This window comes from Nocardiopsis yanglingensis (assembly GCF_045809185.1).
Taxonomy (GTDB): domain Bacteria; phylum Pseudomonadota; class Gammaproteobacteria; order Xanthomonadales; family Xanthomonadaceae; genus Stenotrophomonas; species Stenotrophomonas yanglingensis.
Window position 1 is genome coordinate 158,157 of sequence record NZ_JBJNRH010000004.1, and the last position, 55,538, is coordinate 213,694.

At 66.5% G+C, this 55,538-nt stretch carries 51 protein-coding genes and 2 riboswitches (2 of these 53 cut by a window edge); of the genes, 31 read left to right on the forward strand and 20 right to left on the reverse strand.

Annotated features, from left to right (window positions below; translation table 11 throughout):
• Both ACJ7C5_RS08320 and ACJ7C5_RS08325 read left to right on the forward strand, forming a co-directional pair.
• Nucleotides 1-1,312 carry the 3' portion of an alkaline phosphatase gene (locus ACJ7C5_RS08320; RefSeq protein WP_412703618.1) on the forward strand. 242 nt of this gene lie to the left of the window's left edge, so the window shows 1,312 of its 1,554 coding nt (coding positions 243-1,554); the start codon falls outside the window, past its left edge; the stop codon is at nt 1,310-1,312.
• Nucleotides 1,313-1,354: 42 nt separating this feature from the next.
• A complete protein-coding gene (locus tag ACJ7C5_RS08325) occupies nt 1,355-1,921 on the forward strand; it encodes a GIY-YIG nuclease family protein (RefSeq protein ID WP_412703619.1) in 567 nt (188 codons plus the stop codon).
• A 7-nt stretch (nt 1,922-1,928) separates the two neighbouring features.
• Here ACJ7C5_RS08325 and ACJ7C5_RS08330 read toward each other — a convergent pair whose 3' ends face one another.
• Nucleotides 1,929-2,072 (reverse strand): hypothetical protein, encoded by a 144-nt coding sequence (locus ACJ7C5_RS08330; RefSeq protein WP_412703620.1) that lies wholly within the window; start codon nt 2,070-2,072, stop codon nt 1,929-1,931.
• Between the two features lie 98 nt (nt 2,073-2,170).
• Between ACJ7C5_RS08330 and ACJ7C5_RS08335 the strand changes: the two genes are divergently transcribed.
• A complete protein-coding gene (locus ACJ7C5_RS08335) occupies nt 2,171-3,070 on the forward strand; it encodes a LysR substrate-binding domain-containing protein (RefSeq protein ID WP_412703621.1) in 900 nt (299 codons plus the stop codon).
• 60 nt (nt 3,071-3,130) lie between these two features.
• On the opposite strand, the gene ACJ7C5_RS08340 is transcribed toward ACJ7C5_RS08335, so the two are convergent.
• From ACJ7C5_RS08340 to ACJ7C5_RS08350, 3 genes are all read right to left on the reverse strand, one after another.
• Nucleotides 3,131-3,847, reverse strand: a complete 717-nt coding sequence (locus tag ACJ7C5_RS08340; protein ID WP_094001139.1) for an ABC transporter substrate-binding protein — start codon at nt 3,845-3,847, stop codon at nt 3,131-3,133.
• Nucleotides 3,848-3,909: 62 nt separating this feature from the next.
• A complete protein-coding gene (locus ACJ7C5_RS08345; protein WP_094001138.1) occupies nt 3,910-5,433 on the reverse strand; it encodes a carotenoid oxygenase family protein in 1,524 nt (507 codons plus the stop codon).
• Between the two features lie 26 nt (nt 5,434-5,459).
• A complete protein-coding gene (locus ACJ7C5_RS08350; RefSeq protein WP_412703622.1) occupies nt 5,460-5,882 on the reverse strand; it encodes a DUF2141 domain-containing protein in 423 nt (140 codons plus the stop codon).
• A 156-nt stretch (nt 5,883-6,038) separates the two neighbouring features.
• Here ACJ7C5_RS08350 and ACJ7C5_RS08355 point away from each other — a divergent pair, with 156 nt between their 5' ends.
• From ACJ7C5_RS08355 to ACJ7C5_RS08365, 3 genes are read left to right on the forward strand one after another with little or no spacing between them, the layout of a single operon-like run.
• Complete coding sequence (locus tag ACJ7C5_RS08355) at nt 6,039-7,139, forward strand: sensor histidine kinase (protein ID WP_412703623.1); 1,101 nt, start codon at nt 6,039-6,041, stop codon at nt 7,137-7,139.
• On the forward strand, nt 7,136-7,774 hold the full coding sequence (locus tag ACJ7C5_RS08360) for a response regulator transcription factor (protein WP_097048648.1): 639 nt from the start codon (nt 7,136-7,138) through the stop codon (nt 7,772-7,774). Before ACJ7C5_RS08355 ends, ACJ7C5_RS08360 begins: the two co-directional genes overlap by 4 nt.
• A 22-nt stretch (nt 7,775-7,796) precedes the next feature.
• Complete coding sequence (locus ACJ7C5_RS08365) at nt 7,797-8,168, forward strand: VOC family protein (protein ID WP_094001136.1); 372 nt, start codon at nt 7,797-7,799, stop codon at nt 8,166-8,168.
• Nucleotides 8,169-8,231: 63 nt separating this feature from the next.
• Here ACJ7C5_RS08365 and ACJ7C5_RS08370 read toward each other — a convergent pair whose 3' ends face one another.
• Complete coding sequence (locus ACJ7C5_RS08370) at nt 8,232-9,074, reverse strand: arylamine N-acetyltransferase family protein (RefSeq protein ID WP_412703624.1); 843 nt, start codon at nt 9,072-9,074, stop codon at nt 8,232-8,234.
• A gap of 203 nt (nt 9,075-9,277) precedes the next feature.
• Between ACJ7C5_RS08370 and ACJ7C5_RS08375 the strand changes: the two genes are divergently transcribed.
• Nucleotides 9,278-11,818: a methyl-accepting chemotaxis protein gene (locus ACJ7C5_RS08375; protein ID WP_412703625.1), complete on the forward strand. Its 2,541-nt coding sequence runs from the start codon at nt 9,278-9,280 to the stop codon at nt 11,816-11,818.
• 121 nt (nt 11,819-11,939) lie between these two features.
• Here ACJ7C5_RS08375 and ACJ7C5_RS08380 read toward each other — a convergent pair whose 3' ends face one another.
• From ACJ7C5_RS08380 to ACJ7C5_RS08390, 3 genes are all read right to left on the reverse strand, one after another.
• Nucleotides 11,940-14,462: a PepSY domain-containing protein gene (locus tag ACJ7C5_RS08380; protein ID WP_412703626.1), complete on the reverse strand. Its 2,523-nt coding sequence runs from the start codon at nt 14,460-14,462 to the stop codon at nt 11,940-11,942.
• Between the two features lie 121 nt (nt 14,463-14,583).
• Entirely contained in the window at nt 14,584-15,288 is a 705-nt protein-coding gene (locus ACJ7C5_RS08385; protein ID WP_088027472.1) for an ABC transporter ATP-binding protein, read from the reverse strand.
• Nucleotides 15,289-15,313: 25 nt separating this feature from the next.
• Entirely contained in the window at nt 15,314-16,564 is a 1,251-nt protein-coding gene (locus ACJ7C5_RS08390) for an efflux RND transporter periplasmic adaptor subunit (RefSeq protein WP_088027470.1), read from the reverse strand.
• Nucleotides 16,565-16,833: 269 nt separating this feature from the next.
• On the opposite strand from ACJ7C5_RS08390, the gene ACJ7C5_RS08395 reads away from it, so the two are divergent.
• From ACJ7C5_RS08395 to ACJ7C5_RS08440, 10 genes are all read left to right on the forward strand, one after another.
• Nucleotides 16,834-19,281, forward strand: coding sequence for an ABC transporter permease (locus tag ACJ7C5_RS08395; protein WP_412703627.1), 2,448 nt, complete (start codon nt 16,834-16,836; stop codon nt 19,279-19,281).
• A 59-nt stretch (nt 19,282-19,340) separates the two neighbouring features.
• A complete protein-coding gene (locus tag ACJ7C5_RS08400; protein WP_412703628.1) occupies nt 19,341-20,207 on the forward strand; it encodes a 2OG-Fe(II) oxygenase in 867 nt (288 codons plus the stop codon).
• The gene (locus ACJ7C5_RS08405; RefSeq protein ID WP_412703629.1) at nt 20,194-21,327 is read left to right on the forward strand and encodes a hypothetical protein; all 1,134 of its coding nucleotides are present in this window, start codon (nt 20,194-20,196) and stop codon (nt 21,325-21,327) included. The genes ACJ7C5_RS08400 and ACJ7C5_RS08405 overlap by 14 nt, the downstream gene beginning before the upstream one ends.
• Before the next feature lie 47 nt (nt 21,328-21,374).
• Nucleotides 21,375-21,524 (forward strand): hypothetical protein, encoded by a 150-nt coding sequence (locus ACJ7C5_RS08410; protein WP_157664605.1) that lies wholly within the window; start codon nt 21,375-21,377, stop codon nt 21,522-21,524.
• 96 nt (nt 21,525-21,620) lie between these two features.
• On the forward strand, nt 21,621-22,793 hold the full coding sequence (locus ACJ7C5_RS08415; protein WP_412703630.1) for a radical SAM protein: 1,173 nt from the start codon (nt 21,621-21,623) through the stop codon (nt 22,791-22,793).
• The gene (locus tag ACJ7C5_RS08420; RefSeq protein ID WP_262229230.1) at nt 22,790-23,305 is read left to right on the forward strand and encodes a hypothetical protein; all 516 of its coding nucleotides are present in this window, start codon (nt 22,790-22,792) and stop codon (nt 23,303-23,305) included. Before ACJ7C5_RS08415 ends, ACJ7C5_RS08420 begins: the two co-directional genes overlap by 4 nt.
• Nucleotides 23,191-25,437 (forward strand): peptidase domain-containing ABC transporter, encoded by a 2,247-nt coding sequence (locus tag ACJ7C5_RS08425; RefSeq protein ID WP_412703631.1) that lies wholly within the window; start codon nt 23,191-23,193, stop codon nt 25,435-25,437. The genes ACJ7C5_RS08420 and ACJ7C5_RS08425 overlap by 115 nt, the downstream gene beginning before the upstream one ends.
• Nucleotides 25,438-25,497: 60 nt before the next feature.
• The gene (locus tag ACJ7C5_RS08430; RefSeq protein ID WP_088027456.1) at nt 25,498-26,115 is read left to right on the forward strand and encodes a 2OG-Fe(II) oxygenase; all 618 of its coding nucleotides are present in this window, start codon (nt 25,498-25,500) and stop codon (nt 26,113-26,115) included.
• Nucleotides 26,105-26,644, forward strand: a complete 540-nt coding sequence (locus tag ACJ7C5_RS08435; RefSeq protein WP_412703632.1) for a DUF6817 domain-containing protein — start codon at nt 26,105-26,107, stop codon at nt 26,642-26,644. Before ACJ7C5_RS08430 ends, ACJ7C5_RS08435 begins: the two co-directional genes overlap by 11 nt.
• Nucleotides 26,641-27,255 (forward strand): hypothetical protein, encoded by a 615-nt coding sequence (locus ACJ7C5_RS08440; protein WP_088027451.1) that lies wholly within the window; start codon nt 26,641-26,643, stop codon nt 27,253-27,255. Before ACJ7C5_RS08435 ends, ACJ7C5_RS08440 begins: the two co-directional genes overlap by 4 nt.
• On the opposite strand, the gene ACJ7C5_RS08445 is transcribed toward ACJ7C5_RS08440, so the two are convergent.
• The 4 genes from ACJ7C5_RS08445 to ACJ7C5_RS08460 form a co-directional block, all read right to left on the reverse strand.
• Complete coding sequence (locus ACJ7C5_RS08445; protein ID WP_412703633.1) at nt 27,256-27,846, reverse strand: TlpA family protein disulfide reductase; 591 nt, start codon at nt 27,844-27,846, stop codon at nt 27,256-27,258.
• Complete coding sequence (locus tag ACJ7C5_RS08450) at nt 27,843-30,227, reverse strand: protein-disulfide reductase DsbD domain-containing protein (protein WP_412703634.1); 2,385 nt, start codon at nt 30,225-30,227, stop codon at nt 27,843-27,845. Before ACJ7C5_RS08450 ends, ACJ7C5_RS08445 begins: the two co-directional genes overlap by 4 nt.
• Complete coding sequence (gene cutA / locus ACJ7C5_RS08455; RefSeq protein ID WP_412703635.1) at nt 30,224-30,562, reverse strand: divalent-cation tolerance protein CutA; 339 nt, start codon at nt 30,560-30,562, stop codon at nt 30,224-30,226. Before cutA ends, ACJ7C5_RS08450 begins: the two co-directional genes overlap by 4 nt.
• Before the next feature lie 68 nt (nt 30,563-30,630).
• Nucleotides 30,631-32,421 carry an endonuclease gene (locus ACJ7C5_RS08460; protein WP_412703636.1) on the reverse strand — a complete coding sequence of 597 codons (1,791 nt, stop codon included), beginning with the start codon at nt 32,419-32,421 and terminating at the stop codon, nt 30,631-30,633.
• 357 nt (nt 32,422-32,778) lie between these two features.
• On the opposite strand from ACJ7C5_RS08460, the gene ACJ7C5_RS08465 reads away from it, so the two are divergent.
• Together ACJ7C5_RS08465 and groL are read left to right on the forward strand one after the other, a co-directional pair.
• On the forward strand, nt 32,779-33,066 hold the full coding sequence (locus ACJ7C5_RS08465) for a co-chaperone GroES (RefSeq protein ID WP_006396661.1): 288 nt from the start codon (nt 32,779-32,781) through the stop codon (nt 33,064-33,066).
• A gap of 81 nt (nt 33,067-33,147) precedes the next feature.
• Entirely contained in the window at nt 33,148-34,797 is a 1,650-nt protein-coding gene (groL, locus tag ACJ7C5_RS08470) for a chaperonin GroEL (protein WP_006473018.1), read from the forward strand.
• A gap of 118 nt (nt 34,798-34,915) precedes the next feature.
• Here the strand turns inward: groL and ACJ7C5_RS08475 are convergent, their stop codons facing one another.
• Together ACJ7C5_RS08475 and ACJ7C5_RS08480 are read right to left on the reverse strand one after the other, a co-directional pair.
• Nucleotides 34,916-35,182, reverse strand: a complete 267-nt coding sequence (locus tag ACJ7C5_RS08475) for a hypothetical protein (protein WP_412703637.1) — start codon at nt 35,180-35,182, stop codon at nt 34,916-34,918.
• On the reverse strand, nt 35,179-36,102 hold the full coding sequence (locus ACJ7C5_RS08480) for a LysR substrate-binding domain-containing protein (RefSeq protein ID WP_097048629.1): 924 nt from the start codon (nt 36,100-36,102) through the stop codon (nt 35,179-35,181). Before ACJ7C5_RS08480 ends, ACJ7C5_RS08475 begins: the two co-directional genes overlap by 4 nt.
• A gap of 249 nt (nt 36,103-36,351) precedes the next feature.
• Between ACJ7C5_RS08480 and ACJ7C5_RS08485 the strand changes: the two genes are divergently transcribed.
• From ACJ7C5_RS08485 to ACJ7C5_RS08515, 7 genes are all read left to right on the forward strand, one after another.
• Nucleotides 36,352-36,987 (forward strand): glutathione S-transferase family protein, encoded by a 636-nt coding sequence (locus ACJ7C5_RS08485; protein ID WP_412703638.1) that lies wholly within the window; start codon nt 36,352-36,354, stop codon nt 36,985-36,987.
• Between the two features lie 13 nt (nt 36,988-37,000).
• Nucleotides 37,001-38,029 carry an LLM class oxidoreductase gene (locus tag ACJ7C5_RS08490; protein ID WP_412703639.1) on the forward strand — a complete coding sequence of 343 codons (1,029 nt, stop codon included), beginning with the start codon at nt 37,001-37,003 and terminating at the stop codon, nt 38,027-38,029.
• A gap of 54 nt (nt 38,030-38,083) precedes the next feature.
• Nucleotides 38,084-38,584, forward strand: a complete 501-nt coding sequence (locus ACJ7C5_RS08495) for a MarR family winged helix-turn-helix transcriptional regulator (protein ID WP_412703640.1) — start codon at nt 38,084-38,086, stop codon at nt 38,582-38,584.
• Nucleotides 38,581-39,324 carry a DNA alkylation repair protein gene (locus ACJ7C5_RS08500; protein ID WP_412703641.1) on the forward strand — a complete coding sequence of 248 codons (744 nt, stop codon included), beginning with the start codon at nt 38,581-38,583 and terminating at the stop codon, nt 39,322-39,324. Before ACJ7C5_RS08495 ends, ACJ7C5_RS08500 begins: the two co-directional genes overlap by 4 nt.
• Before the next feature lie 55 nt (nt 39,325-39,379).
• Nucleotides 39,380-39,718: a DUF6616 family protein gene (locus ACJ7C5_RS08505; protein ID WP_088027429.1), complete on the forward strand. Its 339-nt coding sequence runs from the start codon at nt 39,380-39,382 to the stop codon at nt 39,716-39,718.
• A gap of 112 nt (nt 39,719-39,830) precedes the next feature.
• Entirely contained in the window at nt 39,831-40,088 is a 258-nt protein-coding gene (locus ACJ7C5_RS08510; RefSeq protein ID WP_005411217.1) for a hypothetical protein, read from the forward strand.
• A 295-nt stretch (nt 40,089-40,383) separates the two neighbouring features.
• Entirely contained in the window at nt 40,384-41,457 is a 1,074-nt protein-coding gene (locus tag ACJ7C5_RS08515) for a 3-deoxy-7-phosphoheptulonate synthase (protein WP_285317695.1), read from the forward strand.
• Between the two features lie 232 nt (nt 41,458-41,689).
• Here ACJ7C5_RS08515 and ACJ7C5_RS08520 read toward each other — a convergent pair whose 3' ends face one another.
• From ACJ7C5_RS08520 to ACJ7C5_RS08535, 4 genes are all read right to left on the reverse strand, one after another.
• Complete coding sequence (locus tag ACJ7C5_RS08520) at nt 41,690-44,749, reverse strand: efflux RND transporter permease subunit (protein WP_412703642.1); 3,060 nt, start codon at nt 44,747-44,749, stop codon at nt 41,690-41,692.
• Nucleotides 44,746-47,880, reverse strand: coding sequence for a multidrug efflux RND transporter permease subunit (locus ACJ7C5_RS08525; protein ID WP_412703643.1), 3,135 nt, complete (start codon nt 47,878-47,880; stop codon nt 44,746-44,748). The genes ACJ7C5_RS08520 and ACJ7C5_RS08525 overlap by 4 nt, the downstream gene beginning before the upstream one ends.
• Nucleotides 47,877-49,043, reverse strand: a complete 1,167-nt coding sequence (locus tag ACJ7C5_RS08530) for an MdtA/MuxA family multidrug efflux RND transporter periplasmic adaptor subunit (protein WP_412703644.1) — start codon at nt 49,041-49,043, stop codon at nt 47,877-47,879. The genes ACJ7C5_RS08525 and ACJ7C5_RS08530 overlap by 4 nt, the downstream gene beginning before the upstream one ends.
• A 339-nt stretch (nt 49,044-49,382) precedes the next feature.
• The gene (locus tag ACJ7C5_RS08535) at nt 49,383-50,000 is read right to left on the reverse strand and encodes a trimeric intracellular cation channel family protein (protein ID WP_005411215.1); all 618 of its coding nucleotides are present in this window, start codon (nt 49,998-50,000) and stop codon (nt 49,383-49,385) included.
• 84 nt (nt 50,001-50,084) lie between these two features.
• Nucleotides 50,085-50,188: riboswitch (glycine riboswitch) on the reverse strand.
• Nucleotides 50,189-50,201: 13 nt separating this feature from the next.
• A riboswitch (glycine riboswitch) is annotated at nt 50,202-50,291 on the reverse strand.
• A 40-nt stretch (nt 50,292-50,331) separates the two neighbouring features.
• On the opposite strand from ACJ7C5_RS08535, the gene ACJ7C5_RS08540 reads away from it, so the two are divergent.
• From ACJ7C5_RS08540 to ACJ7C5_RS08550, 3 genes are all read left to right on the forward strand, one after another.
• Nucleotides 50,332-50,607: a GIY-YIG nuclease family protein gene (locus ACJ7C5_RS08540; protein WP_014038656.1), complete on the forward strand. Its 276-nt coding sequence runs from the start codon at nt 50,332-50,334 to the stop codon at nt 50,605-50,607.
• A 121-nt stretch (nt 50,608-50,728) separates the two neighbouring features.
• Nucleotides 50,729-51,160 (forward strand): nuclear transport factor 2 family protein, encoded by a 432-nt coding sequence (locus ACJ7C5_RS08545; protein WP_180845071.1) that lies wholly within the window; start codon nt 50,729-50,731, stop codon nt 51,158-51,160.
• A gap of 4 nt (nt 51,161-51,164) precedes the next feature.
• The gene (locus ACJ7C5_RS08550; protein ID WP_412703645.1) at nt 51,165-51,620 is read left to right on the forward strand and encodes a hypothetical protein; all 456 of its coding nucleotides are present in this window, start codon (nt 51,165-51,167) and stop codon (nt 51,618-51,620) included.
• A gap of 103 nt (nt 51,621-51,723) precedes the next feature.
• Here the strand turns inward: ACJ7C5_RS08550 and ACJ7C5_RS08555 are convergent, their stop codons facing one another.
• Entirely contained in the window at nt 51,724-53,004 is a 1,281-nt protein-coding gene (locus ACJ7C5_RS08555; RefSeq protein ID WP_125426772.1) for an NAD(P)/FAD-dependent oxidoreductase, read from the reverse strand.
• A gap of 122 nt (nt 53,005-53,126) precedes the next feature.
• Between ACJ7C5_RS08555 and ACJ7C5_RS08560 the strand changes: the two genes are divergently transcribed.
• Both ACJ7C5_RS08560 and ACJ7C5_RS08565 read left to right on the forward strand, forming a co-directional pair.
• The gene (locus tag ACJ7C5_RS08560; protein WP_014648580.1) at nt 53,127-53,906 is read left to right on the forward strand and encodes an NYN domain-containing protein; all 780 of its coding nucleotides are present in this window, start codon (nt 53,127-53,129) and stop codon (nt 53,904-53,906) included.
• A 114-nt stretch (nt 53,907-54,020) separates the two neighbouring features.
• On the forward strand, nt 54,021-54,641 hold the full coding sequence (locus ACJ7C5_RS08565; RefSeq protein WP_088027414.1) for a glutathione S-transferase family protein: 621 nt from the start codon (nt 54,021-54,023) through the stop codon (nt 54,639-54,641).
• Between the two features lie 91 nt (nt 54,642-54,732).
• Here the strand turns inward: ACJ7C5_RS08565 and ACJ7C5_RS08570 are convergent, their stop codons facing one another.
• On the reverse strand, nt 54,733-55,538 hold the 3' end of the coding sequence (locus ACJ7C5_RS08570) for a primosomal protein N' (RefSeq protein WP_412703646.1). It continues 1,393 nt past the right edge of the window; only the last 806 of its 2,199 coding nucleotides appear in the window; its start codon lies beyond the right edge, outside the window; its stop codon occupies nt 54,733-54,735.

Consider the following 55,538-nt stretch of genomic DNA (forward strand, 5'->3'; position numbering starts at 1 on the left):
AACCACCTTCCCGTTGAACGCCAGCAGCCAGCCGACCCGCGACAACGCACAGACCTTGGGCTACGACGCGGGCAAGGCCTGGGACAGCGAGCCGGTGCCGGCGCCGGACCTACCGTTCGTCGGCTACCAGTACCTGGCCGCGGTCGCGACAGACAGTGCTGCGGCCGGTACGGCGTTGTCCTCGGGCATCAAGACCTACAACAACGCCATCAATTACAACAACGATGGCAATCCGGTCGAGTTCAATACGCTGCGCGCCAAGCGCTTGGGCATGGCGACCGGCGTGGTGACTTCGGTGCCTTTCGCGCACGCCACGCCGGCTGCGTTCGCGGCGCAGAACGAATCGCGCAACAACTATCACGCCATTGCGCACCAGATGCTGGCGCAGGGCCACATGGACCTGGTGATGGGCACCGGCGGTCCCGGCTACAGCGTTGATGGTCGCGCCTGTGACGAGAGTGCCGGCGCGGCCAAGGCCGAGGGCTGCGCGAACCCGTGGGAGTGGGTATCGCAGCAGGATTGGCAGCAGCTGGAAGCGGGCAGCACCGTTGCCGGCAATCCGGCGGGACCGTGGCGCCTGATCCGCAGCAAGGATGAGTTCGCCGCGCTGGCGCAGGGACGGTTGCCGGCCGATCGGCCGCTGATCGGCGTGCCGCGCGTGGCCAACACACTGCAGCAGGCGCGCCAACTGCAGGTGCTGGGCAAGGATGTGGCCACGCCTTCCGGTGTGAGGAAGATCGACAGCGTGCCGGATCTTGCGACCATGACCCGTGGTGCGCTGCGGTTCCTGCAGCAGCGTTCGTCCGACGGCCTGTTCCTGATGGTGGAAGGTGGCGCCACCGACTGGGCGGCGCATACCAGTGCCTGCGGCACCGAATGGCACTACGGCCAGTGCAGCGACCAGCCGCAGTACGGCCGGCTGATCGAGGAAACCGTCGAGTTCAACGACGCGGTGGCGGCGGTGGTCGACTGGATCGAGCGCAACGGTGGCTGGGAGCGCAACCTGCTGATCGTCACCACCGACCACGACAACAGCATGCCGATGGGCCCGGATGCACAGAACGTCGCCTTCGAGCCGATACGCAACAACGGCCGTGGACGCATGCCGGGGATGAGCTTCCGCCCCACCGGCAACCACTCCAACGCGCTGGTACCGCTGTGGGCCAAGGGCGCCGGCGCGGAGCTGCTGGGCAAGCGCGTGCGGGGCGTCGATGCCGGCTACCGCCAGCATGTGCGCTGGAACGACGGCAGCTACATCGACAACACCGACGTGGCTGCGGCGGTGCAGGAGGCGCTGCAGCGTCCACGGTAACGCTCGGTTGCGTCCCGGCTGTTGTCGAGGCAGCCTGCGCACATGCAGTCGGATATCCGCATCGACGGTCGTTTCTTCGCCTACGTCTTCCCCTGTGCGTGGGAAGACTACGCGAAGATCGGTTTTTCACGTGATCCGCTCGGACGCATCAGCACATTGCACCGGCGTTGGTTCGAGTTCTTCGACCTCGACGCCGGTGCACTGGTGGAAGCGGAAAGCGAGCGAGATGCGCGGGATCTGGAGCTGCAGCTGCGTTCGCCGTTCAAGGCGCACCGCGCACCAGCGCCGATGACGGTCCAGGACAAGGCTGGAGGTCGCACCGAATGGGTACGTGGTGCCAACCCGGCTTTGTCGCTTGCGATTGCCGCATTGGGCGATCAAGGTTATCGCTGTTATCCGCTGAAGGCGTGGCTGCAGGCCGCGATGCGTCTGCGCATGGACCGGTTGCACGACTGGGCTGCGGTGCAACTTCCGGAAGAGGAAGGCCTGCGGACGCCCGGTGGCCCCGGCGAGGGGGCGCTGCGTGACACCCTCGACGGTTGTCGGGCATTGGATATCGATCCGATCCCGTGGCTGCCTGAACACGTCCAACGCTGGTATGCAGGTTGAGGGGCGTTCAACGGTTTCGCGGCGGCTGAACAGGCGCGGCGGGTAGCCGCACGCACTGCGGGGCAGGGGCGGGCGGGCTGGCCAGCTGGCGTGCCAGCTCGGCGCTGGCCACGTGGCCGTGCAGGAACAACAGGCTGCCGAAGATGTTCATGAGCGTGCCTCCACTTGAGTGGATTGCACGATACGGGCAGCATGGACGGGCAAAAAGCGATATTTCCGCAAGCGTGTCTTGAGAGGAATTCAAGCCTGATGTCCCGTCCTCCGCTCCATGCCCTGCAAGGTTTCGTGGCTGCCGCCCGGCTCGGCAACCTGTCACGAGCAGCGGCATCAATGAACCTGACCGTCAGTGCGCTCAGCCATCAGATGCGTCAGTTGGAAGAGCGGCTGGGGCAGCCGCTGCTGGTCCGCCAGCCGCGTGGCGTCACCCTCACGCTTGAAGGCCAGCGCCTGCTCGACCAGGTGGGACCGCATCTGGATGCGATCAACGAAGCCTTCCAGCCCTATGCCGCACGCGCCGAGCACGTGCTGACGATCAGCGCGGTGCCGTCGATGGCCTCGGCGTGGTTGGTGCCACGCCTGGGTCACTTCGTGGCTGAGCACCCACAGATCGAGATCAACCTGCAGTCGAGTGAACGCCTGGTTGATTTCGAGCGGCAGCGCCAGTTCGACGCCGCGCTGCGGCTGGGCAGCGGGCAGTGGCCGGGCCTGCTGGTGGAGCCGCTGTTCGACGAGTGGCTGGTACCGATGGCCAGCCCGGCGCTGATCGAACGCATGGGCGGCATTGACCGCGTGCCGCTGAACCAGTGGCCGCTGCTGGGGGATCCCGATGGTGCGTGGGGCGCCTGGTTCGCGCTGAGTGGGCAGAACCCGCCGCCGCGCTTCGTGGCGGTGCTGGATGATTCGGAGGCGCATCACCGCGCGGCGCTGGACGGGGTAGGCGTGGCGCTGGGACGGGTGACGCGGGCGCGGCTGCTGCTGGATTCCGGCCAACTGGTGGCGCTGTCCAGCCTGCGACTGAAAACCGCCTGGCCGCATTGGCTGGTCTACCCGCAACGCTCGGCCCGCCATCGCGGCTTCCTCGCCTTCCGCGACTGGCTGCACGCGCAGGCCGCCGAGCACGTGCGGCACATGGCAGACGCGCATTTGTAGAGTCGAGCCATGCTCGACTGACTTTTCGCAGGAGCAGTCGAGCATGACTCGACGCTACAGTCACCGCACCAGCGTGACCGCCTGCCCGGCGCGCGCGAACGCTTCCTCCAGCAACGGGCCTGCCTTGATCGCCTCCACTGCCTGGAACAACGCCTGCAGCGCGTCGGCCGGGCGTGAGGCCGGCGCCGCCACCGCCTGTCGGATCGCGGTGAAGCGATCGGGCAGCACGCGGTGGCCAGGATGCGACCGCGCCCAGGCTTCCAGTGGCTGACGCACGCCGGCGGCAGCATCCAGGCGCTGGTGGTCGAACAGGTCAATGGCGGCCGCAGACGTGTCGGCGCGTTCGATCATGGCGTGGCGCAGTTCGCGGCTGAGAAACAGGTCGTAGGCCGCGCCACGCCCCACCGCGATGCGCAGCCCCTCGTGGTCGAGGTCGGCCACCTGATGCGCAGGGCTGTCCTCGCGAACCAGATAGGTGCCTTCAATCTCCACGTACGGGGCACTGAAGGCAATGCGGTCGGTACGTGCCGGATCGATGGCCAGGAAGGCCAGATCCCAGCCGTCTTCGCCCGCTGCGGCGACCACCGAGGCTGCGGCATCGTGGCAGGTGAAGCGTGCCTGCACCCCCATCCGTTGCGCCAATGCGGTAGCCAGTTCCAGTGAGGGGCCGCGCGGTGAGCGCGCATCGCCCTGTGCCAGCACCGGGTTGCCCAGGTTGATCGCCACGCGCAGGAAGCCGTGCGGTGCCAGCGTGCTTCGGTGGTCGGCCAGGGACATGCAGGACTCCACGGGGCAGGGGAGACCCAGCATGCCAACAATGATGTCCGCGTGGCGTGGAATCAGCCACGCGCGGCGAAGGTGCCGTGGAAGCCCAGTGGTACCGCATACGGCAGCCAGGCCTGTGCCAGCGGACCGTCGTCCAGGTGGCGGGCATCGAGCACCGCCAGGCCGCTGCGCTTGTTCACCGGATCGAGCAGGGTGCCGATCAGCCAGCCGTCATCGGCGTTGCGGCTGCCCGGGCGCGGTACGAACACATGCTCTTCGGCCATGATGTCCGGTCCATAGTTCCACAGCTGGCGGCGCCCGCGCTCGATGTCGAACGCGGCCACCGCATTGAAGTACGGTGCGGTGGCCGGGCCGTCGATGGTCGGCGCGTACAGGCGCGCACCGCGGGTACCGGCGGAACGGGGGTCGAACAGCGGGAACTCCACCGCGCTGATGCCCAGCGGCTGCCAGCGGGCCTGGCCACGACGCAGGTCCAGATGCAGCTCGACCAGGCTGGCGCCACTGTTGGCGGCGTGTGCGCCATCACCGGCCATTGCTTCCTTCATCGGCGAGCGCGCCTCATTGATGTCGTCGTGGCGCACTGCGCGCAGCACGATGCCGCCATCGCGGGTGAACGCATCGCCGAAGTGGTAGATCGCCGCGAACGGGGCTTCGAACCACTGCGCCTTGTCCGGCGAATCCTTGGCGACCACCGCGATGCGTACGGGGCGCTGCGATGCGAACTGCATGCGCTCGAAGAAGCTGCCGCCTGTGCCGGTGAAATCGAACGGCATCATCACGAACACCAGGTGCTGGTCGGTCATCGCGAAGGCGTGCAGGTAGCCGTGCTCGGGTGTTTCGATCACATTGGCGCTGCGCAGCTGGCCGTTCGCACCGATGTGCCAGACCAGCAGGCCATGGCCACCCATCAGGCTGATCGAGCCGAAGTTCCAGACGCTGTCGTCGCGGTCGCGCAGCGGATGCGCCGAGAACGGCAGCGCGGCGAGGTCCGGACGCCAGGTCACCGGACCCAGCGTCTGCAGGGAATCGGGGTCTACTTCGAATGCCGAGCCGGACTCGCACAGCGCGAACAGGCGGCCATTGATCATGGTTACCGATGTGTTGGCCACGTTGGCATCGTCGTTGTTTCGAACCGCCAACGCACCGGGAACGCTGGTGCCGGCTGCCGGATACTGGAAGCGACCGGCCTTCTGTTCACGGGTGAATTTCGGCGTGGCGACCATGCGCCCGTGATGGGTCAGGCTGCCATCACCATTGAAGCGCCAGCCATGCACCATGCCGTCGCCGTCGAACCAGTGGTCGTAGCGGAAGCCATCGCGCTCGGTCCAGGCCGGGCCGTTGCGGTACAGCGTGCCGGCCAGGCCCGCTGGCAGCTTTCCCTGCAGTTGCACGGTGGCCGGGCCGAGGCGTTCGCTGCCGACGCTGCGCCAGCCGAGCAGCCATGGGTGTTCCTGCATGCCCTGCGCGAACCGCGCCGGGTCGCCGGCGAAGGCGGGAGCGCTGCGCAGCGCGGCGGTGCCCAGGGCCAGGCAGGCACTGCTGCTGAGCAGGGTGCGAAGGAAGCGGCGACGGTCCATGGTGGCCTCGGGGCTGGATGCGGGAATCAGCGCAGGGTGATGTCGATGGCGGCGCCAGCGGCTGGCACGTTGACGCGTGCTTCGTCGAAGGTCGGCTTGCGCATCACCTGCGGGTCGTTGCTGAAGCCGTAGCCTTCCACCGGCATGCCGACCAGGTTGGTGTCGAGCTTGCCGTTGTCGTTCTCGTCGTGGGTGAGCAGCACGGCATAGCTGCCGGCCGGCACGCCCTTGAACGTGAAGTGGGCGCTGTCGCCGCTGGGCGCCGCTTGCTGGGCCTGCACGGGCTTGGCCTTGCCGTCCCAGGCGGCCGCGCTGTCAACCAGGGCAGCACGCAGGGTGCCCGTCTGCACGCGGACGTCGTGCACGGTCACAGCCAGGTCGGCGGCGTGGGCGCTGCCGGCCAGGGCCAGGGCAGTCAGGGCGGTGCTGAGCAGGGCGGTGCGGATCATGGCAGTGGCTCCGGAAGTGGGTGTGGCGGTGTGGAGCCAGTCTGCGTGGGGCGGTGCAGCGGGTTCAGGGCCAGTGGTCATCGATTCGACGTGCCAGAAGTCACTTTCTGCGCTGGACCCATTGCCGCCGGCGCGCGCGCCGGTCAGCATCTGGCCATGCCCAGCCTGTTCCGCCATCTGTTGCGTCCGCTCAGCCTCGCCGGCCTGGTCACCGTGCTTGTGGTCGGCCTGTCGTTCGCGGTGCAGCGCAGTGGCGCCGGGCTGAGCCTGCTGCTGCTTGCTGTGTTCCTGCTGCTGTTCGTGGTGCACGGCTGGGCGTCGATGCCTTCCCGCGTGCGCGCCGTCGCTGCGGCGTTGCAGGCGCTGCTGGCGGTTGCGCTGGTTGCGCTGCAGCCGCGCACTGGAACCGCTCCGGTGCTGCTGGTGGTGCTGGTTGCGCAGCTGGCCGAGCACTGGCCGCCGCGCTTCGTGCTGGGTGTTGCGCTGCTGGCCAACCTGGCGGTGTATGCCGTGCTGCGCCACAGCGGCTTCAGCCAGCCGCTGCTGGTGGTGCTGTTGTATGGCGGCTTCCAGGCGTTCGCCGCGCTGACCGCGCACTATGCCCGCAGCACGGCGCTGGCCCGCGATGATCTTGCACGGGTCAATGCCGACCTGCTGGCTACCCGCGCGCTGCTGGCTGACAGTGCACGCGATGCCGAGCGCCTGCGCCTTGCCCGCGAACTGCACGACGTGGCCGGGCACAAGCTCACCGCGATGCGGCTCAACCTGCGCGCCCTGGCCGCTGACCCTGCGCTGGCCGGTAACGAGGGGCTGGTGCTGGTGGAACAGCTGTCTGGCGAACTGCTGGCCGATATCCGCCAGGTGGTGCAGTCGATGCGCGATGATCGCGGCCTCGATCTGGCCACGGCATTGCATGCGCTGGCGGCGCCGTTCCCGAGACCGAGACTGCAGCTGCAGATAGCAGAGGGCGTGCGCGTGGGGGATCCGCTGATGGCCGAGACTGTGCTGCGGCTGGTGCAGGAAGCGCTGACCAATGCGGCACGGCACGGCAATGCAGAAACCGTATGGCTGACGATCAACGAAGAGGATTCACGGTTGCGTATCGATATCCGCGATGACGGCCAGCGCGCCGAGCGCATCCGCGAAGGCAATGGCATCGCCGGCATGCGCGAGCGCCTGGCTGCGGTGCGTGGCCGGCTGGAACTCGCGCGCACCGCACAGGGCGGCATGCACCTGACCGCATGGTTGCCGGCATGAGTGGCGCCGCGATCCGCGTTGCCCTGGCTGATGACCAGGCGCTGGTGCGAGCAGGCCTGCGTGCGCTGCTGCAGGGCCTGGGGGTAGACGTGGTGCTGGAGGCCGAGGATGGCCAGGCGCTGCTGGATGCACTGGACACGCAGCGTGTGGAGGTAGTGCTCAGTGACATCCGCATGCCCGGGATGGACGGCATCGAGGCATTGCGCCAGCTGCGCGCGCGCGGCGATGCCACGCCGTGGCTGCTGCTGACCACCTTCGATGAAAGTGATCTGCTGCTGCGTGCCAGCGAGGCCGGCGCACAGGGCTTCCTGCTCAAGGACGCCGCACCCGCAGACCTGCGCGAAGCGATCGAGCGCGTCGCCGCTGGTGAAACCCTGTTGCTGCCGGTCAGCACCGAGCCGGTGCGCGCCCGTTACCGCTTCCACGACGAGGCACCTCCCACTGATACCTTCGGGGAACGCGAAGTGGCGATCCTGCGCCTGCTGGCCGGGGGCTACAGCAACAAGGAGATCGCGCGCAGCCTGTTTCTGGCCGAGGGAACGGTGAAGAACTACGTGTCCGCCATCCTCGACAAGCTCGGCACCCGCGACCGTACCCGTGCAGTGCTGAAGGCGATTACCCTGCGCATCATCTGAGTCAGCCGCGCAAGGAGCGCTTGTGAACCCGATCCTGCATGTCGAGATTCCGGCCACTGACCTGGCCCGTGCCATCGCCTTCTACCAGCAGTGGCTGCAGGTGGTGGTGGACGAGCCGATCCTGCTGCACGACTGCTGGATGGCATACCTGCCGTATGCCGATGAGGCCGCCGGTGCCAGCATTGCGCTGGTGCACGGCGCGGACTACCGGCCCTCCGAGCAGGGTGCGCGCATCTACATCGGCGTCGATGACCTCGATGCCAGCCTCGATCGTGCGCTGCAGGTCGGGGCCGAGCTGCGCTTCGGCCCGGCCGATGCGGGTGACTGGCGTGTGGCCGAGATCCGCGACAGTGAAGGCAACCGTATCGCGGTGCAGGCGCGCGCGATTCTGTAGCCGAGCCCATGCACGGCTGTTGTTGAATACGCCGTCAATGCACCCGTCGAGCAGGGCTCGACGCTACACGTGGGTCGCGGCGCGCGAGCGCTGCAGCCAGTCATTGATGGCCGGGTCCAGCCGCGGGTCGTCCGGCAGCTGCATGCCGAAGCGCTGCTGCAGCACGTCGCGCACATCGCCCACATCATGCAGCGGACGTTTGTGCGGCGACTGCCCGGGGCGATACTCGGTGTAGTTGCCGCTGCCGATGGTACGGCGCCAGTCCGGCCCGGTCAGCGATGCGCGCAGCTGGCCGGGAAAGCCGGAGTCGGGATGGGTGCACACGTACCAGTTGCCCACCACGTTGTCGATCGGTGCCGGCGCCTGCAGGTCGAACCGATACATCGCCCGCCAGCCATCGTTGGACTCCGCCGACAGCACGAAATCACCCTCCTCGGGCAGGCGCTGCAGCAGATAGCGTTCGTGCGGCGTGGCCTGCGGCTGCGGATCATTCAGGCGCAGCGGCACGGTCGGGGTCAGGCTGCCGAAACCGGCATCCACCAGCCAGTCATCGCCATCCACCTGCACGCGCAGCAGCAGGTGGGTACGCGCGGTCAGTTCGCCGTCCTGGGCGGCCAGCAGCACGCGCGCGCTCAATGGCTGCGCATCGAAGCCCAATGCCTGCAGCAGTGCCAGCAACCCGCCATTGAGTTCGAAGCAGTACCCGCCACGGCGGTCGTCAAGCAGCTTGCGCTGCACGCTGTCCAGGTCGATCGGCACCGCATCGCGCAGCAGGCAGCTGAGGGTTTCGAAGGGGAGCAGTGCGTTGTGGCGCTGCTGCAGCAGGGTCAGGCCGACCAGCGTCCGTGGTGGCGGCGCATCCAGCTGCAGGCGCTGCAGGTAGCGGGGGATATCGAGCGTCGTCATGGGGGCACCTGGCGGGGAAGGGACGTCCACTGTGCTCCCCCAACCGGGGTTGAGGTCAAGCGCAGCGCCGGTGTCATGCCCCCGTCGCCTGTGCCCGGTACAAAGGCCGCGTCCGCCAGTGACGGGGGGACGCGGACGAAGAAAATCCTAAAGTTGTCCTGAATCCAGCCGATACAGGTGCGTCCTTCCGCCTGGAGTCTGTCATGTCGGCCGTTGTCCCCCACCTCCGGTCCCTGCGCACGCGCCTTGCTGCGTTGCACTCGGCGTCCCCCGGCCTGCTGCGTTGGCTGCAGCCGCATCGGCTCAGCGTGGCCAACAAGCTCAAGGCGACCCTGTGGGTCTGTGGCCTGGGCCTGGTCGCGATCGCCGCTGTCTACGCCTGGACTGGCCATGCCAACGCACTGGCTGCGCGCAGCCAGGCCAGCTACCAGCGCGGCAGCGATCTGGCTGCCAGCCTGTCCACGCGGGTGGCCGAAGCGCGCCGCCTGCAGACCCAGTATGCACGCAGTTTCGATGATGCTGACCGCAGCCAGCTGCAGGCTACACAGAAGGCCTTGCAGGCCGACCTGCAGGCGCTTCGCGCGATGCCCATGGACGCCGGCCGGCGCAAGGCGCTGCAGGCGCTGACCGAAGCGGCCGACGCGTTCTCGCAGGGCGTGGCCGCCCTGTTCGAACGGGTCGACGAGATGGGCCGCGGTGAGGCCGGCCTCGCCGCGCAGCTGCAGCAGGCCGCCGACACCCTTCAGGCGCAGGTGGATGCGCAGCAGCGGCCCGCGCTGGCGCTGTCCCTGCAGAAGATGCGAAGGCAGGAGGCCCTGCTGCTGCTCGACGGTGATTCCACCCACGCCGACCGAGCCAGCGAGGAGAAGCTGCCGTTCGATCTCGCGCTGGCCGGCCTGCCTGCCGATATGCAGGATGCCCTGCGCGGTGGGATGGAGGGCTATCAGGGCGCCCTGCTGGGTTACACCGCCGCCCGCGTCGGTCTGGACGTGGAGGCGCAGTCGCTGCTGGATACCGCTGCTGGCGTTGCGCCGGCGCTGGCTGCCTTCCAGCGGGCGCAGGTTGCGGCGCTGGCCAAGGCGCAGGCGCGCCAGCAGGCCGGTGCGCGCACGATGAGCGTGCTGTTCGCGCTGACTCTGCTGCTGGTCGCTGGCGTGCTGATCACCAGCCTGGTGCTGGTGCTGCGTGCGGTGCGCCAGCCGATCCAGGACACCCTGCGTTTCGCCAGCGATATCGCCGACGACCGCTTGGACACCACATTGCGTGTGTACAACGCCAACGATGAGATCGGTCAGCTTGCCCAGCGTCTGGTCGACATGCAGCAGCGCCTGCGCGCGCGCATCGAGACCGAGCGTGCCGTGGCGCGCGGCAACACCCGGGTGCGCCAGGCATTGGACAGTGCGCAGACCGGCCTGATGGTGGTCGACGCCGAAGGCCAGGTGGCCTATGCCAACCCGGCGCTGCTGCAGCAACTGGAATGCCAGGGCGACGAGCTGGTGGGCAGCGATGCGGTACGCCTGCATCCGGTGCTGGCCAGCCTGGCTTGCGTGCGACAACGCGAAGAACGCGAGATCGGCCATGGCGGCGTGCGCTATCAGCTGATCGCCAATCCCATCGTCGACGAGGGGCATTTCCTCGGCGTGGCGGTGGAATGGCGCAGCCGCGCGCTGGAAACCCTGTTGGAAACCGAAATGGCGGCCCTGGTCGACGCCGCCGCGCACGGTGACCTGCACGGGCGCATCGCGCTGGAGGGCAAGCAGGGCTTCGTGCGCACACTGTCGACCAGCATCAACCGCTTGCTGGCCACCTTCGAGACCAACCTCGGCGATCTGCAGGCGCTTCTGGCTGCGCTGGCCCGCGGCGACCTCAGCGTGCGCATGGAAGGCGAGCTGCAGGGCGTGTTCGCACGCATGCGCGATGATGCCAACGCCACCGTCGCGCAACTGGGCCGCATCGTCACCCGCATCCAGCAGGCGGCGTCCAGCCTCGATACTGGCGTTGGCGAGATCGTCGCCGGTCATCATGACTTGTCACAGCGCACCGAGCAGCAGGCGGCCAACCTGGAGGAGACCGCAGCGTCGATGCATGAGCTGACCGACACCGTCGGCCGCAATGCCGATGCTGCGGGCCGTGCCGACGTGCTGGTCAAGGGCGCGGCAGCGGTGGCCCAGCGTGGAGGCGCGGCGGTCGGCCAAGTGGTGGCAACCATGCACGGCATCAGCGAAGCCTCACGGCGGATCGGTGACATCACCCAGCTGATTGATGGCATCGCTTTCCAGACCAACATCCTCGCGCTCAACGCGGCGGTGGAAGCGGCGCGCGCCGGTGAGCAGGGTCGCAGCTTCGCCGTGGTGGCTGCGGAAGTGCGCCTGCTGGCGCAGCGCAGCGCCGATGCGGCCAAGCAGATCAAGGGGTTGATCGAGGATTCGGTGGCGCGTGTGGGCCAGGGCAATCAGCAGGCCGAACAGGCCGGTACCACGATGGGCGAGATTGTCGGCAGCGTCCAGCAGCTGGCGGATCTTCTGGCCGGCATCCGCAGTGCGTCGCAGGACCAGCATGCCGGCATCGCACAGGTGAACCAGACCATCGTGCAGATGGAGGCCAGTACCCAGCGCAACGCCAGTCTGGTGGAAGAGGCCGGTGCCTCGACGGCACAGATGCAGGCCCAGGTGCACGCCCTGGCCGAAGCGGTGGGTGCGTTCCGTCTGCAGTCGATGCCACGGGCGCGTGCTGCGGCAGCCTAGCTTGCGGTTCCTTGTCGGCTGGCGGGGAATCAGCCGAGCGTAGGCTCGGCTCTACATCGGCTGCAGGAACACTGTGGAGCCGAGCCCATGCTCGGCTCACGCCAGCGTTCGGCGGCAGGAATCAATACACGTCGCGGCGGTAGCGACCGTTTTCCAGCAGCGTTTCCACAACCTCATCGCCCAGCGCAGCGCGCAGCACCTGGTCCACGCCTTCGGCCATGCCCTGCAGCGAGCCGCAGACATGAATCACGGCGCCACGCTGCAGCCACTCGTGCAGCGTATCGGAGGCCGCCTGCAGGCGATCCTGCACGTAACTACCTTCGCCATCGCGCGAGAACGCCAGGTCCACCCGCGCGAGATGGCCATCGGCCTGCCACGCTTCGATCTCATCGGCGAACAGGAAGTCGTGCGCACGCTGGCGTTCGCCGAACAGCAGCCAGTGCCCGTGCTCACCTGCATGCGCGGCTTCGCGCAACAGGCTGCGCAGGCCCGCGATACCAGTGCCATTGCCGATCAGCACCATCGGCGTGCCACTGACGCGATGGAAACCGGGGTTGCGGTGCACGCGGGCGACGATGCTGGCACCGACCGGCGCATGCAGCGACAGCCAGCCCGACCCAAGCCCGGCACGACCCGACAGGTCATGCACCAGGCGCACCACCAGCTCCACCACGCCATCGTCGGCAGTGGAAGCGATCGAATACTCGCGCCCCGGCAGCAGCGGCAGCCCGGCCAGCCACAGGCAGGCGTCCTGCACCGTCAGCGCGGTATCGGCGTCGGGCAGCTCACGCTCACTGGCCAGCGCCAGCAGCGTACGTGGTGTGCCGTCCACCAGCAGCGGCTGCAGCGGATCCAGCCCCTGTACCTTCAGCACCGCGCTGGCGTGCCGCGCGTTGTGCCGGGGCGCAATATGCAGGATGTCGCCCGCCTGCCACTGCACGTTGGCCGGTGGCGCAAGACGGATGCGCCAGATGGCGCCGCCGATGCTGCCCGGGTTGAGCCGGTCGCGGCCGAGCAGCCGCCAGTCATGCATCTGCGTGGCGGCCGGAAGCACGCTGTCATCGGTGGTGATGCCGGTCAGCGCGCCCAGCTGCTGCTGCCACTGACGCAACGCCGGCACCGAAGCGGCATCGACATCGATGCGCTCGAACAGCGGACGCGCGCCGTTGCCGAGCAGCCAACCGTCAACCTGGCGACCGAAGCCGCAGTAGTGCGGGTACTGTCGGTCACCCAGCGCCAGCAGTCCAAACTGCAGGCCGGACAGGTCCAGCGCTTGTGCCAGCAACTGCCGCGCTGCGCGCCGGGCGGCGTCGGGCGGCTCGCCGTCGCCGAAGGTGCTCAGCACGAACAGCGCGTTCGATGCACGCAGCAGGTGCGCGGCATCGACGCGGGCCAGCGGCAGCACCTGCACCGCATGACCGGACGCCTGCAGCTGCGCGGCTGCGCGCCACGCGAGTTGTTCGCCCAGCCCGCTCTGGCTGGCATGCACCACCAGCCACGGCGTGCCACCGCCATCGGCAGGCGTTGCAGGCAGCGACTGGCGCAGGCCACGCGCGGCGCGCTGGCTGCGGCGGCGGTCCAGGTACAGCATCCAGCCGGTGATGAAGAACAGGCTCATGCCCAAACTGCTGAGCATCATCACCACACGCCCGGGCACGCCGAAGTAACTGCCCGAATGCAGCGCGAACACGCTGGTGGCCAGCTGTCCGCCGGCGCCCTGGCGTGCATACGGACGGGCATCGAGGATCGCACCGCTGGCCGGATCGAGCTGCAGCAGGTCATGCGCACGATCGTGGTGGCCGCCGCGCTGCGACGGATCACCGGCCATCACGCGTACATTCAGCGCCTGCCCGGGCTTTTCCGGCAGGCGCAGGTCGATGTAGCCGGTGCGCACGCCGGGCAGTGCATACAGCGTGGCTTCGATGCGCTCCAGGTTCAGGGCGGCGTCGGCGACGACCTTGTGCTTGGCGGCCGGTGCGACGCCAAGCAGGGTGTTGGCGGCACTCCGATACCAGTCGAACGACCACCACAGGCCGGTCAGCGCACTCATCAGGTAGATCAGCAGCACCCAGGTGCCGACCACCGAGTGCAGGCTCCACAGGAAGCCTCGGCCGCTGCGTTTCCATTCCACCGCCAGCCAGCTGCGCCAGTGCCACCAGCGTCGCGGCCAGCGCAGGTAAAGACCGGACAGGGTGAAGAACAGCAGCGCGATCGCACAGCTGCCGGTGATCCACTTGCCACGCTCGCCGGCGGCGAGGTGGCGATGCAGGTCCTCGACGAAGTCGAAGAATGCCTGCCCACGCAGGGCACTGAAGCGCTCGCCGCTGTAAGGGTCGAAGTACACCCAGTGTTCCTTGCCGCCGGCAAAGCGCGCCACCGAGGGCCGTTGCCCGGTGGCATCCACGCGCATGCGCTGCAGCGGGCGTTCACTGCCGGCCTGCAGCAGCGGCGCCAGCTCGCTCAGCGCAAGTGGAAGCTGGCCATCGGCATGGTGTTCGGCGATCTCGGCGAAGCCGGGGTTGGCCGCCCGCAGCAGTTCATCCTCGAAGGACAGCACGGCGCCGCTGAGGCCCATCACGGCCAGTACGGCACCGGCGGTGATGCCCAGCAGCCAGTGCAGTTGGAACAGGACGTTCTTGAACATCGAAGGAGAGGGGCCCGGGAGGCTGCCGCCCGCATCCTGCGCAACAGCAAATGAGAATTAGTCGCGGAATTCTCCGTGGGCCGTTGCGTGGCGTCAAGTTCGTGGCAGAGCAGGGCGCAGCTCAGGTAGGCGTGGCCAGGTGCCGCTCGCTGATCCGGCCATCCAGCATGAACACTTCACGGTCTGCGCGGGCGGAGTACCTGGGATCGTGGGTCACCATGCAGATCGTCGCGCCGCCGGCATGAAGCTCCTCCAGCAACCGCATGACCGATTCACCATTGTGGGAATCCAGATTGCCGGTGGGCTCATCGGCGAGCAGCAGGGCGGGGTTGCCAACAAGCGCGCGTGCGATCGCCACGCGCTGTTGCTGGCCCCCTGACAGCTGCGCGGGAAAATGCGTGCTGCGATGCTCCATGCTCACCCGCGCCAGAGCGGCAAGGGCAAGACCGCGACGCTCCGAACGAGGAATATCACGTCGATAGGTCAGTGGTACTTCGACGTTCTCGACGATGCTCAGGTCGCCAATCAGGTTGAAAGCTTGGAACACAAAGCCGATCTGGCGGCTGCGCAGGTGCGCGCGGGTGATGTCATCCAGTGTCGACACGGCCACTCCATCAAGCAGGTACTCGCCGGACGTCGGCACATCCAGAGTTCCGAGGATCGACATCAACGTCGATTTTCCGCAGCCGGAAGGCCCTGTGATGCTGACGAACTCACCACGGTCGACATGGAAGTCGACATCACTGAGCGCGTTGGTCTCCACTTCCTCGGTCAGGAATACCTTGCAGATGCTCCGCAACTGGAGCAGCGGTGTTGGCGCTTGCATGCCGTCTCCAATGCAATGACGGTTGTCAGTTGATCGAGACCTTGTCGACCTCGGAAAAATCACTCATATCCGACAGAATCAGCCGATCGCCCTTCTCAAGACCGCCCAGCACCTGGATCTCGTCCACTGAATCCTTGCCGAAGCGTGCTTCCACCCGTGCGGCCGTGCCCTCGCTGGTCATGCGGAACACAGGACTCGTGCTGCTGGCGTGGACACTTACCGGCCGCTTGACGAACAGGGCATCGGCGAGTCGTTCGGTGACAATCGAGCCGTCCACCGACTGCTCCGCGCGCGACCCGGGCGGCAGCGCTTCGCTGAGGTCGATCTCGGCCAGGATCGCACCTTTCTCGACGGCGGGATTGACCCGTCGCACGCTGCCCTTGACATGCGCGCGGCCGATTTCCAGCACCGCTGGTTGCCCGGCGGCAAGGTCGGACGCCTGTGATTCGGGGATGCGCAACTCGGCGATAAGCTCCCCCGGCTTCGCCACGCGGGCCACATTTGCCCCCGCCGTAACCCGCTGGCCTTCTTCGACGCTGATCTGCTGCACCACGCCGTCCATGCCCGCCTTCACCCGCAGCGCATCCGCCTCGGACTGACGCAATGCCCGAGTGCTGGCAAGCTGGTCCAGACGCATACGACTGGCGGACAGCTGTGCCGCCAGGTTCGCTTCCGACTGCCGCACCCGCTGCTGGGCGATGGCGACATTCTGCTCGAATTGCTTGAGCTTGATGGCGATCTTCTTGTAGTCGACCTCGGCAAGCACGCCCTTGTCCAGCGCGCGTCGTGCCGCCTGCTCCTCCACCTGCAGCGAATCGCGCTCCCCCATCGTGCTGGCCAGCTCCGCCTTCAGCTGAAGCGCGTCGGCCTGCAGGCGTGCCTGCAGCGCGCTGTGATCGCCTTGCGCTGCAGCATGCTCTGCATTTGCAGCAAGAAGCCGATCAACGACTTCAGGGTTGCTCATCTCGATGATTTCCGTATCGGCCTTGACCGTTGCGCCGGGCTTGACCAGCAGCCGCTCGACGCTGGCATCGGTACTGGCGATCACCCAACGCATCTGGCTTGACACCAGTTTTCCGGGGCCACGCACCGTGCGTACAAACTCGCCCTGGCGCACGCTGTCAAAGACGAGGTCGGAGCGGCGCACGGAAGGAGATGCCGCATTGAGTGCAACCGCGCCGGCAACGATACCGACCAGAATCACGCCGGAGACCACGGAAATGATCAGCCTGCGTTTGCGCTTCCGCTGCTTCAGTTCGGGCCGTGCGATATCCATATACGCTTGGGCAACGTCGCGTTTGATGTGAGGAATTCAGTGTTGACAGAGTGACTACATCGTGTCAAGTATTGGCCACGCCTTGATGCAAGGCGCGAACATGCAGTTCATACCGAGATCAATTGTGAAGCGGCGCCGGAACATGTTTCGTGCCGAACACAGCGAACCAGGGATGGGATTGAATGTGAATGGATGCACCGCCGTGTTGATGCAACCGTGTCTTTCGCGCCAGCTTCGCCAACCACGCTGCCTGGCAATGGTCGCGCATAGTGATTCCTGACGATCTCCGGGTTGTACTCCGGCGGCTCAACCGCAGCCGGGGATCCGCCCTGACAATCGTGGGCCTGCTTGCACTTGTGATGGCCATCAATGCCTGCGTGTTCGCGGTGGCCTACAGCATGATGTGGAAGCCGTTGCCGTATCCCGGGCAGGACAAGCTGGTGCGGCTGACCATGCATGCCACCAAGATGGGCATGGATCTCGACTGGTCGATTCCCTATCTGGATACGATCCAGCGCGGCAGCGAGCAATTCTCCGCAGTGGCGGGGTATCAGTCACGCGAACTGGGCCGCGCGGATAGCGCCGGCAACGTCGTTGGCACTGTCCAGGCAGTCCTTGCGGAGCCCCAGCTGTTCCCGATGCTGGGCGCGCGCGCGGAAGCGGGGCGTCTGTTTTCGGATGATGACGCGCGACCCGGAGCCGAACCGGTTGCGCTGGTCAGCGCGGCGTTGTGGAAATCCGAGTTCGGTGGCAACCCTGCTACCCTCAACCAGAAACTGTGGCTGGGTGGTGTTGGCTACCGCATCGTAGGGGTGCTGCCGCCCTCGTTCTCATTCCCGCAGCGTGACGTCCGCATCTGGTTGCCGCTGGGCTTCACCGAGGAACAGACCGCCATGTCCAACGCGGGGTCCTTCGGCAACCTTGCGGCGATGGCCCGACTGACCCGTACGACCGACTCGAACGCAGCCCGCACCGGAATCAAGGCACTGGTGGGCGCGCAGCCGACGCTGGCAGCGATCAGCGAGCAGATCGGCTTGAAGATCGGCGTAGAGCCTCTGCGCAGCATCTGGCTGGAAGATCGCAGCACGACATTGATTTCAATGATGGGCGCAGGATTGCTGGTGTTCGCCGTCACGCTTGCCAATGTCTACAACCTTTTCGTTCTGCGACTGTTGCGCAGGCGGCAGGAGTTTGCGGTCTTGGAAGCGGTAGGTGCGACACGCGCGCAGCGCAGGCGCCAGATCGCACTGGAATGCCTGCTGCTGGTAGTGGCTGCGTCCGCGTTGGCGGTGGTGCTGATGCCACTGGGGCTTACCGTGCTGCAGCACTTCGACGTAATGCCCAAAGGCATGCCGCAGTCGATCGGCCTGGATGCGGCCACCGCTCTGGCGCTGCTGGCCATGGGAACGGCTGCGATGATCGTCCTGGCATCGACTGCCAGTGTCATACGTGGGCAGAGCGTCTATGAAGTACTGCGGCAGACAGGCAACGGGCAGACCGCGAGCGCGTCGGTGAATCGCATACGCCACGTGCTGGTGACGGCCCAGATCGCGTTGACCTTCGTACTCCTGTTCGGAACGACCCTGCTGGTTCGAAGCTCCGGTCAACTGCTGGCCGAAGACGTCGGCTTCCGTCGCGATGGCCAAGTGATCGCGACGCTGCAGTCTTCCAATGTCGATCCTGACGCGGACGCATCCACGCTGAAGGCGAACGTGCAGGACTGGGTGCAGCGCGTGCAGTCGCTGCCCGGCGTGCGTCACGTTGCATTGAGCTCGTCGGCGCCATTCAGCCGCAATGTAACCCTGGAGAATTTCGCCGTAGCCGGGGCCACGCCGGAAGGGCGGGGCGGGCTTCCCAAGGCGTATCTTGCCCATGTAAGTGCGGATCTCCCTGCTGCATTGGGGCTGCGTATCCTGCGCGGCCGCAGTTTCAGCAGTGCCGAGGTTCAACAGCACGCTCCTGTGGCATTGATCGACGATGCTCTGGCCCAACGCTACTTCCCGGGCAGTGACCCACAAGGCCGCAGCCTGCGGGTGGCCGGTGAAGAGGGCGGGCCGACCGACCGCGTGATTGTGGGTGTTGTGGCGCGGGCCCGTCAGCGCAGCCTGCAACAGCCGGATGAGTATCCTTCCATCTATCTGCCTGCCGCCGTTCCGCTGCTGCTGCCGGGGTCATCGCAGGATTCGGCGGAGGTGGTGATCCGCGGCCAGAATCCGCAGCAGCTTGCGGTGACGCTGCAGCGCCAACTCAAGCAATCAGGGCTCCCTCTGCGGCTGACGCAGGTCATGACCATGCAGCAGCGGATCGAGGAAACCATCGTCGATCAGCTGCGACTCAACGCCCTGCTGCGCATTCTCAGTGGGATCACGCTGTTGCTGACAGCGGTGGGGTTGTACGCATTGTTGGCTCATTCGGTGACGATGCGGCAGCGCGAGTTTGGCGTCCGCCAGGCATTGGGTGCGAGTCAGCAGGACATTCTGATCGGGGTGCTGCGCCAAGGCCTGCGCATGCTGGGCCATGCCTTCCTGCTGGCGCTGCCGCCGGCCTTGTTACTCGGGGCGCTTCTGAAGTCGCAACTGCACAAGGTTTCCTCCACGGATCCCACGTCATTGGTCGGGGTGGCCCTGATGCTGCTGGTGGTGGGTCTGGTGGCCAATGCGTGGCCGGCCTACAAGGCGTCACTGGTCAAGCCGATGTCCGCACTACGGTCGGAGTAGTCCCGCGATTCATCTGTTTCCAGCAGCAGGCTGGTGAACAAACAAGGAGACGCAGCGGTATGGAGACGTCACAGCTTGCTCGATCAGTCATCCGCACCTGGCTCGAATCGGGCATGTCGCGTGAAGCTGTTGTGGCAACATTCCATAACATGGGTTGGCACCCGCAATGTGTCACCCAGGCATTGGAGCAGGCTGAGGTGGAGTCGGATGCACTACCGGTGCGGCACCACGCAGGATCGGCCCGGGAACGGCCCTGGCTGGATCTCGACACGCTTCCTACAGAACTGAACCTGCAGGGGCATCGGATACGCATTCAGGCACGGCTGCGACGGCCCGAGCTGTGCGTGTTCTCCAATTTCCTGGACGCAAACGAATGCGAAGCGATCATCGCCCTGGCGCGGCCCGGGCTTCGTCGCTCGCTGGTCAATGCGGGTGAAGCATCGGGCAACAGCGCCCGCGTCGTTTCCTACGCGCGCACGAGTGAGCAGGTCTGGATTCCCCCCGGCGCCGACACGCTGGTCGATACGCTCCAGGACAGGGTCTGCCAGTTGACGCACTGGCCGGCAGCCCGCATGGAACACCTGCAGGTGGTTCGTTATGGCGTGGGTGCGGACTTCTCCCCGCATTACGACTACTTCGCCGAAGGCAGTAAAGCTCAGCGCAGTGGTCAGCGGGTGGCGACGATCATCATGTATCTCAATACGCCCGCCGGCGGTGGCGCCACCAGCTTCCCCGACATCGAACTGGAGATCTATCCGCAGCAGGGGAACGCACTCTACTTCGCCTATCCGGACGCCACGCCGTCGGAGCGGACTCTTCACGCTGGCGTGCCGTTGATGGAGGGCGAAAAGTGGATCGCCACGTTTTTCCTGCGCGACGTTGCAATCCTCCCGCTGCAGAACCCGGCGGCGCATGATGGTCAATGACATCGCACGCGCTTTCGCAATGCCCACGGCCGCGGGCCTCGGTGCGGGTGATTCCGCACAGGTCGCGCGTCTGTACTTCGAGCGTGTCCGCAAGCGCGTCCTGGAACAGCTGGACGAAGCGGCGCATCGTGACCTCCGCCACCTCGTGGCAATGCTTGATCCCCGCGCATCCGCCTGTTGGCGTCCCGCAGTGGGGTTGGCGGCCAGCATGCTCCAGCAGACCCCGCTGCTGGCTGCCCTGCAGCTGCTATTGATAAGCGGGGACGACCTGCCTTCACTGGATACGGCACTGGTAGAGGGAGGCGTGCTTTACGTTGATGGGCAGGCGATGCAGGTGACCGGCCATCAGCAGCCTACCCGGATGAGAGCCATTGGCGGCGTCACTCCGGTGGCGGTGCGGCATCGCCTGTCGTCGTCGGAACTCGACGGTGCGTCGTCGATCGGTCCGCGCTACCTTGTCGAGCACGGTCCATCGCCGGCAGCGGTGTTTCCCGATCCGTTGCAGCCCGCTCCGATCCTTTCATCGCCTGTATCCGCGTCAAGCGAGGCATTGCAGCAAGCAGTGGCGTTGCTGGCGGCGTCCTCGCCGCTCTATGCCGGATGGGTGGCCTCGGTGGTGGATGGGCTGCTGATGACGCAGGGCCCGGCCGAGTGCGTACTGAGCAGTCCGGCGCATCCCGGGCTGCTGGCCGTACGCGAGGGGCGCGACGTACTCGACTATGTCGAGCTGCTTGTGGTCGGCGCCTGCCAGCAGAGAATGTTCCAGCTTGCGTTGCTGGGACGCTTGACCGAACCCGGCAATGAGCAGCTTCATTACCTGGCGCACCGCCGCTGGTACACCAGCAGCCGGCGCGCACTCTTTGCCGCGCACGAGCACGTGAACGTACTCCAGCTGTTGAATGATGTGAGCGTTCTGGATCCTTCGAACGCGGAGCTTGCACGGCGAATCGCGCGCCGCCGCTTGATGTTCGACCTTGACTGCACGCCGGCACTTGAGCGGGATCGCACATTGACCGCGCTCGGCCGGCAGCTGTGGACTCGATTGCGCGGTGCCTGCCTGTCCGGGCACCGGCAGCACGACGATGGGCGCACGTGGTTGCGCCATACCAGATCTGCATGACGCAGATGCCTGTTGCCGGCTTGGGCAACATCACAAGGAGGCTGTAGATGAGCAACGAAACCGAAGTGAAGGACCTGGCCAAGGCCGCGTCGGAGCTGGTGCTGCGTGAACTCGACGAGATCGAGGCTCGGGACATCTTCGGTGGTGACGGCGGCTGGGTGAAGGTCGGCCCGATCGAGCCCGCCTTGCAGGCGTAAGTGAAGTAATTCGGATCGGCTGATTCGAAGGAGGGTGGCAGTGCTCGCGCTGCCACCCTCCATACCGTGCCACCTCTGTTGCCGGAGCAGGTCGCCATGCGCATCAACGCCCTGTACGTGATCATCAAACTAGTGGAGCGCTGCAACCTGAAGTGCTCCTACTGCTACTACTACACACCCGAGAACGCCGAGGTCTACCAGCGTCCAACCCTGATGCCGGACGCCTGCCTCGATGACCTGATAGGTTACGTCCAGCAGGCGCTGCTGCAGGCGCCGGTACGTCGCGTCGTATTCGGGTTCCACGGTGGCGAACCCACGCTGGCCAAGGCTGCCAAGGTCAGGTCGTTCTGTACCGCAGCCCGTGAGCGGTTGCAGCCCCATGTGGATGTGGATTTCACCCTGCAGACCAACGGCGTGCATCTCTCCGAGGATTGGCTGCAGTTGATTTCCGAGCAGGGTATGGGGGTGGGGATAAGCATCGATGGTGATCGCGCGCTGCATGATCGCTATCGCATCGACCACCAGGACCGTGGGTCCTACGACCGCGTCTGCGCAAACCTGCACAAACTGCAATCGCTTGACCCGGCACGTCCGATCCGCCTGACCGCGCTGGCGGTAATGGGCGAAGGCTTTGAAGGCCTCGCGCACTACAGGCATCTGGTGGAGGACCTCGGAATTCGCCAGATCAAGTTCCTGTTCGTTGACAACACGGCCGATTCGCCGCTGGCAAAACCGGAACTGGAGAAACTCAGTCAGGAACTCTGTGAAGTATTCGACCATTGGCTGCTGCATGATCGCAACCGCGTCAGGGTGACCTTGTTCGATACTGCTGTGCGCGGCCTGTTGGCCAGCCATTACGACCGGAGGGGCACCCGGGACCGGGTGACCATGGGGTTTGCGCTCTTGAGCGACGGGCGGATCCGCATCCAGGATGATTTCATGATCGCTTCGGACTGGTTCTGGAGCCAGACCGAGTTGAACGTGAGGACATCGGCGTTCACCGATTACCTGCATCAACCCCACCTGCAACAGTTGCTCCACGAACTTTCCCATGTACCCAAGGCGTGCCAGGACTGTCGATTCGCTGAGTCCTGTGCAGGTGGAGAGCCGGCACATCGATACAGTCGGGATCGGAGCTTCGACAATCGCTCGGTGTACTGCGAAGCGTTGTACCGCTTCTATTCGCACGTGGAGGCCAGGTTGGGTGCCGGTAGCCGCATCCTGTCGGAACGCAACGAACTCCCGGCCATGACCACGAGTGCCGCATGACGGACGCAGAAGGATCCTCTGGCACCGGCGCCTCCACGCTGCTGCGCAAGCAGGTGTTCGACAATCCCGGCGCGGCGGAATGGCTCCGGGCGGCAAGCACGGACCGACGTGGTGGTATCGCCCTCGGTCTGCTTGGAATACTCGGTGCATTGGCGCTGGGATTGGCTCTGGCAAACATCGCCCATGTCCAGGTACGCGACCACCAGGTGCGGGTCGAAGGGCCTGGCGGTGCCTGCGTGAACGTGCCGCGCTGCGCCCGCGTGCGGTGGATCGAAACCGGTGCAGCTGAGGCGCCGGAGAGGGTGTTGTTGCGGGTGCCGGGCCAGGCGCCTCAGCCGCTGCAGATACTTGCGGTCGCGCCAGGGGCTGACGGTGGCGGCAGTCGCCTGCAGGTTCTGTGGCCAACAGAGCCACCTGCGGCAGGCGCCGCGACCGAGGTCAGCCTGGAGCGGCGGCATTCCCTTCTGGGTTGGATGCTGCCAGTGTGGCGACGGTACGAGGAGCGGTCGTGATCGAGTCGTTGCGCAGGATGGCATTGCAGCGGTTCGGGCGGCGTGTCCCTGTCGTTCTGCAGGCAGAAATGCTCGAATGTGCCCATGCATGCCTCGCCATGCTGATGCAGCATCACGGCAGCGCGTGGACACTGGAGAAGATGCGCTCGCGGTTCACGCCTTCATCCCGCGGCACCAGCGTCAGCCAGACGGTGAAGATGGCCGAGGCATTGGGCCTGGATGCGCGCGTTTTCCGTGCCGAGCCGGTGCATCTGTCGCAGTTGAAGCTGCCCTGCATCCTGCACTGGGATGTCGTGCATTTTGTGGTGCTTGAGCGCTGCCACGACGGAACCTACGAAGTCATCGATCCCGCTGCCGGGCGCATCACCGTCAGCGCCGGCGAGTTCGATCGCCGCTTTACCGGAATCGTGATCGAGGCCACGCCTGGCCTCGATTTTGGCCAGGCGGTGCACGTCAGCGACCGCTCGGCGTTGACCTTGTTGAAGGAGGGCGTGGTGCAGCGCCGCGCGGCGATTGCCGCTGTCATCGCTCTGGCCGTTGTCCTGGAGCTGCTGGCGCTGGTCTCCCCGCTGTTCATCCAGACCGCCACCGACGTGGTCATTCCGGCATCGGACAGCGACCTGTTGTGGATGCTCGTCGTTGCGTTCGCCGTCTCTGCCGTGCTGCAGACCTGTGTCGCGCTGGCACGCTCCTGGACATTGCTGCGGCTTGGCGAAGAACTGACTGTGGGCTGGAACGCCGCTGTCTGTGGTCGCCTGCTGAGACTGCCGTACATTTTCTTCATGCGCCGATCAATCAGCGATGTACATTCGCGATTCGCTTCGATCGAGGAGATCCAGCGCGTCGTAACCAACAAGTTTGTCGAAGGTGTGCTCGATGGCGCTACTGCGCTGCTGAGCCTGGTGATCATCCTGGCCTACTCGCCGAAGCTGGCCATGCTGACCTTCGGCTTCTGCGTGGTGTATGCGGTATTCCGACTGCTTACCCTGTCGCGGCTTCTGCAGGGTACAGAACGCGCGATCCACGCCCGCTCGGCACAGCAGGGTCAGCTGCTCGAGATCCTGCATGGTGTCCATTCGATCAAGGCCAACGGATACGAAGCCAACCAGCTGGCCCGGTACAACCGAAAGACACGGGACGCCGCCCAGGCCACCGCGACAACGCTGCGCTGGGGTGGCATGGTCGATGAGATGGGCCAGTCGATTCTCCGTCTGCACTGGATCGCCGCCGTAGGCGCCGGTGCGTGGCTGGCCATGCAGGGCAGCATCACAGCGGGCATGCTGGTGGCCTACGTCACCTACGCGTATCAGTTTTCGATCCGCTCAACGCGCATGCTGGACCTGGTCGCGCAGTGGCGCACGCTACGCCTGCATGGCGAGCGGCTGGCCGACATCGTCACCGGGGACTGCGAGCCGGCCGGTGGCGATGCGATGGTCGAGCCCGGCCAGTACGCGTTTGATGTACGTTCGCTGCGCTTCCGCTACAACCTGGATGGCCCTTCGGTCCTGCAGGACGTCAGCTTCAGCATCAGCAACGGCGAGTGCATCGCCATCACCGGTGCATCGGGAAGCGGAAAGTCCACGCTTGCCAAAGTGCTGGTGGGGTTGCTTGCGCCTGATGATGGCACCATCTGCCTCGGCGGGAAGCCGTTGCAGGAGCTGCGGCGCGAGCAGTTGCGCGACACCATCGCCTGCGTCCTGCAGGACGATCAGTTGTTCAATGGCACCGTGGCCGAGAACATCGCTTTCTTCGAGCCGGGATTCTCCCGCGAACGGGTCCAGCAGGCCGCAAAGCTGGCGCAGATAGATGGCGAGATCATGGCCATGCCGCTGCGCTACGACACGCGTGTGATCGACCTTGGTGCATCACTGTCCGGTGGCCAGCGACAGCGCCTTATCCTGGCGCGCGCGCTCTATCGCCGGCCGCGCATCCTGATCCTGGATGAGGCCAGCAGTCATCTCGACCTGGAAAACGAACGGCTGATCAACCAGGCCATCCAGTCGCTGAGCATCACCCGGATCATCATTGCCCATCGGCCGCAGACCATCGCCATCGCAGATCGCGTTCTGGAGATGCGGCAGGGCACGCTGCACGCATGGCAGCCGTCGGATCCGCACAGGATCCCGGCATGAGCTTGCCCTCCCCCGTCCACGTTTGAACCATCAAAGCTGACAAGACAAGGAGCCTGGAAGATGTCGACGTTACTGGATGATCTCACTTCGGTGGTTGCACCTGCCCTGGGCGAGGTCAGGGTCGTCGAGAACGGTGTGCCACTGGAACTTCGCCGGGAGATCCTGCGTCTGGTCAGGCGTCCGATCTGGGCCTATGGCTGGAAATCGGTGAAGGACCACGATTGCTTCGGCTTCTGGCACGCGCATTTTGCCGGCGGCGACGAGGAAACAAGGGAGAGTTGCGAGGAGGCGCTCGCCGCCAATCTGCAGGCATCCGCGATCCATGCATTGTGGGTTCACCTGTCGTCCACCGTACTGCGTGGGCACGTGCCGCTGCGCGTTTACGCCAATGGCCATACCTATGGTGTGGAAGGCTCCATTCACACCGACAGCATGGAAAGTGATGCGTTCACGACCATCTACTATGCCCACGGCGCATGGGATCCCGATTGGGCGGGCGAGACCGTTTTCTTTCCGTCGGACAGTGCCACTGCGCAGGCGGTGTTGCCGGTTCCTGGCAGGCTGATCGTGTTCCGTGGCGCGACGCCGCACGTGGCGCGCTCGGTCAGCCGCCAGTGCCCGGAACTGCGTGTTTCGGTGGTCATCAAGAGCCGTGTGGTGGCTGTCGATGAGCACTGAAGCAATCCATGCGCAGCTGCGGTGCGGCCTGCAGCGGCTGGGCGCGGATCGCCACCCGCACAGTGGGCGCAGTCTGCTTGACCACCTGGTCGGAACCGCTGAGCTGCTTTCCCATTGGGGGTGCGCCGCACATGTCTGTGCAGCCGGCATGTACCACAGCATCTACGGCACCAATGCATTCTCCATTGCATGCCAAGGGCGGGAGCAGCGCGAGGTGGTCGTCTCCTTGATTGGTGAGCGTGCCGAGCGCCTCGTGCATCTGTTTGCCATCAGTGAACGCCCGATTGCCTTTTTCAAGGCCGTTGGCAGTGGCTACCTTTCAAGCCGTTTCGACGGCAGCCAGCACCCGGTCACGCTGGATGAGCTTCGCGAGTTGATCGCCATCGAGTGTGCAAACCTGATCGAACAACGTGGACAACCAGGCCTTGTCGAGGTGCTTCTTGCACTGCCCGAAGCGCAGCGCAGTGCGCTTGTCGACGCCAATGTCATTGATGGAATCGAACGATCCAACGGAGAAGGAAACGCATGAACACTACAGCAGCGCTGATCGGGGAGCAGAGCGAGGGGAGCTTCGCCCTGCTCGGATACGAAGTGTGCCCGGGCATGATGTCGAAGGACATACTGGCGCTTGCCTGGCGCTACTATCTCTCCTATACCGGTCTTGCAGGCTACTACACCGTGAAGCCGGGCTTGAACGCGATGGATCGCTACGCGGACGCGCTTGGCGAGGCGATGCTGCCGACGGTGCAGACACGAATTGAGCAGACCACTGGCCTGAAACTGCTGCCTACCTATTCCTTTGCCCGCATCTACACGACCGAGTCCCGGCTGCACAAGCACGTCGATCGCGGCGCCTGCGAAGTGAGTGCGACCATGACGGTGGGCTATCGCAACGTGGCGGAGCTGTGGCCGATCCTGGTGGAGTCGGAAGGTGTCGCCGTGCCGTTGGCGTTGGATGTCGGTGACGCGCTGATCTATCGTGGTATGACCCTGCCACATTGGCGTGAGCCGCTGCCAAGTGGGTTGTGGTGCCAGCTTTTCTTCCATTTCGTGGAAGCTGGAGGTGAGATGGTGGGGTTGGCGCTGGATGGCCGGGGACGGCTGGGCCCTCATGCCGGCGGCATGACCGAGGTACCGTGATCAGTCAACGAGCGCTGGCGCCGGTTCTTCGCCGACCCAGTTTTCGATCTCACCGTGCTCGAACGGTCCCAGCTTCGCCTTCACCAGCCGCCCCTGTGCATCGAACAGCACGCTGTAGGGCAGCAGGCCCTGCGTATTGCCCAGCTGCACGCTGGCATCGCGCGGTCCCGGGGTCTCGATCACGATCGGGTAGCCCACCGGCACCCGTTGCAGGAAGCCACGCACGTCCCCCGGGGAATCCAGCGCCAGGCCAAGAACCTGCACACCGTTGTCGCCCTGGCCGCGGGCGAAGCGGGCCAGCTCGGGCATTTCTTCCACGCAGGGCGCGCACCAGCTGGCCCAGACATTGATCAACAGCGGGCGACCGGCGGCGTGCTGGCGCAGGTCCAGCGGCTGGCCTTCAAGATCAGGCAGCGACAACGCGGGCAGGCTGTCGCCGACCTGCAGGGCGGGTACCGCCGCCGCCACGGCGGGCGCCGCTGGCACGGCCTCAGGCGCAGCCGGCGCCGGTGCCAATCGATGCCCGGCCCACAGGCCAAGACCGGCGGCCAGCACCGCTGTCCACAGCAGCGCTGGCCGTTGCCACTTCATCGCGCGGTGCGCAGCAGCGCTTCCTCGACCACCGCCTGGGTCAGCAGGGTCGGCAGCACCGTCGGCGGCGCGCCGGGGCCATACACCACGTACAGCGGCACGCCCACGGCCTTGTGCTCTTCCAGGAACGTGGTGATCTGCGGATCGACGTTGGTGTAGTCCCCGCGCATGTACACCGCGTTGGTGCGCTTGAGCAGTTCCTTGAACTCCGGCCGCGACAGCACCGCGCGCTCGTTGGCCTTGCAGCTCACGCACCAGTCCGCGGTCATGTTCACGAACACCACGCGCTTGTCGGCACGCAGGCGGTCCAGCAGCTGCGGCGAGTATTCGACCACGTTGTCAGTGGCCGCCTGCGCGGCGCGCGCTGGCGGTGCCAGCTGGGTCACGCCCCAGGCCGGAACCAGTGCGCCGATCGCCAGCAGCACACCCAGCAGGGTGACGGCGCGCGAGCCGGTCCAGCGGTTACGTTCAAACAGCCACAGGCCGAAGGCGAGCAGCAGCAGGCCGCCCAGCACCAGCGCCATGCCGTCCACCCCGCGCTGCTTGCCCAGCACCCACAGCAGCCACAGCGCGGTGGCATACATCGGGAAGGCCAGCACGTGCTTGAGCGTTTCCATCCACGGGCCCGGCTTGGGCAGGCGGCGTGCCAGCGCCGGCACGAAGCCGATCAGCAGGAACGGCAGCGCCAGGCCCAGGCCGAGGAACAGGAACACGGTCATCGCCTTCAGCGGCGGGGCAATGAACGCGTAGGCAATCGCGCCGCCCATGAACGGGCCCACGCAGGCACTGCCGACCACGCAGGCCAGCGCACCGGTGAAGAAATCACCGGCCGGGCCACTGCGGCTGGCCAGCGACTGGCCCAGGTTGCCGATGCCACCGCCCAGGGTGAACACGCCGGACAGGCTCAGGCCCACCGCGAACATGATGTAGGCCAGCGCCGCCACCACACCCGGGTGCTGCAGCTGGAAGCCGATGCCGACGGCGTTGCCGATCGCGCGCAGGCCCACCATCAACGCACCGATCACCGCGAAGGCGACCAGCACGCCCAGCGTGTACCAGAGCGCGTGGCTGCGCGCGCGCTGCGGGCTTTCGCCACTCTGCGCCAGGCTCAGGACCTTCAGCGAGAGGATCGGCAGCACGCAGGGCATCAGGTTCAACACCAGGCCACCGGCCAGCGCCAGCAGCAGCACCCAGACGAACGAACGGTCCGGGTTCGGCGTACTCGCCGGCGGGCGCGTACGCAGCGCGTTGTCACTGCGTGCGTCGGGGGCGAATTCATTGCCTGCGCCTTCACTGCCGACGGTTGCCGGGGCCGCTGCACCATCGTTGGGCACGGTCGGCAGCAGACGCAGCGGAGCGCCGTTGGCCGACTCGCGGGGGGCTGCGGTGGTCGCAGGCAGCGGGCTGATCACCTCATTGCGCGGTGGCGCCTGGTCGGCGCGGGCGTTGACCTTGCCGGCTGGAATGGACAGCTTCACCCGGCGGGTCATCGGCGGGTAGCAGATGCCATCGGTCTGGCAGCCCTGGAAGGTCACCACCAGGGTGCTGTCGACCGCATCGGCGACGGAGCGGCGCAACGGCAGCGGCACTTCCACCTGGTTGAAGTAGACCGAGACATCGCCGAAGTGCTCGTCGCGATGTGACTGTGCGGCCGGCCAACGCGGCTTGTCGGCCAGCACGCCGGTGCTGCCCTCCAGCTTCAGCGAGGTGCGGTCGCGATACAGGTAGTAACCCGGCGCCGGGCTGAAGCGCAGCAGCAGGGTGTTGCCATCGCTGGCAATGGCATCGAAGCCGAATGCCTGCTCCGACGGCAGTGGCAGCGCCTGGCTGTTGCTGGCTGCACCCGGCAGGCGCAGGCCGCCGCTGTTGCCGGCACCGGCCAGCGGGTTGTTGAACGGGCTGGCCGCACCGGGGCGTGCGGCTGGGGCCGCCGCCTGTGCACCGCCGCCGGGCAGGGTGACCTGCACCACGCGCTTCTGCGGCGGGTAGCAGACACCGGCGTCGGCGCAGCCCTGGTAACGCACTTCCAGGCTGATGGTGCCGGCTGCATCGGTCGGTGCGCCGGGCAGGGTGGCCTGCAGCCGCTCGCGATAGGTTTCAACCTCGCCGAAGAAGTCGTCGTGGTGCTTGTCGCCCTTGGGCATCTGCAGCGCGCCGGCGTTGAAGGCCGGGTCGACCTTGACGCTGGTGCGGTGGCGATACAGGTAGTAGCCCGGCGCGATCTTGAACTGCAGCTGCACCTGGCCGCGTTCGGGGGCGGTCGCGGTCAGCGCGAACGCCTGGTCCACCGGCAGCAGGTCCTTCTCATCCAGAGCGAAGGCGGGCAGTGAAAGCCACAACAGGGCGCACAAGGCGGCGCCACGCGCAAACAGAGTCTTCAAACAGTGTCCTCCCGGGTCTGAGCCCGGATCCAGTCCAGATACGCCGGCAGGCCGGCCCGGGTTTCGACCGCGATGCACTCCGGGAGTTCATACGGGTGCAGTTCGACGATCCGGGCGATTGCGTCATCAACGCGGCTCGCGGTGGTCTTCACCAGCAGCTGCAGTTCGGTGTCGGTGGTGACCTCGCCCTGCCAGCGGTAGGTCGACTGCGCGCCCTCCAGACGTGTGACGCACGCGGCCAGGCGCTCGCCGACCAGTGCGTGCGCGATGCGCTCGGCACTGGCCCGGTCCGGGCAGGTGGTCAGCAGCAGCAGGACGGGATCGACGGTCGACATGACCGTCGAGTATAGGGCCGCCGCCGGGTCAGGGCCCGGCGGCGGCGATGGACCGCTGCGTTGCGCGATCAGTTGGCCAGCTGGCAGGTGGCCGGCTTGGCTGAGGTGAACAGGGCCGGGGTCGCCCACTCGGGGTGATCGATGAACGGGTTGCGGTTGCCCTGGAAGCTGTAGACCACGTCGTTGCGGGCACGCTCGGCATCATCCGGCGGATCGGACAGGTGCCAGTCGATCAGCGTCGACAGCAGGCCCATGTAGGCCGGCGAACTGCTGGTCTTGACGATCTTGCTGCGGTCGTCGGTCAGCTCCAGGTCCGGCTCGGACTGGCCGGTGGCCGCATCCTTGCCGCCCTCGTAGCGGATCGCCATGTACATCACCGCGCGCGCCATGTCGCCCTTGCGCTTGCCCCACACCTCGAAGGTGCCGGTGTTGCCGTCCGGCGTGCGCACCCAGTTGGAGTTGCCCGGGTAGCCGCCGCTGCCGCCGCCCTGGCCGTTGTTGGCCTCGGTGGCGCGCTCGCCGCAGTTGGCGTCGCATTTGCCGAACGGCTTGTTGCCACGGTCGGCGTTCCACTGCGCGTCGGTCAGGTACAGCATGTGGGTGTCGGTGTACGGCGCGTACGGCAGGCCCTTGTCGCCGGTGGTGCTGGCAAAGCCCAGCGAGTTCGGCCAGGTGTGCTCGCGGTTGTACTTCAGGCCACCGCCGCTGCCGGCGCGGTCGGTCACCTTGGCGTAGCTGCGGTTGCGGTACGCATCCAGGATCCTGCCGCTGTTGTTCGGATCCTCGTCGGCGATTTCCAGGATGGTCCAGGTGCTGGTGCCCGAGCCGCTGTACGGGTAGGCGGTGTGGCCCTTGATGGTGGCGTGCAGCGAGCAGCGCAGCTGGCTGGGGCTGCTGGTGTTGACCTTGGAGTAGTAGCCGGCCGGCACGCCCGGGTTGCCCGGGTCCGGATTGCCGCCGGTGCTGGCCACGGTGAAGGCGATGCGGCTGTCGGCGGCCGGGTGCGCGCCCTGCAGGTCGGTGATGCGCGCGGCACGGACATCGAAGCGGCAGGCTTCACCGGCCACCAGCGCGGTGTTGGTGGACAGCTTCACGCTGCGGCCGCTGGCCGGGAACGTGAGCGGCACGCTGCCGGAGGTGCCGCAGCTCAGGGCGAAGGCGCCACTGGCCAGGTTCACTGTCTCGCTGAACACCACTTCCAGGTCGGCGGCGGCCGGGAAGGTGCTGCTGCCCTGTGCCGGGGTGGTGGTGGACACCGACGGCGGCGTGTTCGGGCCCGGGGTGCCGCCACCGCTGAAGGTCTGGCCGTTGTTGCAGCTGCCGAATGTCTGTCTGGCCGACTCGGCCCAGGTGAAGTGGGCGTACTGGCTGCCGCTGCCGGTCAGCTGCAGCGAGGTGCCCGGGGCCGTGCTGTTGGTCTCGGCCACCGGAATGTTCTGGCTGGTCATGCCGGCGGCGGGGCCACCGGAGGCGGTGATGGCGCCCTCGTAGCTGAGGAACTGGACCACCTTGCCGCTGGCATCGACCAGGGCGATGCCGTCGTTGGGGCCGTTCTGGAGGCCGTTGGTCGGGTAACTGACTACGGCGATGGTGGCGCTGCCGCAGCCGGCGGCGGTGCCGGCCGGGACCGGGTTGTTGGCGTAGACCACCGCGGCCGAGGCGTTGGCGCCGTTGTACAGATACAGGCGGTAGCCGGACAGGTCCTCACCGGCAGTGGCCACGACCTCGATCGCTTCGCCGACGTCACCGGCGGCGGTGCTGTCGTCGTAGTGCAGTTCGTTGATGAAGACCTCGGCCTGGGCCGGCGCAGCGGCCAGGGCCAGCAGGCAGGCGGCGGCAAGCGGGGACAGCAATCGCATCGACAACTCCTTGTGATTGGGAATGCGCGGCCGAGCCTAAGGCCGATCCAGTGACACTTTGTCGTAAATGAACGTCAGATATCTGACAGTGCGACGCGTATCACCAAATGTCGAGGATTCCAGACGCAGGGTTGCCGCGTTGCACCGGCATCAGGGTCTTCACATGGGCACGGATCGAGTGTGCCCGGGACAGTGAAATTTTTTCCGGGAGTGGCCTTGAAAGGTCCGGGGGCAGCTCCATCTCTGTCCTGCTCCCGATTCATCGGGCTTTTTCGCGAGCAATGCTGGCAGTCACCTGGGGTGAGTGCTAACATCGCCAGACTTTTTCAGACCAATCAATAACTTAAGAGGTCTCTCATGAGCATCAAGCCGCTGCACGACCGCGTTGTGGTCAAGCCGATCGAAGCCGACGAAATCTCCGCCGGTGGCATCGTCATTCCGGATTCGGCCAAGGAAAAGTCCACCAAGGGTGAAGTCGTGGCCGTCGGCCCGGGCAAGCCGCTGGACAACGGCAGCGTGCGCGCTCCGTCGCTGAAGGTCGGCGACAAGGTCATCTACGGCCAGTACGCCGGCAGCTCGTATAAGAGCGAAGGCGTCGAGTACAAGGTCCTGCGCGAAGACGACGTGCTCGCCGTCATCGGCTGAGCCTCGGCGCGACCTGTTTCAACCTGATTCCCAAATCCCAGCCGCCGGGCATGGTCCGGCGCTACCAATGAGGTAATTGCAATGGCTGCCAAGGATATTCGTTTCGGTGAAGACGCCCGTTCGCGCATGGTGCGCGGCGTCAACGTTCTCGCCAATGCCGTCAAGGCCACCCTGGGCCCGAAGGGCCGCAACGTCGTGCTGGAAAAGAGCTTCGGTGCTCCGACCATCACCAAGGACGGCGTTTCCGTCGCCAAGGAAATCGAACTGGCTGACAAGTTCGAGAACATGGGCGCGCAGATGGTGAAGGAAGTCGCTTCGCGTACCAACGACGACGCCGGCGACGGCACCACCACCGCCACCGTGCTGGCCCAGGCCCTGATCCGCGAAGGCGCCAAGGCTGTGGCCGCCGGCATGAACCCGATGGACCTCAAGCGCGGTATCGACAAGGCCGTCGTGGCCGCCGTTGCCGAGCTGAAGAACATCTCCAAGCCGACCGCCGACGACAAGGCGATCGCCCAGGTCGGTACCATCTCGGCCAACTCGGACGAGTCGATCGGCCAGATCATCGCTGACGCGATGAAGGAAGTCGGCAAGGAAGGCGTGATCACCGTTGAAGAAGGCTCGGGCCTGGACAACGAGCTGGACGTGGTCAAGGGCATGCAGTTCGACCGCGGCTACCTGTCCCCGTACTTCATCAACAACCAGCAGTCGCAGACCGCTGACCTGGATGACCCGTTCATCCTGCTGCACGACAAGAAGATCTCCAACGTCCGTGACCTGCTGCCGGTGCTGGAAGGCGTCGCCAAGGCCGGCAAGCCGCTGCTGATCGTTGCCGAAGAAGTTGAAGGCGAAGCGCTGGCCACCCTGGTCGTCAACACCATCCGTGGCATCGTCAAGGTCGTGGCCGTCAAGGCGCCGGGCTTCGGCGACCGTCGCAAGGCGATGCTGGAAGACATGGCCGTGCTGACCGGCGGTACCGTGATCTCCGAAGAAGTGGGCCTGTCGCTGGAAAAGGCCACCATCAAGGACCTGGGCCGCGCCAAGAAGGTGCAGGTCTCCAAGGAAAACACCACCATCATCGATGGCGTGGGTGACAAGGCTGCCGTCGACGCACGCGTCGGCCAGATCAAGACCCAGATCCAGGACACCTCCTCGGATTACGACCGCGAGAAGCTGCAGGAACGCGTTGCCAAGCTGGCCGGCGGCGTTGCCGTGATCAAGGTCGGCGCTTCGACCGAAATCGAAATGAAGGAAAAGAAGGATCGCGTCGACGACGCCCTGCACGCCACCCGTGCAGCCGTTGAAGAAGGCGTGGTCCCGGGCGGCGGCGTTGCCCTGGTCCGTGCGGTCACCTCGCTGGCTGGCCTGAAGGGCGCCAACGAAGACCAGAACCACGGCATCCAGATCGCCCTGCGTGCGATGGAAGCCCCGCTGCGCGAAATCGTGGCCAACGCCGGTGAAGAGCCGTCGGTCATCATCAACAAGGTCAAGGAAGGCACCGGCAGCTTCGGCTACAACGCCGCCACCGGCGAGTTCGGCGACATGCTGCAGTTCGGCATCCTGGACCCGACCAAGGTGACCCGTTCGGCGCTGCAGAACGCGGCCTCGATCGCTGGCCTGATGATCACCACCGAAGCCATGGTTGCCGAAGCTCCGAAGAAGGACGAGCCGGCCATGGGCGGCGCCGGTGGCATGGGCGGCATGGGTGGCATGGGCGGCATGGACTTCTAAGTCCCCCGCGTTCGCCCCGCAATGAAAAACCCCGCCGCAAGGCGGGGTTTTTTTGTGGCCGGTTGGAATCGAAATAGTAGATCCACGCCATGCATGGATGCCGCTGCCAGGTGCAAATCTACCCGCGGCCCTCGCGCCGCTGCAGCCACGGGTGGGCCGCCAGCAGGGCCAGCGCGCCGCCAGCGATCATGCCCTGTACCCACGGCAGACCCGTGATCGGCGCAAGCAGCAGGCCCGCCACCATGCCGATCAGACTGGCGCCGACGGCCACCCGCTGACGTCGCTGCCGATGTGCGGCCTGGCGATGGCGTGCAGCGATGCGCAGACGCCGTGCATCCGGCCGCATTACGGCCTCGGCAATGGCATCGATCTCTGGGCGATTCATCCTGCGTCCTGCTTGGGGAGTGTGCCTGCATCCTGGGTCATCATCAGTGCCGCGCGCAACCAGGCCATGAATGCGGGTACTGCCGCGTTGGCCTCCCCGTCCGCACGCGTCACCGCGTAGTAGGCGAAGGCCTGGGGCCAGGGCTGGTCGATCACCATCTGCAGCCGGCCACTGGCCAGCTCTTCGGCCGCATGGATGTCGCGCACCAGGGCGACGCCTTGCCCGGCCACCGCCGCGCGGATCAACAACAGGTCGTCATCGAAGGCAGGGCCGCGCTCCAGTCGTTCATCGACGGGCAGATCCAGTGCCTGGAACCACAGCCGCCAGTCGCTGCGGTCGGCGTCCTGCAACAGGGGCAGCTGCAGGCAATCCTGCACCGAGCTCACCGTCGGTGCGCCGGCCAACAATGCCGGACTGGCCACCGGCAGCAGCACCGGTGCCATCAGGTGCTCAGCATGCAGCCCCGGGTAACGCCCGAGACCGTGGCGGATGGCGATGTCCACCCCCTTGCGGCGCAGGTCGACCAGCGCCGCGCTCGAGTCCAGCTGCACGTCCACCTGCGGATGCAACGCACTGAACGCGCCCAATCGCGGTGCCAACCACTGTGCGGCGAAGCTCGGTGCCGCACTGATGCGCAGCGTGCGTCGCGTTTCCCAGCGCTCCAGGGTCTGCAGGCTGTGCGAGATCTGCTCGAAGGCCTGCAGCAGTTCCGGGTATACGCGAGCGCCTGCGACGCTGAGCACCACGCCATGCCGGGTGCGGTCGAACAGGTTCACACCCAGCCGTTCCTGCAGCTGCCGCAATTGCTGGCTGATCGCACCAGGTGTCACCCCCATCGCTTCGGCGGCAGCGGTCAGGCTGCCATGGCGGCCAGTTTCAACGAAGGCCCGCAGGCCCAGCAGTGGCAGCACCGCACCCATGTCCATTCTCCTGTAGCCGCGTCGGCACGCGCCGCGCTGCGACAGCATATCGAGCGTGCTGCAGGCTGTCGCGCGCCTGCCACTCTCGGCGAGCTGTGCTCAACTTCCCATGCAGGAGACATCGTTTCCTTCCCACGCCAGCGCTTCCTAGACTGGTTGCACGGCTGCTGCAGCGCCCGTTTCCGCATCGCGCGGCCACCTTCGTCGGGCGCCGCTGCGTGCCGTCGCTCCCTGCCGTCCAGGAACTCCATGAACGAGCCTTCGCTGCACCTGTATTCCGACAGTTCTCCCAATGGCTTCAAGGCCACCATCGCACTGGAAGAGCTGGGTCTTCCCTATCGCCTGCACCACGTGCGCATCGTAGATGGCGAACATCGCCATCCCGATTTCCTGCGGCTCAATCCGCATGGGCGCATTCCGGTGCTGGAGGATCGCGCGCGCGGCATCGTTGTCTTCGAATCGGCGGCGATCCTGATGTACCTGGCCGAACAGGGCAATGCGTTGCTGCCTTCCGAACCCGCTGCACGCTGGGAGACGCTGACCTGGCTGATGTTCCATGCCGCCAGCGTCGGCCCGATCCTCGGCCAGCGCGTGCACTTCGAGCATCTCGCACAACAGCCCGATTCCGCGGCAATCGAACGCTACCGCCGCCTGAGCGACGACCTGTTCGGCGTACTCGACCAGCGTCTACAGGGACGCGAGTGGTTGGCTGGCGATCACTACTCGATTGCCGACATCGCCCACTTCGGCTGGCTGCACATCGCCCGCATCATCGACATCGATTTCTCGCGGCATCGCCATCTGGATGCGTGGTACGCGCGGGTTGCAGCACGCCCTGCGGTACAGCGCGGCGTGCAGCTGCCCGAACCGGCCACCGGACCGTAAGGAGGCCATGCAGATGAATGATTCCATTGCGATGCGGGGCGCGTCGGCGCCGGCCTTTGCCATGCACCCGGGCTACCAGCGCATGTTCCGTGCCGATGCACTGACGCTGGGCATCTACCTGCCGTTGCGTTTCTACCAGGGCGACATGAGCGTGCTGCAGGGTCAGGGGCGGTGGGTGGAGCAGATCGATCGCCACGGCTTTGCCGCGGCATGGGTGCGCGACGTGCCGCTGTTCGATCCGATGTTCGGTGATGCAGGCCAGTTGTTCGACCCGTTCACCTACCTTGCATGGCTGGCGGCGCGCACGCAGCGCGTGGCCCTGGCCACCGGCAGCGTGGTACTGCCCCTGCGCCACCCGATCGATCTGGCCAAAGCGGCGGCGTCGATCGATCAGCTGTCTGGTGGGCGGCTGGTGATGGGTGTGGCGTCTGGTGATCGCCCGCTGGAATTCCCGGCCTATGGACTGGAGCACGCGGCGCGCGGAGAACGTTTCGCTACCGCAATGAACGAGATGCGCCGTTGGCTGCAGCCGGGCACGGATGGGCGGATGACACATGCCGGGGCCGAGCAGGGTGTGCAGTTGCTGCCGCCCACAGTCAGTGGTCGCGTTCCGCTGGTTGTCACCGGCGGTGCGCGCCAGTCGCTGGAGTGGATCGGCCAGCATGCCGATGGCTGGCTGACCTATCCCGAGGCCACCCACGACGCCGCCGGCCCGCAGCGGCTGGCCGCGAAGATCCGTGCCTGGCGCGCGCTGATCCCGGAGGGGGGCTTCCGTCCGCACATGACCAACGAGTGGATCGACCTGGTGGATGACCCGGATCATCCACGCACGCCGCTGCAAGGGGGCTATACCCTGCGCACCGGCCGCAAGGGCCTGATCGACCTGCTGCAGGCCTGGCAGCGCGCCGGCGTGAATCACGCGGCGCTGGGTATCCAGTTCGCCGCGCGTCCTGCCGGCGACGTGCTGCAGGAGTTGGCGGAGGAGGTGCTGCCGCTGTTCCCGCCGCACCCGGGGCCGGCGCCGCAGGTGATGGACTGGTAGCCACCTCCACGGAGATGGAATATGATTAGGCGCCTAATCATATCGGTATGGGTGATGATCGAAGCCAAGCACAGTGCCCTGCTGGAAGAGGCGCTGCGACGCGGCCACGCCAACGTCGCGCAGCTGCGCCTGTGCTTCCAGCTGCTCTCGTTGTCGTCGTCCATCGACCACGATTGCGCCACCCGGCTGGCGCCACACGGGCTCAGTGAGGGTCGCTTCATCGTGCTGTTCCTGCTGCATGGGGCCGGCGGCACGTTGTCGCCCCACGCGCTGGCCGAGCGCGCAGGCGTGACCCGCGCCACCATCAGTGGCCTGCTCGATGGCCTGCAGCGCGAAGGCCAGCTGCAGCGGTGCAGCGATCCCGAAGATGGCCGTCGTCTCCAGATCGTGTTGACCGCACAGGGAAAACGCTTGGCCGAGACGCTGTTTGACCAGCATACGCAGTGGATCGGTGGCCTGTTCAATGGTCTGGACACCGATGAACAGCAGGAGCTGTCGCGGTTGCTGCACAAGGTCTGGCAGCACACCGATGCTGGACGAGAGTCTGCAGCATGAGTCCGGCGATTGCGGCGCAACGCCTGCATGAACTCAACACCGGCCGCGTTGCCACCACCCATCTGGCCGAATGCCTGGCAGTGGATTTCGCCGCGTTGCTGCAGGTGGTGGCGCCTGAGCTTGCACCGGAAGCGCTGCAACGCATGCGGGATGCCTCAGGCAAGGGCATCACGCTGCGCATGGCCCTGGCCGCGCAACTGCTGCGTGAGGCGGGGGGGCAGGGGGCGCCTATGCTCTGGCAGGATCACGGCTCCGATACCGTGCGCGGCTGGGCCTGCTACCTGATCGGCAGCGATTCCCGCGCAACGTTGGCAGAGAAGCTGCAGCAGATGCGCACGCTGGCCGATGACCCACACTTCGGCGTACGCGAATGGGCGTGGTTGGCGCTACGCACGGACATCGTTGCCGCGCCGATGCAGGCGCTTGAGTACCTGCAACCATGGGCACAGGAAACATCGCCGTACCTGCGCCGCTTCGCCTCCGAAGCGCTGCGCCCACGCGGTGTCTGGTCCACGCATATCGCACTGTTCAAGCAGCACCCGGAGCATGCATCGGCGCTGCTGGAAGCACTGGCTGACGACCCGGAACGCTATGTGCAGGATTCGGTCGGCAACTGGCTCAATGATGCCGGCAAGACTCAGCCACAGTGGCTGCGCGAGCTGTGCACGCGTTGGCAGCACGAGCGCCACAGCGACGCCAACGCCTACATCCGCAAACGCGCACTGCGCTCGCTCCGGTAGTGCCGGCCGCTGGCCGGCAGCTCCGCCACCTCGTCAACTTCAAGGAAGAACCACCATGTCGCACACCTTCATCGAGCTCTATACCGCCACGCCTGCCTGGACCACACTCCCGCCCGAGCAGCGGAATGCCTTCTTCGCCCGTATCGGCGCCGGCATGCAGCAGTTCGATCCAGCCCGCATCACGCCGCTGGCGATGGGCCGCATTGCCACGGGCGTACCGCACGGCAGCGATGAGCAGTTCTATGCGGTCTGGCGCTGCGCAAGCCGCGAGGAGGTCGATGCGTTGGTGGCCGGCATTGCCGCTACCGGCTGGCATGCCTACTTCACCACTACCCATGCGGTAGGCGCGATGGACAGCATGGCCCAGCACCTGGCCGACCTGGCCGCCTTGTAGCGGGGCGGCAGACGCCGACAGATCCCGGTCCTCGGCAGGGGTGGCACATGCGCCTGTCACCCAGACGCGGTAAACAGGACGTTGCCCATGTCCATCCGCAGGGAAGTCGATCATGCAGAGCACGCTCCAGGTCACGCTGTTCGGCCCTCTTGGCGACAGCCCGGCGTTGCAGTTGCCGGGGCTGGAGGGGCCGTCGGTGGCCATCCAGGAATCGGCCCTGCGGCGGTTGGTTTCCGACCTCTACACCGCGCGTTCCCTGCTCAACCCCGAGCAGCTGGACGAGGCTCGGCAGGAACTGGATCGCGTGCTGGAACGCTGGGCCGACATCCATGAGGGCCTGCTGCTGGACGTGGAAGTGCATGGCAAATGAGCGACTTTGCGTGGTTGCCGCCGCATAGGCCGGGCTGGCACGCACCTCGCTGAACCGCGTCCCCAGTTGCGGATGAAACATTTTGCACTGCGCAAAAGCTGTGCTATCAATAGATCCCATGAACGCAGCCCCCACCAGCTTTTACTGGTATTACTTTCCGAAGCCACTGGCGGAGGAAGGACTGCGCTCACCCTGAAGAAAGCTTCAGACGCATTCCCGAAAGCCGCCAGCGAACCTGGCGGCTTTTTTCATGCCGCCACGCTGGGGACCCCCAACGTTCCGGAGATCTCCTGCAATGCCCCCGCACACCGACGACCTGCGTATCCGCACCATCGAACCGCTGACACCGCCTGCCCAGCTGCTGGCGATGCTGCCTTGTGACGATGAAGCTTCCGACACCGTCAGCGCCTCGCGCGCGGCCCTGCACCAGATCCTGCACGGCCGTGACGACCGCCTGGCGGTGGTGGTGGGCCCGTGCTCGATCCATGACCCGAAGGCCGCCATCGAGTATGCCCAGCGCCTGAAGCCCCTGCGCGATGCGCTGGCCGGTGAACTGGAAATCGTCATGCGCGTGTACTTCGAGAAGCCGCGCACCACGGTGGGCTGGAAGGGCCTGATCAACGACCCGGACCTGGATGGCAGCTTCAGGATCGACAAGGGCCTGCGCATCGCCCGCGGCCTGCTGCGCGACATCAACAAGCTCGGCCTGCCGGCCGGTGTCGAATTCCTCGACGTGATCTCGCCGCAGTACATCGCCGACCTGGTGGCATGGGGCGCGATCGGCGCACGCACCACCGAAAGCCAGGTGCATCGCGAGCTGGCGTCGGGCCTGTCGTGCCCGGTCGGCTTCAAGAACGGCACCGATGGCAACGTGAAGATCGCCGCTGACGCGGTGGGTGCTGCGTCCAACCCGCATCACTTCCTGTCGGTCACCAAGCAGGGCGGCACCGCCATCGTGTCGACCACCGGCAACCCGGATTGCCATGTGATCCTGCGCGGCGGCAAGCAGCCGAACTACGACGCAGGCAGTGTTGCCGAGGCCTGCCAGGTGCTGGCCAAGGCCAAGTTGCCGACGCGTCTGATGATCGACGCCAGCCATGCCAACAGCCTGAAGAACCCGGAGAACCAGCCGAAGGTGATCGAGGACATTGCCGTTCAGCTGGAAGACGGCGAACAGCGCATCGTTGGCGTGATGATCGAGAGCCATCTGGTCGGTGGCCGCCAGGAGCTGGTGGAAGGCCAGCCGCTGGTTTACGGGCAGAGCATCACCGATGGCTGCATCGACTGGGACACCACCGTGACGGTGCTGGAGCGACTGGCCGCGGCCGTGCGCGCCCGTCGCGAAGTAAAGGTGTCCGAAGCCGCCTGAGCGCGGCACGTGTGTGGATGGCGGCCAGCGCCTGCGGGGGTGCGGCCGCGATCAGGGCCGGTCGGAGTTGGAGACCGGCCCATCTGCACCGGCGATGCGCCTGGCGCTGCGCATGAGCGACAGCGCCAGGTACATCGCCGGGGTGGTGATTGCCGCTTTTCTGTGCCGTCGAGCGCTGGTCCCGCTTGATGCAGTAGATCCACGCCATGCGTGGATGAATACCCCGCTACATTCACCGTTTCGCCCGAATCCTCGCCAACGCCAGATACATCGCCGGCGTGGTGTACAGCGTCAACCATTGGCTGACCAGCAAGCCGCCGACAATGGCGATACCCAGCGGCTGCCGCAGCTCCCAGCCTTCGCCGTTGGCCAGCATCAGCGGCAGCGTGCCCAGCAGCGCCGCCAGCGAGGTCATCAGGATCGGTCGCAGGCGCAACCGCGCGGCTTCCATCACTGAATCCTGCGCGCTCAGCCCGCGCCGCTCACCGGCCAGCGCGAAATCCACCAGCAGGATGGTGTTCTTCATCACCACACCAACCAGCAGGAACAGGCCGAGCAGGGCGATCAGGTTCAGTTCGTTGCCGAACAGCCACAACGCCAGCAGAGCACCGACACCTGCCGAGGGCAGGGTGGACAGAATCACCAGCGGCTGCAGGAAGCTCTCGTAAAGGATGCCCAGCACCAGGTAGACCGCCAGCGTGGCGCCCAGCACCAGCCATAGCTGGCGCGCGCGCAGCTGATCCAGCCCGCCGGCTTCACCGGACAGTTTTCCCTGGACCGAACGCGGCAGCATCAGTTTCGACATTGCACCATCAATCGCTTGCGTAGCCTGCTCCAGCCCCACGCCCGGTGCCAGCGCGAACTCGATCCAGATCGAGGCGAACTGTTCGCTGTGATACACCCGGTCCGGCGCCATGCCGTAGCGCCAGCTGGCGATGCTCGACAGCGGAATGCGCTGGCCGTGGCTATCGATCACCTGCAACCGCGCCAGCGTGCCGGGGTCCTGAGTGTGCTTGGGGTCCAGCTCCATCACCACGCGGTATTGGTTGAGACTGTCGTACAGCGTGGCGACCTGGCGCTGGCTGAAGGAGTTGTTGAGCATGTTGGCCACCGTGCGCAGGTCGACGCCGTGGCGCGCGGCGGCTTCGCGGTCGATATCCAGCACCACCTGGCGCATGCCAGCGTCACCCTGTGCTTCCACGTCCACCAGCTCCGGCAGGCCACGCAGGGCGGCCGCCACCTTCGGTGCCCATTCGCGCAGCGGCGCGGTATCGGCCGACAGCAGCTGGAACTCGTACTTGCCACTGCTGCCTGCGCCCTCCAGGCGGATGTCCTGGTCCACCCACAGATAGAGATTGCCGCCGGGCAGCTTGGGCAGCCGCGCGCGCAGGCGGTCGATCACCTGCTGGCTGGAGACCTTGCGCTCGGCCAGCGGCTTCATCTTGATCATGATGAAGGCGTTGTTGACCCCGTTGCTGCCACCGATGTAGCCGATGATGTCCTCGATGGCCGGGTCGGACAGCAACAGCTTCCTGTACGCATCGATCTTCGGTTGCATGGCCTGGAAGGACAGGCCGTCATCGCCGCGGGCGAAGCCGCGCAGCTGCGCGGTGTCCTGCTTGGGCACGATGCCCTTGGGCACCTGCTGGAACAGCCACGTGTTGAGCGCGATGACTGCAACGAACGCCAGCAACGGCCAGCGCAGCCGGCGCAGGCTGGCCTGCAGCGTGCGCAGGTAGGCCCCGCGCAGGCGCTCGAACAGTGCGTTGCTGCCGCGCTGCCAGGCCGACGGCTGCCGTGCGTCGTCCACGAACAATCGTGCACACAGCATCGGAACCAGGCTCAGCGCGACCAGCACCGATACCGCCATCGCCGCCACCAGCGTCAGCGAGAATTCGCGGAACAGGCGTTCGACGAAGTCGTCCAGGAACAGGATGGAGATGAAAACCACGGCCAGTGCAACGTTCATCGACAGCAGCGTGGCACCGACTTCCGATGCGCCACGCACCGCCGCCTGCCAGCGGTCCGCGCCGAGTTCGCGATGGCGGGCGATGTTCTCCAGCACCACGATGGCATCGTCCACCACCAGCACGGCGGCCACGATCAGGGCCATCAGCGAGAGCGTGTTGAGTGAGAAGCCCATCAGCGCCACCAGCGCGAGCGTCCCGAACAGCACCACCGGAATCGCCACGCTGGGCACCAGCGCTGCACGCCAGTGGCCGAGGAAGCCGAGCACCACCAGCACCACCAGCACGATCGCCAGCACCAGCGTGAGCTCTGCTTCGTGCAGGGTGGCGCGGATTACCGGCGAGCGGTCCATCACCAGGCGCATGTCCACGCTGGAGGGCAACAGTGCATGCAGCTGCGGCAGCTGCGCCTGGATGGCATCAACGGTGGCGATGATGTTGGCACCGGGTTGGCGGCTGACGATCAGCAGCACGGCGGGGCGTTCGTTGTGGAAGCCGCTGGCGTAGCGGTCTTCCACGCCATCGGCAACGGCGGCGACATCGCCCAGCCGCAGCGTGCGGTCGTCGCTGACCTTCAACGCCAGTTCGCGATACTGCGCGGCCTGGCGCAGCTGCAGCGGCGCTTCCAGCTGCCACTGCTGGTGCGCGTCCCCCACCGCGCCCAGCGGGCGCACCGCATTGGCACGCGCGATGGCCTGGGCCACGTCCTCAAGCGCCAGCCCTGCATGGTTCAGTGCATTCGGGTCCAGCGATACACGCACCGCCGGCAAGGCGCTGCCACCCACCTGCACTTCACCCACGCCCGGTACCTGCGACAGCTTCTGCGCCAGCACGGTTGAGGCCAGGTCATACAGCTGGCCGGGCGACAAGGTGTCCGAGGTCAGTGCCAGCGCCAGGATCGGTGCCTGTGAGGGATTGACCTTGCGGTACTGCGGCATGCCGGGCATGCCACTGGGCAACTGCCCGCGTGCAAGATTGATGGCGGCCTGCACTTCACGTGCTGCCTCATCGATGTCGCGGCCGAGTACGAACTTCAGTTCGATCTGGGTCTGGCCCTGGGTGCTGGCCGAATCGATGCGCGAGATGCCGGGCAGGCTGCCCAGTGCGCGCTCCAGCGGCGTGGCCACGGTGGCTGCCATCGACTCGGGCGAGGCGCCGGGCAGGCTGGCGCTGACTTCGATGGCCGGGTAATCGACCTGTGGCAGTGGCGCCACAGGCAACAGGCGCAATGCCAGCAGGCCAGCCAGCACCAGCGCCACCGCCAGCAGGATCGTCGCAACCGGGCGCTGCACGCAGGCCTGCGCCAGGCGCGCGATAGGGGTCACGCGCGCGCCTCGTCAACGGTCACCGGGGACGTCGCACGGCCACGCTGCAGGCGATCAAAGGCAAGGTAGATCACGGGCGTGGTGAACAGGGTCAGTACCTGGCTGACCAGCAGCCCCCCCACCATCACCCAGCCCAGTGGCTGCCGCAGCTCGGCACCGGAACCACTGGCCAGCATCAGCGGCACTGCGCCGAACAGCGCGGCCAGCGTGGTCATCAGGATCGGCCGGAAGCGCAGCAGTGCCGCCTGGTGGATCGCTTCGCGTGGCGTCATGCCGCGTGTGCGCTGCGCGTCCAGCGCGAAGTCGATCATCATGATCGCGTTCTTCTTCACCAGGCCGATCAGCAGCACAATGCCGATCACCGCGATCAGGTCCAGGCTGCGCCCGCTTACCCACAGCGCAGCCAGCGCACCCACGGTGGCCGAGGGCAGGGTGGACAGGATGGTGATCGGATGGATGAAGCTCTCGTAGAGCACGCCCAGCACGATGTACATCACCACCACGGCCGCCAGGATCAGCCATAGCGTGGACGACAGCGAGCTGCTGAAGGCGGCCGCCGCACCCTGCAGGCGAAGTTCGATGCTCTGCGGCAGGTTCACCTGTGCGCGCGCGGCGAGCACGGCATCCACCGCTTCGCCCAGCGAAGCGCCCGGGGCAAGATTGAACGACAGCGTGGCCGCCGGGAACTGGCCGACATGGTTGCGCAGCAGGGCGGTCGGGCCCAGATCCACCCGTGCCACCGCACCCAGCGGCACGGTCTGTCCGCTGCTGCTGCGCACACGCAGGCCCGTGATCGCCTCCGGCCCGGGTTGCCGTGAAGGATCGGCCTCCAGCACCACCCGGTACTGGCTGGCCTGAGTGAAGATGGTGGAGATCTGGCGTTGCCCATAGGCGTCGTACAGCGCATCGGCCACCGCTTCCACGCTCACACCCAGGCGCGCTGCGGCGTCACGGTCGATGTTCACCCGTGCCTGCCGGCCCTGCATCTGCAGATCGCTGGCGACATCGCGAAGTGCCGGTTGCTGGCGCAGCGCCTGCAGCAGCTTCGGGGTCCAGCGCTCCAGTGTTTCAAGATCCGGCGTGGTCAGCGTGAACTGGTACTGGGTGCGGCTGATGCGGTCTTCGATGCCCAGCTCCTGCACCGGCTGCAGGTACAGAGTGATGCCGGGAATCTTCGACACGCGCTGTTGCAGGCGCGCCATCACCACGGCGGCGCCATCGCGGTCGCCGTGCGGTTTCAGCTCGATCAGCAGGCGGCCGGTATTGAGCGTGGCGTTGTTGCCGTCCACGCCGATGTACGAGGACACGCTGGCCACCGCCGGGTCGGCTTCGATGGCTGCCGCCAACGCCTGCTGGCGCTCGCGCATGGCCTGGAACGAGATGGCCTGCGGCGCTTCGCTGATGCCCTGCACCAGGCCGGCATCCTGCACCGGGAAGAAGCCCTTGGGCACGGCGAAGTACAGCGCTACGGTCAGTGCCAGCGTCGCGACCGTGGCCAGCAACATCAGCGGCTGGCGCTGCAGCACCCAGCGCAGCTGGCGGTCGTAGAGGCCGATGACGCGGTCGAAGACATCTTGTTTTGAGGTCGGAGCCCTGGCGGGATCCGACCCCTGGGCCGGGGTCAGATCCCCGTGGGGCTCTGACCCCTTCGCATGTGGCTTCAAGAAGCGCGCGCACAGCATCGGCGTCAATGTCAGCGAGACCAGCAGCGAGATACCGATCGCCACCGCCAGCGTCACCGCGAACTCATGGAACAGTGCGCCCACCAGGTCGGCCATGAACAGCAGCGGGATCAGCACCGCGATCAGCGAGACAGTCAGCGACACCAGAGTGAAGCCGATTTCCGCTGCGCCCTTGAGCGCCGCCTCGCGTGGGCTTTCACCTTCCTCCAGATGGCGGGCGATGTTCTCCAGCATCACGATGGCATCGTCCACCACGAAGCCGGTGGCGATGGTCAGCGCCATCAGCGTGAGGTTGTTGAGCGAATAGCCGGCCAGCAGCATCACCGCGAAGGTGCCGACCAGCGACAGCGGCACCGCGACGCTGGGAATGAGCGTGGCCGGCAGATTGCGCAGGAACACCCAGGTGACCAGCACCACCAGGCCGATGGCCAGTACCAGTTCCTTCTGCACGCCGCGCACCGACGCACGGATCGATTCGGTGCGGTCACTCAGCACGTTCATCTGCACGCCGGCCGGCAGCGTGGCCTGCAGCTGCGGCAGCAGCGTACGCACCTGCTCGACCACGGCGATCACGTTGGCACCGGGCTGGCGCTGGATGTTCACCAGCACCGCCGGGGTGGTGCCGCTCCAAGCGGCCAGCTGCCGGTTCTCGGCGCCATCGCTGATGGTGGCCACATCGCCCAGCCGTAGCGGCGCGCCGTCACGCCAGGCCAGTACCAGCGCGCGGTATTCGGCCACGCTGCGCATCTGATCGTTGGCGTCGAGCATCACCGCGCGGATCGGGCCATCGAAGCTGCCCTTGGGCAGGTTGACGTTGGCCGCAGCAATCGCGGTACGGATGTGGTCCATGCCCAGGCCGTTGGCGGCCAGTGCCGCTGGATTGACCTGGATGCGCACCGCGGGGCGCTGGCCGCCGGCCAGGCTGACCAGGCCGACGCCGGGCAGCTGCGCCAGGCGCTGGGCGATGCGGGTGTCGACCAGGTCGTGCACCTGCGGCAGCGACAGTCCCTGCGAGGTCACCGCCAGAGTCAGGATCGGGGTGTCGGCCGGGTTGACCTTGCGGTACACCGGCGGCACCGGCAGGTCGTCGGGCAGGAAGCTGCCCGCCGCGTTGATGGCGGCCTGCACGTCCTGCTCGGCCACGCCCAGTGACACCTCCAGCCCGAACTGCAGGGTGATGACCGAGGCGCCACCGGAACTGGTCGACGACAGTTGCTTCAGACCAGGAATCTGCCCGAGCTGGCGTTCCAGCGGCGCGGTGATGGTGCGTGTGGTCAGTTCCGGGCTGGCACCGGGGTACAACGTGGTGATCTGGATGATCGGATAGTCGACCTGCGGCAGTGCGGCCACCGGGAGCAGGCGGTAGGCCAGTACGCCGGACAGCAGCAGCGCCACCATCAGGAGAGTCGTTGCAACCGGGCGCAGGATGAAGGGGCGCGAGAGGTTCATGCGCCGGCCTTGGTCGCGGCCTCCTCGGTGATGATCTCCACCGCCGTGCCGTCTTCCAGCCCGTCGATGCCTTCGATTACCACCTTGTCCCCTGCGGCCAGCCCGGAGCGCACGGCCACGCGTCCATCATCAGCCGGACCGAGCACCACGGTGCGGCGCTGTGCCTTGCTGTCCTTGTCGACGATATGCACGTAGTTGCCCTGGCTGCCGAACTGCACGGCGGCATCGGGAATCAGCAGCGCGGGCTGCTCGCCCAGCTGCAGGCGTACGTTGACGAACTGGTTGGGGAACAGGGCCAGGTCGTGGTTGTCGAAGTGCGCACGCAGTTTCAGCGTGCCGGTGGTGGTATCGATGCGGTTGTCGACGCTGGACAGCGCGCCACTGGCAAGCTGCCGGCGTTCTTCGCGGTCCCAGGTTTCCACTGCCAGCGCCGGTTGTGCCTGCACGGCATCGAGCAGCGCGGGCAGCTCGGGTTCGGGCACGGTGAACAGCACGCTGATCGGAGCGGTCTGCGCCAGCGTCACCAGGCCTTCGGCATCGCTGGCACGCACCAGGTTGCCCACGTCCAGCCGGCGCAGCCCGACGCGGCCACTGACCGGGGCGACGATGCGGGTGTACTGCAGCTGCAGGCGCGCTTCGTCAACAGACGCCTGATCGCTGAGGCGGCGGCCCTGCAGCTGGCGCACCTTGCTCTGCTGGTCGCTCAGTTCCTGCCCGGACACGTAGTTCTGCTTCTGCAGTTCGCGGTAGCGCTGCAGCTGGCGTTCGGCGTTTTCCAGCTCGGCCAGATTCTGCTGCTGGGTACCCTGGGCCTGTGCCAGCTTCACCTCATACGGACGTGGGTCGATCTGCGCCAGCAGGTCGCCGGCTTTCACCTGTTGGCCTTCCTGGAAGTGCAGGCGCAGCAGCTCGCCATCCACGCGGCTGCGTACCACCACACTGTGCAGGGGGGTGACCGTACCGACCGCCTTCAGGCGCAGCACCAGCGGCTCGGCGCTGGCACGCGCCACGCGTACCGGCACCGTCTTGCCCGACGCATCGTCGCTGCTGCCGGCGCCATTCCGGGGCCAGAGCCACCACGCCAGAAGGGCGACGAGGGCGATGGCCAGCACCGCCCACAGCGGGCGGGCACGACGGAAACGGGAATTTTCGGCGACAGACATGGGGCATCCTGCGCCCTGCGCGCGCAGGGACATGCGGGCCCGTCGGTGCGTTCACGGCATCACGGGCAGCGGGGAGGGAGTGTCTGGCGGGGCCGCGGGCGCGGCGTGGCTGGATGCCGTCGCAGCAGCGACGGGGCGACAATGGTAGCCAATCACCCCGGCCAATGCCGCATGACCAACGTCATGCAACGCAAGCGGTAGTGGCGGGGGGGGGGGGGGGCCCCCCCCCGCCGGGGGGGGGGGGGGGGGGGGGGGGGGGCGGGGGGCGCGCCCCCGGTAGTGGGGGGGGGGGGGGGGGGGGGGGGGGGCGGCCCCCCGCCCGGCACTACCGTCAAGCAATCAATGCACTTCGTCGTGATAGACGAACTTCGGCATTTCCCAGCGGTAATGGATCGCCAGCAGGCGCAGCGCGAAGCCACCGCCGAGGCAGCACAGGATCGCGGTAGCGTCGGCCACGCCCCAGTGCAGCAGCAACAGGTAGGCCGCGCCGGTCAGCAGCGCGATGATCGCGTACAGCTCTTTCTGGAAGATCAGCGGCACCTCGTTGCAGAGGATGTCGCGCAGCACGCCGCCGAAGGCGCCGGTCAGCATGCCGGCAATCAGCACGATCGGCATGGCATGGCCGGCCTCACGTGCGATCGAGCAGCCGATCAGGGTGAAGGCGATCAGGCCCAGGCCATCGAGTACCAGGAAGGTGCGTCGGAAGTGGTGCATCCAGCGTGCGACCCAGGTGGCGATCAGCGCCGCACACACGGTGAAGCCCAGGTACTCGGGATGCTTCACCCAGCCCAGCGGGTAGTGGCCGAGCAGGATGTCGCGCAGCGAACCACCACCGAGGGCGGTGACGCAGGCGATCATGACCACGCCGAACAGGTCCATGCGGCGGCGGCCGGCGGACAGCGCGCCGGTCATGGCTTCGGCGGAAATGGCGATCAGGTAGATGATGGACAACAGCATGGGGCAGGCTCCGGGCGCGGTGGGGCCGGCCATGCGCATATACCGCCACTGCCTGCGCAATGACGGGATGACGATGACCGGTGCCGCTCCCGCTGTCCTTTTGCCTGAGAGTTCAGCGGCGTTGGCCGCGTGCCCCTTCGGCGGATCGTCCCGGGCGTGCCCGGTGACCTCTCTCCAGCTCGGCGAGTCGAATGCATGGTTGGTGGGATTCCAGCCCACCGGCCTGAGCGATCATGGGAGCCTGCGCCTTCGGCGGGCGCCAGCGCGGCGCCTCTCTCCTGCATTCGGCCGCCAGTATATCCGCTGCAGTGCAGCACGGCATAATCCGGCCATGGCCCCGTCCCTCCGCCCCTGGTTCCTGTACCTGCTCGAATGCCGCGATGGCAGCTATTACGCCGGCATCAGCACCGACGTGGACGCGCGTTTCGCTGCCCACCAGGCCGGCAAGGGCGCGCGCTACACCCGGGCGCGGCCGCCGCTGCGCGTGCTGGCCGTACGCGAGTACCCGGACCGGGCTGCCGCCTCGCGGGCCGAGTGGCAGCTCAAGCAACAGCCGCGCGAACGCAAGCTGGCCTGGTTGCAGGCGCCAGCCGAAACGCTTCTGTAGATCCACGCCCACGCTCGGCTCCGGCCTGCCGACAGCGCCGGTCCCAGTAGAGCCACGCCATGCGTGGATGGGCTGCCCGGCCCATGCGATGATCGCTCCGCGCCCAGAGCCGGAGACCCGGATGTCCACGATTGCCCTGCTGTTCGCTCTCTCCGCAGCAACGAGCCCCGCTGCCGACCCGGCCACGATCGCGGCCATCGAAGCCACCTGCCACGACTACGTCGACGGCCAGCTGGAAGCCGACCCGCAGCGCGTCGCCCGCTCCCTGCACCCGGACCTGGCCAAGCGCGCGGTGCTCGGCGATACACCCGACGAACGCCTGGGCCTGCGCCGCATGTCGAAGGAAGAGCTGGTCGCGTTGACGAAGCAGGGCGCGCTGAAGACCCCGAAGGATCAATGGGACCGCCGCTGCACCGTGCTGGACGTGACCGGCAACGCCGCCTCGGTGCGGCTGGAAACCCCGTGGTTCGTCGATTACTTCCACATGGGGCGCTTCGACCAGCGCTGGGTCATCGTCAACGCGCTGTGGTACCCGAAACCGAAGGCGCCGTAGAGCGATGCGTGCCGCGGGGAAAGCATGGCTGTCAGTCATCGTGTTGGTCGCCGGCATCGCACTGCTGCCTGGCCTGCTGTACCTGCTCGGGCTGGCATTGGTGAAAGGCCGGCCGAAGCCGGCGGACCGCGCGCCCAGCGGTGTGGCTGCGTGCAGCAGTGAACCACGGGCGGCATACCAGCCGATGAACCCCTGGCGCTTCGCCGCGCAGTTCTTCGACAAGGAAGTGATGCAGAAGAAGGTGCCTGAAGTGGAGCGGGAGGCCTTCTGGATTGCCCGACGCCACCTGTGGCGACAGCCTCGGCACGGCATGCTGCGCTGGCATCTGAGCAGCACCGCGTTGACGATCTGGATCACCCGGCATTGGAGTACCGCGCAGATTGCCGATACCGCAAGGAAGGAGGATTTCTGCCGCACCTGGTCGAAACGGCGGGTGCCAGGTGGTCCGATGAGGCAGTAGGGCCACGCCATGCGTGGATGAGCTCCATGCGGCCTGCACAGACATCCATCCACGCATGGCGTGGATCTACTCCCAGGCAGAGAACCCGTGTCCGTCTTCGGCCCTAGCGCCTCGGCCGCCGGTCTTCCTGATCATCACCGAAGATGATGCGCGCGCTGCGCTGGTAGCTCCAGTACGCCACGGCCCAGTTCAGCAGCACCACGATGCGGTTGCGGAAGCCGATCAGGAAGAACACGTGCGCGGCCAGCCAGAACCACCAGGCCAGCACGCCGGAAAGCTGCAGCCGGCCCAGGTGCACGATCGCGGCCATGCGGCCGATGGTGGCCAGGTTGCCGAAGTCGGCGTACTTGAACGGCCCCGGTGCGGCCTTGCCATGCAGGCGCGCGCGGATCACCTCGGCCACGTACTTGCCCATCTGCTTGGCGGCAGGGGCCACGCCGGGTACCGGCTTGCCGTTGGCCTGGTTCAGTGCGGCCAGATCGCCGGCCACGAACAGTTCCGGGTGGCCGGGCAGGGTGAGATCGGGTTGCACCTGCACGCGGCCGGCGCGGTCCAGCGGCACGTCCAGGGTGCGCGCCAGCGGTGAAGCGGCCACACCGGCGGCCCAGACCACCGTGCGTGCCGGCACGAACTGCTCACCGAGCTTGAAGCCCTGGCTGTCGATGTCGCTCACCGGGGTACCCGTCAGCACTTCCACGCCCAGTTTTTCCAGCTGCCGGCGTGCTTTCAGCGAAAGCACTTCCGGGAACGAAGACAACACGCGTGGGCCAGCTTCGACCAGCCGCACCTTGGCGCTGGCCGGGTCGATGTGGCGGAACTCGTTGCGCAGCGTATGCCGCGCGATCTCGGCCAGAGTGCCGGCCAGTTCGACGCCGGTAGGTCCACCACCCACCACGGCAAAGCTCAGCCATGCGGCCTTCTTCGCCGGGTCCGGTTCGGCCTCGGCGCGCTCGAAGGCCAGCAGCAGCTTGCGGCGCAATGCGATGGCATCGTCCAGCGTCTTCAGGCCCGGGGCATCATCGGCCCACTGGTCGTTGCCGAAGTAGGCGTGGGTGGCGCCGGTAGCCAACAGCAGGCTGTCGTAGTCCAGCGTGCTGCCATCGGCCATGCGGATCTGCCGGGCCTGCTTGTCGATGGTCACCACTTCGCCGAGGCGGACTTCCACATTGCGCTGGTGGCCGAGGATGTGGCGCAGCGGTGCGGCGATATCCGGCGCGGACAGGCCGGCGGTGGCCACCTGGTACAGCAGCGGCTGGAACAGGTGATGGTTGCGGCGGTCGACCAGGGTGATGCGTATGCGCTCGCGGGCCAGGGCACGGGTGGCCCAGAGACCGGCAAAACCGCCGCCGACAACAACCAGGTGGGGAACGCGCTCGCGACTCATCGACTCACTCCAGTGGGGGCATGGGGGAAGCGCCTGGCATCTTCGCATGATGGCCCCCTGTCACGTCAGCGCCCGCATGGATCGGCGATACTCGGGTTCAGGCAACGGCCCGTGAGGAGCCCATGAGCGAACCGGAAAAGCGCATCGCCCTGTTGATCGACGCCGACAATGCGCCGGCATCGAAGATCGACGAGGTCCTGGCCGAAGTCGCCCGCTACGGCGTGGCCAACGTTCGCCGTGCTTACGGCAACTGGAAGAGCCCGCGGTTGAAGGGCTGGGAAGCGGTGCTGCACGAGTACGCGATCCGCCCGATCCAGCAGTTCGCCTACAGCAAGGGCAAGAATGCTTCAGACATGGCGATGGTGATCGACGCCATGGACCTGCTGTACGCGCGCAATCTCGATGGCTTCGCCATCGTGTCCAGCGATGCCGATTTCACCCCCATGGTGATGCGCCTGCTGACCGACGGCGTGAAGGTCTATGGCTTCGGGGAGAAGAAAACCCCGGAGCCGTTCGTCAACGCGTGCTCGAAGTTCACCTACCTGGAAGCGCTGGGCCAGACCCATGCCAGCGTGCCGGATGCCGAACAGGCCTCCAGCGAACAGGCATCGAACGAGCCCGTGGCCAACGACGATGCCCGGCCACGCAAGAGCGGTGCGGAAATGCGCAGTGACACCCGGCTGGTGAAGATGCTGCGCCGCGCGGTGTCCTCGGCCGAGGGCGAGGATGGCTGGTCGCATCTGGGGCCGGTTGGCAGCCAGATCGGCAACCAGGCTTCGTTCGATCCGCGCAACTACGGTTACGGCAAGCTCAGTGACCTGCTGGCGGCGATCGGCCTGTTCGAGCTGAAGAAGGACGGCAAGTCGTCCTACGTACGCGCGTTGCCGAAAAAGAACCGGTAGTGCCGGCCGCTGGCCGGCAGCGCGCAGGTGCCCGATTCCACATCGGCCACCCACACACCCACTCCGATCAGGCGTATCGTTGCCGCTCGCATTGCCAGCAAGGAAAAAACCCGCATGTTGAAGATCTGGGGCCGCCGCAATTCCAGTAACGTCCGCAAGGTGCTGTGGTGCGCCGAGGAGATCGGCCTGCCGTATGAATCCATCGAAGTCGGTGGCAGCCATGGCGGCACGCAGACGCCGGAGTACCAGGCGATGAATCCCAACAGCCTGGTGCCGGTGATCGAAGACCACGGCCTGCCGCTGTGGGAGTCGAATGCCATCGTGCGTTACCTGAGCGCGCGCTATGCGCTGGGCACGCTGTACGCCGAAGACCCGATGGAACGTGCCCAGGCCGAGAAGTGGATGGACTGGAGCACCTCGCGGATGGCGCCGATCTACACTGACCTGATCTGGGGCATCATGCGCACCGCCCCTGCCGACCGTGACGAAGCGCGCATCAATGCCGCCATCGTGCGTGCCGGTGACTACCTGGCGATGGCCGATGCCACGCTGGCCAAACAGCCGTGGCTGTCCGGCGAGAAATTCGCGATGGGTGACATCCCGCTGGGCTCGCTGATCTATGCCTGGTTCGAACTGCCGATACAGCGCCCGGAACTGCCGCACCTGGCCGACTGGTACGCCCGCCTGCGCGAGCGGCCGGCCTACCAGCGCGGCGTGATGTCGCCGCTGACGTAAGCGGGGCCGGGTCCTTTCCTGGAAAGAGAAGCAGCCGAGCATGGCTCGGCTCTACAGTAGTGCCGAGCCATGCTCGGCAGCACCGACCGGATCAATACAGATCCGTCGGGTCCACATCCAGCGACCAGCGCACCTTGCGTGCTTCCGGCAGCGTGTAGAGCTGCGGAACCAGCTGCGAAAGCACCCCATGCAGCGGCGGCCGCTGCAGCGCAGACAGCAGCAGTTGGGTGCGCTGGTAGCCGGCACGCCGTGGCATCGGCGCCGGCATGGGCCCATAGGCCTCGACCACATTCTGTTCCCCCAGCAGTTGCCGCGCCGCCAGCAGGAACGCGTTGGCATGCTCCACTTGCTGTGCCTCGGCCCGCATCAGTGCCAGATGCGCGAACGGTGGGAATCCGGCCGCCTGGCGCTGGTTCAACTCGGCCTGCGCGAACGGGTGGTAGCCACCGCTGACCAGGGTTTCCAGCAGCGGGTGCCCGGGATGATGGGTCTGCAGCCAGACCTCACCAGGATCACGTGCACGTCCCGCGCGACCGGCTACCTGGATCAGCTGCTGGGCCAGTTTCTCGCTGGCGCGGAAGTCGGCGGAGAACAGACCTTCGTCGATGCCCACCACCACCACCAGGGTCAGCTTGGGCAGGTCGTGGCCCTTGGCCAGGATCTGCGTGCCGACCAGGATGCCGGGCTGGTCGCCCAGTTTCGCCAGCTGCTGTTCCAGCGCGTCACGTCGCGACGTGGTGCCGCGGTCGATGCGCACCACCGGGAAATCGGCGAAGGCGGCGGTGAGGTGCTCTTCCAGGCGTTCGGTGCCGATACCCTGCGGCTGCAGCGCCAGGCTGCCGCAGGCCGGGCAGGCCAACGGTGCCGGTTGCCGCGCGCCGCAGTGATGGCACTGCA

Coding starts and splice junctions, on each gene's coding strand:
- ACJ7C5_RS08545 (WP_180845071.1), top strand. CDS start 50,729: ATGTCCACGATTGCCCTGCTGTTCGCTCTCTCCGCAGCAACGAGCCCC.
- ACJ7C5_RS08485 (WP_412703638.1), top strand. CDS start 36,352: ATGAACGAGCCTTCGCTGCACCTGTATTCCGACAGTTCTCCCAATGGC.
- ACJ7C5_RS08465 (WP_006396661.1), top strand. CDS start 32,779: ATGAGCATCAAGCCGCTGCACGACCGCGTTGTGGTCAAGCCGATCGAA.
- ACJ7C5_RS08550 (WP_412703645.1), top strand. CDS start 51,165: ATGCGTGCCGCGGGGAAAGCATGGCTGTCAGTCATCGTGTTGGTCGCC.
- ACJ7C5_RS08530 (WP_412703644.1), bottom strand. CDS start 49,043: ATGTCTGTCGCCGAAAATTCCCGTTTCCGTCGTGCCCGCCCGCTGTGG.
- ACJ7C5_RS08490 (WP_412703639.1), top strand. CDS start 37,001: ATGAATGATTCCATTGCGATGCGGGGCGCGTCGGCGCCGGCCTTTGCC.
- ACJ7C5_RS08345 (WP_094001138.1), bottom strand. CDS start 5,433: ATGGACCGTCGCCGCTTCCTTCGCACCCTGCTCAGCAGCAGTGCCTGC.
- ACJ7C5_RS08505 (WP_088027429.1), top strand. CDS start 39,380: ATGTCGCACACCTTCATCGAGCTCTATACCGCCACGCCTGCCTGGACC.
- ACJ7C5_RS08335 (WP_412703621.1), top strand. CDS start 2,171: ATGTCCCGTCCTCCGCTCCATGCCCTGCAAGGTTTCGTGGCTGCCGCC.
- ACJ7C5_RS08480 (WP_097048629.1), bottom strand. CDS start 36,102: ATGGGTGCGGTGCTGCCACTGCTGGGCCTGCGGGCCTTCGTTGAAACT.
- ACJ7C5_RS08330 (WP_412703620.1), bottom strand. CDS start 2,072: ATGAACATCTTCGGCAGCCTGTTGTTCCTGCACGGCCACGTGGCCAGC.
- ACJ7C5_RS08390 (WP_088027470.1), bottom strand. CDS start 16,564: ATGGATATCGCACGGCCCGAACTGAAGCAGCGGAAGCGCAAACGCAGG.
- ACJ7C5_RS08535 (WP_005411215.1), bottom strand. CDS start 50,000: ATGCTGTTGTCCATCATCTACCTGATCGCCATTTCCGCCGAAGCCATG.
- ACJ7C5_RS08460 (WP_412703636.1), bottom strand. CDS start 32,421: ATGCGATTGCTGTCCCCGCTTGCCGCCGCCTGCCTGCTGGCCCTGGCC.
- ACJ7C5_RS08370 (WP_412703624.1), bottom strand. CDS start 9,074: ATGACGACGCTCGATATCCCCCGCTACCTGCAGCGCCTGCAGCTGGAT.
- ACJ7C5_RS08555 (WP_125426772.1), bottom strand. CDS start 53,004: ATGAGTCGCGAGCGCGTTCCCCACCTGGTTGTTGTCGGCGGCGGTTTT.
- ACJ7C5_RS08350 (WP_412703622.1), bottom strand. CDS start 5,882: ATGATCCGCACCGCCCTGCTCAGCACCGCCCTGACTGCCCTGGCCCTG.
- ACJ7C5_RS08525 (WP_412703643.1), bottom strand. CDS start 47,880: ATGAACCTCTCGCGCCCCTTCATCCTGCGCCCGGTTGCAACGACTCTC.
- ACJ7C5_RS08415 (WP_412703630.1), top strand. CDS start 21,621: ATGCGCATCAACGCCCTGTACGTGATCATCAAACTAGTGGAGCGCTGC.
- ACJ7C5_RS08405 (WP_412703629.1), top strand. CDS start 20,194: ATGATGGTCAATGACATCGCACGCGCTTTCGCAATGCCCACGGCCGCG.
- ACJ7C5_RS08400 (WP_412703628.1), top strand. CDS start 19,341: ATGGAGACGTCACAGCTTGCTCGATCAGTCATCCGCACCTGGCTCGAA.
- ACJ7C5_RS08380 (WP_412703626.1), bottom strand. CDS start 14,462: ATGTTCAAGAACGTCCTGTTCCAACTGCACTGGCTGCTGGGCATCACC.
- ACJ7C5_RS08435 (WP_412703632.1), top strand. CDS start 26,105: ATGAGCACTGAAGCAATCCATGCGCAGCTGCGGTGCGGCCTGCAGCGG.
- ACJ7C5_RS08375 (WP_412703625.1), top strand. CDS start 9,278: ATGTCGGCCGTTGTCCCCCACCTCCGGTCCCTGCGCACGCGCCTTGCT.
- ACJ7C5_RS08410 (WP_157664605.1), top strand. CDS start 21,375: ATGAGCAACGAAACCGAAGTGAAGGACCTGGCCAAGGCCGCGTCGGAG.
- ACJ7C5_RS08445 (WP_412703633.1), bottom strand. CDS start 27,846: ATGAAGTGGCAACGGCCAGCGCTGCTGTGGACAGCGGTGCTGGCCGCC.
- ACJ7C5_RS08565 (WP_088027414.1), top strand. CDS start 54,021: ATGTTGAAGATCTGGGGCCGCCGCAATTCCAGTAACGTCCGCAAGGTG.
- ACJ7C5_RS08340 (WP_094001139.1), bottom strand. CDS start 3,847: ATGTCCCTGGCCGACCACCGAAGCACGCTGGCACCGCACGGCTTCCTG.
- ACJ7C5_RS08475 (WP_412703637.1), bottom strand. CDS start 35,182: ATGAATCGCCCAGAGATCGATGCCATTGCCGAGGCCGTAATGCGGCCG.
- ACJ7C5_RS08540 (WP_014038656.1), top strand. CDS start 50,332: ATGGCCCCGTCCCTCCGCCCCTGGTTCCTGTACCTGCTCGAATGCCGC.
- ACJ7C5_RS08440 (WP_088027451.1), top strand. CDS start 26,641: ATGAACACTACAGCAGCGCTGATCGGGGAGCAGAGCGAGGGGAGCTTC.
- ACJ7C5_RS08495 (WP_412703640.1), top strand. CDS start 38,084: ATGATCGAAGCCAAGCACAGTGCCCTGCTGGAAGAGGCGCTGCGACGC.
- ACJ7C5_RS08560 (WP_014648580.1), top strand. CDS start 53,127: ATGAGCGAACCGGAAAAGCGCATCGCCCTGTTGATCGACGCCGACAAT.
- ACJ7C5_RS08510 (WP_005411217.1), top strand. CDS start 39,831: ATGCAGAGCACGCTCCAGGTCACGCTGTTCGGCCCTCTTGGCGACAGC.
- ACJ7C5_RS08430 (WP_088027456.1), top strand. CDS start 25,498: ATGTCGACGTTACTGGATGATCTCACTTCGGTGGTTGCACCTGCCCTG.
- ACJ7C5_RS08360 (WP_097048648.1), top strand. CDS start 7,136: ATGAGTGGCGCCGCGATCCGCGTTGCCCTGGCTGATGACCAGGCGCTG.
- ACJ7C5_RS08325 (WP_412703619.1), top strand. CDS start 1,355: ATGCAGTCGGATATCCGCATCGACGGTCGTTTCTTCGCCTACGTCTTC.
- ACJ7C5_RS08385 (WP_088027472.1), bottom strand. CDS start 15,288: ATGCAAGCGCCAACACCGCTGCTCCAGTTGCGGAGCATCTGCAAGGTA.
- ACJ7C5_RS08420 (WP_262229230.1), top strand. CDS start 22,790: ATGACGGACGCAGAAGGATCCTCTGGCACCGGCGCCTCCACGCTGCTG.
- ACJ7C5_RS08355 (WP_412703623.1), top strand. CDS start 6,039: ATGCCCAGCCTGTTCCGCCATCTGTTGCGTCCGCTCAGCCTCGCCGGC.
- ACJ7C5_RS08500 (WP_412703641.1), top strand. CDS start 38,581: ATGAGTCCGGCGATTGCGGCGCAACGCCTGCATGAACTCAACACCGGC.
- groL (WP_006473018.1), top strand. CDS start 33,148: ATGGCTGCCAAGGATATTCGTTTCGGTGAAGACGCCCGTTCGCGCATG.
- cutA (WP_412703635.1), bottom strand. CDS start 30,562: ATGTCGACCGTCGATCCCGTCCTGCTGCTGCTGACCACCTGCCCGGAC.
- ACJ7C5_RS08515 (WP_285317695.1), top strand. CDS start 40,384: ATGCCCCCGCACACCGACGACCTGCGTATCCGCACCATCGAACCGCTG.